The sequence below is a fragment of the Microcoleus sp. Z1_B2 genome (genome assembly GCF_036700325.1).
Taxonomy (GTDB): Bacteria; Cyanobacteriota; Cyanobacteriia; order Cyanobacteriales; family Microcoleaceae; genus Microcoleus.
This window is the reverse complement of the sequence record NZ_JAUBOQ010000035.1, coordinates 1-57,671: the sequence shown is the minus strand read 5'-3', so window position 1 is coordinate 57,671 and position 57,671 is coordinate 1. Positions and strand designations below refer to the sequence as shown.

Below are 57,671 nucleotides of genomic sequence, written 5' to 3'. Positions count from 1 at the left end.
GAACGAAGTCGCAGGGCAGCACAAGTTCCCAATTCCCAATTCCCAATTATTAAATTATGTCAAAAATTGGCGTTGCAGTAGTCGGTACCGGTTTTGGTCAAAAAGTACACATTCCCGGATTCCAGGCCCATCACCGGACAGAGGTTGTGGCTGTTTATCACCGGAATTTAGACAAAGCAAAGGATCTCGCCTCTACCCACAATATCCCCTACGCTTGCGACTCGATCGCCGATATAGTAGCCATCCCAGAAGTGGCGGGAGTCAGCATTTCCACACCGCCCTTTTTGCATTATGAAATGGCAAAAACCGTCTTGGAAGCAGGCAAGCATTTATTATTAGAAAAACCCACAGCCCTGACAGCAAATGAAGCCAGGGAACTTTACCGATTGGCAAACAACGAATCTCAAACCGATTTTAAAAATGGTGGTTCGAGAGCAATTGCCACAATGGACTTTGAGTTTCGCTTCATCCCCGCATGGCAAATGCTAGCAGAACTATTGGCAGCAGAATATGTGGGAGAAAAGCGTTTAATTAAGATTGATTGGCTGGTATCGAGCCGCGCTGATGCGAGTCGCCCCTGGAATTGGTACGCGCAAAAAGAGCGAGGCGGCGGAGTTTTGGGCGCGACTGGTTCTCACGTTTTTGATTATATTAGCTGGCTGTTCGGCCCGCCACAGAGGCTTTCTGGGCAATTGATTACAGGAATTTCGCGGCGGCCAGATCCGAATGATTCGGGAAAATTAAAATTAGTTGATGCAGATGATTCTTGCACGTTGATGTTGGAATTAGCTGGGGGAACGCCTTGCCAAGTTTGTTTGAGTTCTGTTACGTATCAAGGGCGGGGACACTGGGTGGAAATATACGGGAGTAAGGGTACGTTGGTGTTGGGAAGCGACAACCAGCAAGATTACGTCCACGGATTTCGCTTGTGGGGTTCCCAAGGTGGAGAACCTTTAGCTGAAATCAAAATTCCTCAAAGATTGGAGTTTCCTCAAGTTTATCCAGACGGGAGAATTGCACCGTTTATTCGAGTAGTAGATAGGTGGGTTGAAGCAATAGATGCAGGTAAATCCTTGATACCGTCCCTCAGAGAAGGGGTTTACTCGCAGTTGTTGATGGATTTGACCCAGGAGTCGAATGCTACGGGGACTTGGGTAGATTTACCGAGTATTGATAAATTTTTGGGCACTAAGTAAAAACTCCCAAAGCAATCTCTCGCACTCGATCGCACCCCAAACCCGATAAACTACAAATAGAGAAACTCAATCCCACCCTATATCAAGAGTCGGTAGTTGTCAGTAACGAGCGGGCTAAAGCCACGCTCGCTTGTAAGAGCGATCGAGCAAGCTGTACTGACCAGCTATCGCCTTAACTGGCTACGTTATTTAGGTCACGACACCCGCTTGATGCGAAGCTAGTCCCTTGCTCTGTCGCTAGTAGTTAAACAGCCTTAAAGTCACTGAGGCAGTGCTGCCAGCCGGCGCAAGCCTCTATAACATTGGCGAAGCTAACATTACCCCGCAAGGGAGATCGAGGCAACCATACCTCACCAGAGGGGCAACCATACCCCTCTACCCCGCAAGGGGATTCAAAGCGATTGAAATCGCCGGGTCGTTTTCCTCTCAGGACTAAAGTCTCTGAGCTTCCCACTTACCGAGCTTTTTTGTGAATGGCGCGCCCTGAAAGTCCTTGCCTCAGTATAGCGATCGCTCGCCTGAGAACCGCTGGGGCAAACCATTTTGCCACTTGGGTTCTACAAGCTCCTTATCCCAGCGGGTACGTTCACCACGACTGTATGTGGCCCGATACCCTCTCCCAATCTTGGAAAGCTTGGCAGGAAATGTTTTCGCCCTCCGGGACAATTCACGAATTGCCCCTAAATCCTGATGGCAGTTTGGTCTCGCCAGAAAACAACCAGAATATACTGGCAGAAACTGAACAACGAATACCGACGCCCTCTGTGCCCCTCCACCTCGGTCAAGGGGGGTGGGGCGACAAGGGGGATCAGCATCCGCCTCGGCCACCGGCAAGCTACAGCAGTCGCCTGATGCAGCATTTGGGGATTAATCTTTGGCAGTGGCTGTTTGAAGGGCCGATTCAGGGTAGTCTGCAGGAAAGTAAAGGTATCGCGATCGGGCAAAATCTACCCCTGCGAGTGCGCGTAGACTTGCGCGAACCGTATTTAATTGCTTTACCTTGGGAAATTATGCAGCCTCAAGCTGGTCAACCAGCAATTTCTCTGTCGCAGCAATTGCTTTTTAGCCGCACTACCAGCAATGTTGAACCTTTGCCACCCCTGCATCCTGCGGAGTCGCTCAACATTTTGCTAGTTTTGGGACAAGCAGAACCAGGCGGCGGTGCTAATTCTCAATTTTCCAACAGTAATAACGGTCATTTGCAGTTGGGAGAAGAAGCACTCGCCCTAGCTGGCATTCTGGAAAGTGCTTTTCAAACCGACGACAGCGGCAAATATTTTGACATCAGCGTTCCGACTCGCGTCGATACTCTGATCGAACCTACTGCGGCGGAACTCATTTCTCGGCTGGAAACGCAAACTTACAACATTCTGTTTTACGCCGGCCACGGGATACCGGGCCCCGACGGCGGTTTGCTGTTTTTGGGGCCGGAAACGGCGATTAATGGCACTGAACTGGCTCAAGTATTAGTTCGGTGCCGCGTGACTCTGGCGGTGTTTAATGCCTGCTGGGGAGCTCAGCCGGCGGTGGAGAGGTGGCACTCAACTAACGGCCAGCAACAGGCGATCGCCCGCAGCAGTTTGGCTGAGGTACTGATCCATCACGGGGTGCCTGCGGTGTTGGGGATGCGGGACTCGATCGCCGATCGCGAGGCCCTGAGTTTTATCCAAACTTTTGCCCAAGCTTTGGCCGGACGGATGTCGATCGATCGGGCAGTCGCCGTCGCCAGACAGCAGTTACTGACGCTCTACAAGTTCAATCAACCGGCTTGGACGCTGCCTGTGCTGTATATGCACCCTGAGTTTGACGGTCAGCTAACTGAGCCGGTAGATGACCTGAAAACTGAGTTGCCTTTAAATTCTTCTACTTGGCTGGGACGGTTGCCGTCTTGTGCTTATTTGCGGGGGCGCGATCGACCCAATGGCAAATCCACCGACTCGAGCAATCAGGTTTGGCCCATTCGCGCAGGTATGGTTCGAGTCGGACGCTGGGAAGAAAACGACGTAGTGATTCGAGAACAGTGGGTTTCTCAAAAACACGCCGAGATTTTCTGCCGAAACACGATCGGAGATAGCCGGGAAGAACCTAGCTACTTCCTGCGCGATTTTTCTCGCTACGGGACTCTAGTTTTGGGCTCTGAGGGATGGCAGAGAGTTCACCACCAAGAATTGCTGCTACGCAGCGGGACTCAGCTAAAATTTGGCAGTTCTCAAGGTCAGATTTTTGAGTTCACTATTGAGGTTCCTAAAACTTCGGGCTACAGTGAGACTGATTGCGGAACGAATTAAGGTGCGGGTGTAGCTAATGAAGACAAGCGGCGAGTAGCACAGCAAAGTTCTAGGCGTTAAGTCTCCAGTCTGAATTTAAGAGAGTTACTCACCACTGATAGCTCGGCACTAGCTCTTGGCACAGTCCCCCCTCTGTCTTTTCCTTTTCCCACTTAGGTATTACATCATGGCTACCCAATCTACTGATTCTGAATATTTTCGCGATTCTCAAACTCAGGCCCAGATGGAACTTCTCGCCACAATTGTTCAGACTGATGTTGCTTACCCCTGGAATCCTGCACAGCTTGAATCGGAATCTTATTTAACTGCCCTAGAGCAGGAATTTGCGCTATCTGATTCATTCAGCGACAGCGATATTGCCCTGAAGTCCCAAGTTTTATTCTCGCAATTAGAACAAGTTTGGCTGACGACTTCTCTGCAAAAGTCTTTGCGCGAGAAATTTGCTCGCGTTCCTCAAGATTTTCTGGCCAGCATCGCTCAAAGCGTGCAAAACGCCACTGTTAAGTATCAATCTTTAGCTGACCAAATGGTAGAGTGCGTCTTAGATATTTTGCCTCAGTGGGCTGAGGAAGATTTGCAGGTGTTGGCACGTCCTTTGGCTTATGCCATGCGAGATGTGGATTCGGAAGGGGGAGAATTAGTGATGGCTACTAAAAGACCTTGGGCCCAATTGTCGGAAATAGAACAAGCCAGAGTTAGTTTGGCTGTCGCCCGCTATGCAATCTCGCAATTAGAAATTGCTGATTAGTTTTTGGATGGCTAAATTTTTGTGCTGCGATCGCGGTAATTTTTTTAAATTAATATAAAATTAATCTACCTTTAGTTAGATGTCAAATTCGGCTAATTGTTAAATCCTAGGGATTGCTATAGTTTGATATAGCAATCCTATTTGATTTGTAGAGTAGCACCAATCCGTAGTATTTCGGCGTAATCCGAGGTATTGCAGCTACTCCAGACCACTCAAAGCGAGTAATCGTTATCTCTAAGCGTTTAAGTTCACACCTTGGGATTCGCTAGTTCCAAGCTCTGTAAGTAGATTGTTAAACATCCGAGATTGGTTAGAGGAAGTGCAATCTGCATAGTACCGAGAAGATAACAGGGTTGAAGCAAACTTTACTTTTAGGAAGCAACGCCAAAATGTTGAAACCCAATTTCGTTTTTGTAATTGATGCCAACAAGAAACCGCTGACACCATGTAAGCCTTCTATGGCGAGACGTTTATTATCGATGGGTAGAGCGTCTGTTTTTAGAAGATATCCGTTCAGCATCATTCTCAAAAAAGAGGTTGCAGATATTCCTAAACCCGTCACAATTAAACTAGACCCCGGTTCTAAAACCACAGGGATTGCTCTTGTTCAAAACGACAAAGTAATCTTTGGTGCTGAGTTGACTCATCGCGGTCAAGCCATCAAAGCATCTTTAGAATCCCGTCGTTCTCTACGTCGGGGGAGGCGTTATCGTCACACTCGCTATCGGCAAGCACGGTTTCTCAATCGCACCCGCCCTTCAGGTTGGTTGCCTCCAAGTTTGCAGCATCGCGTAGAAACTACTTTGACATGGGTGAATAAATTAATCAAATTTGCACCCATCAGTGAGATCGTTCAGGAGCTTGTCAGATTTGATTTACAACAACTTGAAAACCCAGAAATCTCAGGCATTCAGTATCAGCAAGGCATTTTATGTGGGTACGAAATCCGCGAGTATTTATTGAATAAATGGAACAGGAAATGCGCTTACTGCGACGTGACTGACACACCATTGCAAGTCGAACACATCCAGCCCAAAGCAAAAGGTGGCACAAATCGGATCTCCAATCTGTGCCTGGCTTGCGAGAAATGCAATCTCAAAAAAGGGACTCAGGATATTAGCGTTTTCTTAGCCAAAAAGCCAGATGTTCTGCGATCGGTTCTAGCTCAAGCAAAACGCCCATTAAAAGACGCGGCGGCTGTCAACTCAACCCGATGGGCATTGTTCAACCGACTCAAAGAAGCGGGTATTCCTGTCTCCACAGGTTCGGGTGGTCTGACCAAATACAACCGCACTCGATTAAGCCTGCCTAAAACTCACTGGTTAGATGCGGCTTGTGTGGGTCAGATTGATTCCTTGGAGATGCTCGCCTTACAGCCCTTGCTGATTAAATCAACAGGACAAGGGAATCGACAGTCCACTAGAAACGATAAATACGGTTTTCCTTGTGCCAAGCCTAGACAGTCTTTTACTCATTGTAGGACTGGTGATATTGTTGCCATTCAGCTTCTAGAAGACCGCAAGCGATTCCAATCAGGACTTTACGTTGGACGGGTCAAGACTCCAACAGATAAAGGTGTTGAGATTAAGATCGGTAATTTTAGACTAAGTACAAAAGATATGAGCAACGTCAAATTCTTGCACAAACAAGATGGCTATCAATATGCGTCAATCAACTCCGCTTTACTCCAATAAAGGCGTTTCTAGTAATTAGACAAGATATAGCCTTTCTCTGTAACATGAGGTGCACGCTTGATAAGCGGGCATAGGCCTCCGTGGGCATAGGCCTCCGTGGGCATACCTCACCAAGATTGAGAACTGGTGTAATTTTTTTTGAACTATAGCAAGCGCGCCCGACGTTTATGACTGAGATGTGGCAGAATTTTTAGTAAGATTTTTATGGGCGGCGTCGCAGAAACGGCCCCCAAGAAATATTTTTTATTATGGAACAGGCCGGAAAGCCTGTTACGGACATTGCTGAAATCCTTGCCGAATATTGCTTCTGACCGAAAGCATCCAGGATACAAGCCCCCCAATTTATCCGGGGGGTCAATGCTTCAATTCTTTAATCTAAAATCTAAAATCTAAAATCGATTGACTTCTCTCCTCGGTAACTAAAGCCTTCTTCCTTCTTCCTTCTGCTATATTTGGCCAGGTTTGGACTCGCTTAGCAGTTTGGCAACAGCAAGCAAGATGAATTATCATACAAGGGTCAGAATGTTAAAAAATGTAAAAATAGTAATTGGGGAGTGTCGGAATTTTCAACTGAAGTAAAAAGTGGACAGCAGGAAACCCTTACTGTGGCATGCACGATCGGGACTTTAAAATTATTTTATGACAACTTCAAGATTTGATTTTCAAGACTTGAAACGCCGCTTTGGGCGGATTTCGCGGGTGCAGACGGCAACGCTAGTCGTGTTGGGGGTGGTTGCTTTCGCAGGTGCGATCGCCGCAGCCTGGTTTGGCAGTGAAGGTACAGTCAGCGGTATTTTTGCCACAATTAACATTTGGCAGCAAAACCCGCCTGTGTGGCTGCAAGTGCCTGCTACGAGCAAGATGTATTTGTTACTGCCGACTTTTATGCTGGTTTCGACCGCTTTAGCTGCAATTAAAATTTCGCCTCAACCGCAGAAATGGTCGCGCGCTGTGGTAGTTGCAATAGTTCTGGCTTTAACGATTCGCTACGTTTTATGGCGATCGCTCGCTACTCTAAATTTAACCGATCCCCTCAACGGTATCTTTAGTTTGGGGCTGTTTTTCCTAGAAATGTTACTGGTTTTTAACAGCAGTATTCAATTGTATTTAATGCTGAGAATGAAAGACCGGCGTCGAGAAGCCGATCGCATGGCAGTTGCAGTGGAAGCTGGAAACTTCACCCCGCCCGTAGATATTTTTATCCCAACTTACAACGAACCGGCTTTCATTTTACGGCGCAGTGTAATCGGCTGTCAAGCCTTAGATTATCCCAACAAAAAAGTATATTTGCTCGACGATACCAAGCGGCCTGAAATCAAGTTGCTGGCAAAAGAACTGGGATGCGAGTATATAACCAGACCCGATAATATTCACGCCAAAGCTGGAAACATCAATCATGCCACAGCCCTAACAAATGGAGAACTAATTGTAGTTTTCGATGCAGATTTTATTCCCACTAAAAACTTTTTAACTCGCACAGTTGGATTTTTTCAAAATCCCGAGATCGCCCTCGTTCAAACACCGCAAAGCTTTTACAATCACGACCCCATCTCCCGGAATTTAGGTTTAGAAAATGTGCTCGCGCCGGAAGAAGAAATCTTTTATCGGCAAATTGAAATCATCAAAGACAGCGCCGACAGCGTAGTTTGTTGCGGTACATCTTTTGTTGTGAGGCGAAGTGCTTTAGAAGCAGCGGGAGGCTTGGTCACAGATTCAATCTGCGAAGATTATTTTACCGGAATTCGGCTGTCAGCAACCGGATATCGCTTAGTTTATTTAGATGAAAAATTGAGTGCTGGTTTGGCGGCTGAAAGTATAGAGGCTCATCTAAATCAAAGGCTACGCTGGGCGCGAGGCACGCTTCAGGCATTTTTTATTGATTCCAATCCTTTAACAATTCGCGGTCTCAGATTCGTACAAAGGCTGTCTCATTTGGAAGGATTGTTGCACTGGTTTACCAGTTTAACCAAGGTTTTATATCTGTTGATACCTTTAGCTTATTCATTTTTTGGCATAATTCCTTTGCGGGCAAGTGCGCGGGAATTGCTGTACTTTTTCCTGCCTTACTATTTGGTGCAACTGACTGTGTTTTCTTGGCTGAACCGCAGATCGGGATCGGCTTTGCTTTCGGATATTTATTCGTTCGTCCAGTGTATTCCTTTAGCGGTGACGGTGGTGAGTTCCATGCTGAATCCGTTTGGGAAAGGGTTTCAGGTGACGCCAAAAGGAATGGCGAGCGATCGCTTTCGTTTTAATTGGAATTTGGGATGGCCTTTGATTGTCTTGTTCGCAGCTACAGCAGTCAGTTTGTGGCACAATTTCAACATTAATTTAGTTAAAAATGTTGGCACCGTACAGTCAATATCAGAAAGTGCAGATTTGTCAAAAAGCCTGGGTTGGGGATGGATTTGGAGCGCGTACAACCTGCTGATGCTGGGGATTGCCTTGCTGATTTTGGTGGATATTCCTAAGCCGGACATTTACGAATGGTTCAATTTACGCAGGGTTGTACAACTGAATATTGGCGGTCAAAGTTTTTGGGGTGTAACCACTGTAATTTCGGAAAGTGGCGCGGAAGTTGCTTTGACACAGTGGCCAAGTTTTGCGGTGAAAAATAAAGGCAGTAAAGAGAGTTTTACAGCAGCAGACATTTTGCCAAAATATGCCGTTCCGACAACTTTATCCCAGGGTAAAATAAAAGCGCTCCCTCGCAGTGCGACAGTCAAAGCAAGGAGATATGTAGGGCCGTCTGTTGTTGAGTTTGGCACTGAGCGTCCTTTGGCAAAAGGTTTGATTGATTGCGATTCGGCGACTTTGGAAATTATGGAAGAGAACTGTTTTATTCCTGTGGCTAAGATTGAGTTGGTGAGCGATAAATCTCAGTGGGAGTCGAGTTTTCGGGATGAAAAAGAGTGCAGTTTTGCGGAATTTCCCACTGTGCGAATTGCGTTCGATCGCCTGAACATTAGCCAGCACCGCTGTTTGATCGAAATGCTGTACTGTCGCCCGGGCCAGTGGCAGCGCCAGGAAACTCCCGGAGAATGGCGATCGTTGTGGCTGTTGTTGAGAATTGCTTTGAAACCGAGGGCTGTTTTTGAGAGGAATAGGGCAGTTAGGGCGATCGCAGTTTCGCAACTTTAGATCGAGTTTCCATCCCGCGCGGCTTGCACCAAACCTTTATCGCGCTAACAAAAAATCCCATCAAGCTGCCCCCGCCAAGGAAGAATGGTAGATTTTATAGCAACCGCCAAGACGGTTAGGACTTGTTAGGAATGAGAATTAAATAACTTAGAATTTTGATGGTTCTTGTGGGATGGGCGTCCCGCCCGTCCAGAAAGGGCGGGCGGGACGCCCAACTCACAAACTTGTGTAAATTATTTAATTCGCGATCCTTAATGGCTGACACGATTGATTTTATTGCTTCTTCCTTCTTCCTTCTGCTAAGCTGTTGCGCGTTTAAATTGCATATTCGGGACGGGCTCGCGTGCCCATCCCACAATAATTTGAGTGATTTTTGACACACAATTTAAATGGAGAACAGCTTATACATAGACAAATGACCAGAACTTGTTTTTTAATTAATCGGCACAAATTCGTAACCGTAACTGGTGCGATTTCCGGGTTTAACAGTTACTAATTGAACTGCGCGATTACGATCGCCCGAAGGTAAAAACCGAATCGGGCCCGATGCTCCTTTTGCCGAAAAATCTGAAGCCGATAACGCTTGTTGAATGCCTGTACGAGTCGGATTGCGCTCTAAACCGGCAATTAACGCGATCGTCGCATCGTAGGCTAAAGCTGTGCGCCAACTTACTTCAGCATTCCAAAGTTGTTTGGATGTTTGGGGAAAGTTGGACTGCGGATCTGCGAGAATGTGCCAAGGAACAGCCAGCACCATATCTGTTGCTCCTGCGCCACCTATTTGCAGTGTTTTAGCAGTATAAGCACCGTCTCCCGCTAGTAATGGCAGCCGTTTGGCGTTTACTTGCACTACTTGCAAAGCTTGGTCGATCGTGGTTGAATCGGATGCTAACAGAATCACTTCTGCTCCTTGGGCGATCGCACTTTTAACACTATCAGCGGCATTAAAATTGCCCTTAGCAAAGTCAAATTCTGATACTATTTGTCCGCCATCTCCGTAAACTGCAGTAGTGAATTCATCTTTTAAAGATTTGCTGTAACTGCTGGCAGAATTAAAAAATACAGCAGCTTTTTGCTTTTGCAATTTTCCCACCATATAGCGCGAAAGAGCATTAGCCGCAAACCGATCGCTCGGCACAGTCCGAAATGTATTTTTGGCAGATCCTGAGAGCTGCACAGACGTACTTGTGGGAGAAATTGCTACTAATTGTTTTTGCTGGTAAATCTTGCTGGCTGCTAGCGTTGTATCTGAACCAAAATGCCCGATTACTCCTATAATCTCCGAATTATTTGCTAAAGCAGTAGCAATTTGGGCAGCCATTTCTTGGTTGTTGTCATCCTTAGCAATTAGCACTTTTAATGGAGTCCCGCTAACGCCGCCTCTTTGGTTGATTTCATTTTGAGCTTGAGCTACGCCCCGCAGAATTTCTAGAGCCGCATTGATATCGCCTCCAATGGGAACTGCGGCGGCAATTGTGTAGGATTTCCGATCGCCGATGCGGGCGTTGTTGAGGTAAATTAAGGCTTCGGGATCGTTGCGATTGGTTTTCAGCGAAGCTTGTAAGTCGGAAATAGCTGCGTTATAGTTGCCAGATGCGATCGCCTGTACTGCTGCTTGTTTAGTTGTTGTGGCTTGCTCTGGAATTAACACTTTTTGTCCGGCACTCAGACGCTGCTCAATTGCCTGATCTGACTGCGACGAATTAGTCGGAGGCTTGGGAAATGTCGGATTTTGGGGTGATAAACCCCCGACATTGATGCCGCCTCGGCTTGTCAGCCACCAAATACCTGCACCGGCTAGTCCGATCGTAATTAGGAGGGATAAGATGAGAACAGCAGTTTCATTTTTTTGTGACATAATTTTACATTTTTAGATTTTTGAAATAACGAAGTCATTAGTCATTGTCATTAGTTATTAGGAGCAAGTAAAAAACCTTGATCGAGGAGAAAAAGTGATTTTAACTTGGCGATCCCGAATTGATGTATGGTGCGTCAGATAGGGTAATTTTATCTATCAATTGATGCTTTCGGAGCTGAGGCACCATGCAAGCCTAAAATCCAGTAGTCACTACTCCCTTATTATATGCGATCGCCCGGACATGATATAATTCAGTAACATTGGCCTAGTAAAAATAGCGCTCGCACTGTTTAGTCTGAATGCCTTCAAGGTGGTTCCACCAGAAAAGTGCAGGAATTTTTATAAGTTACCGATTCAAAGATTAGTGAACCCTACCCTGCAAGAGCGCCACTTCCTCCATTCCCAATTTAGTTAAGCAGGCAAGAAATGATAACTGGTGGATTAGATAAAACGCTGAGTGTTGGAACTGAATTATACAATCTAAGGTGAGTAAACCTGAGAACTACCTTGAAAAACACCTAGGGGGTAACTCTTGAGTCCTGTATTTAGTTACAAATTTTTACGTTAAAGTTGGATATATATCATAAACCTTTGAAAAAAAGCTTTTCTTAATCATATCTTTATTTTTCTCCGCGAGGGGGACAGGGAGGGAGGCTGTAACAGCAAAGGGTTCGGTAAAATAATTAAAGTTTGTTGAAATTTATAAAAATAGCTGCAATACTTTGTAATGTAAAGAGGAAAGTTGAAAAATATCTAAAGACAAACTAATTGGATTGCGATGTCGCTAAGGTAGTATATATGACGGTTTGTCACAGAAAAAGAGTGTTAAGCTCCGCTAAGCTCAGCAAAAGTAAAAGCTCGCTATTTCATTAAGTTCGATCGATAACAAAGGCTAAGGTAAAGTTCATGGCAAACTCAGTTTTAAATCAGCCAAAAGCAGCAGGAGTGCAGTGGCAGCCAAAAGATATTATCCGCGGCTTAGTGTGGAAAATTGCGATCGCAACCTGGCTGTTAATGGCAGTAGGCAGCGCCACGCGAGTCATGAATGCGGGGCTCGCTTGCCCCGACTGGCCGCTGTGCTACGGTCAATTAATACCTGCAGCGCAAATGAATTTGCAGGTATTTCTGGAATGGTTTCACCGATTGGACGCAGCAGCGATTGGCCTGAGCGCGATCGCACTTTTAGGACTATCTTTGTTTTACCGCAGCCGCCTGCCAAAATGGCTGCCTTGGGCGAGCGCCGGAGCACTATTTTTAATCGTTTTTCAAGGCGTATTGGGCGGCTTGACAGTAACACAACTGCTGAGATTTGACATCGTTACCGCTCACTTGGGAACAGCTTTACTATTTTTTGGCGCCCTGCTAGTCATCGGTTTCATGCTGACTCCCTACCAAGCTACAGGAAATGTCGGCAAATTAGCTTGGGTAAGTTCGATCGCAGCATTGTTAGTTTACCTGCAAAGTTTGCTAGGAGCATTAGTAGGCTCTAGATGGGCACTGCACCAATGTTTGGACTCCTCAGAATTGTGCTCGGTAATGAACAGCCACATCGCCGGTATCGTACCAGCTACAGCAGCGACTTTAGCAGTAGCAGTCATGGCTTGGCGGCAGCCTGCACTGAGTCCAAATTTGCGAAAACTGGCTAACTGGGCGAGTGTTTGCCTAATGGCTCAATTAGTTCTGGGATTAGCAACATTCCGGCTGCACCTTCAGGTAGAACCGCTGACAGTCGCCCACCAAGCAGTCGGTGCTGCTTTGCTGGGAACCCTGATAGCTTTTAGTGTTTTAGCTTGGCGCGATCGAGTTTTATCAGCTTGAGAGTAATATTATGTCCGGTAGCATCGTTATTATTATAATCCAAGGTCTTGTAGGGGCGGGTTCACCATCATTCTCGATAAAAGCCAACAGTTTCCTAAACCCGCCCCGCCCAGACAAGCACCAATCAACCGGACACTCTCTAAAACGCAGATTTATCTATTCCTTGAGTAAGAGAGGGCTGATTTATCTCTCGTCGGTGGGGGCGGGTTTATTAATCCTTTTAGCTACGGCAGATATCTCTCGTAAAACCCGCCCCTACGAACCAATGACAACTAACTGACAACTGAAAACTAACAACTAATAACCGATGCAAGAAGTTCTTACAAACAATAGCCCCCGTCTCCACGAAAACTTTTCGCAAGTCGTGAAAAGTTACTATCAACTAACAAAACCCAGAATTATTTTACTGCTGCTAATCACGACATCAGCAGGAATGTGGATGGCGGCCAAAGGAGAAGTAGATCCGCTATTACTGGTATCAACTATTACTGGAGGCGCTTTAGCTTCTGCGTCGGCGAATACGATTAATTGTGTCTACGACAGCGACATCGATTATATCATGGAGCGCACCCGGTGGCGGCCGATTCCTTCGGGGCGTGTCAAGAAGCGGGATGCTTTGATATTTGCGATCGCCCTAGCTACAATATCCTTTACATTGCTCACAGTTGTTGCCAACTTATTAGCGGCATTGCTAGCAATGTCAGGCATCCTTTTCTATGTCCTAATTTACACCCACTGGCTGAAGCGTCACAGCGTGCAAAACATCGTCATCGGCGGTGCAGCAGGGGCGATTCCGCCGCTAGTTGGGTGGGCTGCGGTGACAGGAGATTTGAGTTGGGGTGCGTGGCTGCTGTTTGGGATAATATTCCTGTGGACACCGCCGCATTTTTGGGCATTAGCAATGATGATTCGCGATGAATACAAGGAAGTAGGCGTGCCCATGTTACCTGTAATTGAGGGCGACGAAGAGACAGCCCGCCAAATTTGGATTTACACGCTATTGATGATTCCTGCAACTTTGCTGCTAGTTTATCCCCTGAATTTAGCCGGCGCGGTGTATGCGGGAACAGCTATTTTCCTCGGTGCTATTTTTGCCCAAAAAGCTTGGTTGCTGTTGCAGACTCCAGAGGATAAGATTGTTGCGCGATCGCTCTTCAAATACTCTATTCTGTACCTGATGCTATTGTGCGCGGGAATAGTGGTTGACAGTTTGCCTGTGACTCATAATTTGACTACTGCTCTTTTACAAAATGTGCAAACTTTGATGAGTGCGGTTGTAATGTAGTAATCAGTTAAATTGCCATGATTAAAATGAAGCCCGCATCTTGCGGGTTTTGTTTATGGTAAAATAGCAATAGTCATTCTTCCATCTGCGTAAATCTGCGTAAATCTGCTTTAATCTGCGGTAAAAAAAAGAGCGAAAGAACATGACAGAAACCATTTAGCTAAATATAAAATCACATTCCAGCTACTTTGAGCATCTTGAATAAATATACTAAGTGTAAAATTAAAGTAGGAGGAAAGTTCTGATGGCTGAGAATACTGTGAAAGTAGACATCTCATTTCAATCACTGCTGGAAGCTATTTCGTCACTGGGAATTGCTGAAAGATACAAGATATGGGAATTTTTGGAAGCTGAATTATTCCCGGATGAGGACGATTATCCAGAAGATATTGCCGAAATTGAAGCGGCCCGTGCTGATTACAAAGCTGGAGATTACACAACTTTCGATCGATATATGGCCGGGCGGGCAAATAAATCGACATGACTTACACTATCCTTACCCCTAAAGCTGTACAAAAGCAGCTAGATGCCCTGCCCAATGATGTCTACGATCGTATCGCTGTCAAGATTTTGCAACTTGCCGAAAACCCGCGCCCAGATGGGGTGGTCAAGCTCAAAGGTGCTGACAATGAGTACCGTATTCGGATCGGTGATTATCGCGTTCGTTATGAAATCGGCGATGAAGAACTAATCATTCTCCTATTACAATGCAAACATCGGAAAGATGTTTACAAAGCATGATGTTTCTTCACCTACTATCTCACTCATGCTTCTTTACCAAAGTTGCTGTACAAAGCTTCAAGACGCTTGGCTTCTGCTGCTTGATGGAGCAAATCAGTTTCAATTTCTGCGGTGTTGGCATGATAGTAAGTTAATGCGGCGTAGACTTCGGCGAGGGTGAGATGAGAAATGCGATCGCAAATCTCTTCAGCATTCAATCCTCGCTTGTACCAGGTTACAATCCGGCGAACGGTAACACCTTTACCGAGGATGTGGGGACATCCACCGTGCAGTTCGGGAGTGCGTGTAATGAGCGTACCAATGTCAATAGATACTGCTGTGGTCATAAACTATGGAAGTTTGAAGGGACTGATCTCTATTACAGCATAGCGATCGCAGAATTATATCGCGGTGTGAATTTCGATCGATAAATGAAGTAAGCTAGAGATACAGGTTTCAAACAAAATCATGACTGAACTCCTTCAACAGGCGATCGCCCAAATCCAAAAACTCCCACCCGATCGGCAAGATGCGATCGCGGCTCGGTTTTTGGCAGAGTTGCAGGACGAGCAAAAATGGGAAACTCGTTTTGCTGACACGACAGACGATCAATGGGATCAGATGGCTGCAATGGTACGTCAAGAAATTGCGGGAGGAGAAACGGTTCCACTTGATGAGGTTTTCCCAACACAAAAATGAAATCAAGTGTTACAAAGTCATTTCGCACGCGGCTAGAGAGTCTTCCTGCATCAGTTCAGGAACAAGCCGATAAAGCTTATGCCCTTTGGCAGGATGATCCTTATCATCCAAGTCTTCAGTTCAAGCGAGTCAGTCAGAAGCAACCGATTTATTCTGCTCGTATCAGTATCAATTATCGTGTTTTAGGTTTATTGGAAGCCGATCGTATTTACTGGTACTGGATTGGTGTACACGACGAGTACGATGAATTGCTGAAACGGATGTAGTTTAAGGCGATCGAATTCGTCAACCCCCCGCTACCGTAAATGGCGATCGCAGAATTATATCGCGGTGTGAGTTTTGGGCGATAAATGAAGTAAGCTAGAGACAAAGGTTTCAAAATAATTGTTAAATTTATTGCAGTAAGCAAGCGATGAGATTGTCCTAATGAGACTATTTTATGATGACACCAAATGTTGAAATTTTGAAAACAGAGTTCCGTGAATTCTGTGTAGATAATTTGGTGGTACGTAACATCAATGATATTTTTACTGCTGCTGGAATTGCACAGGGAAAATCCGAGAAGAATTCAAGTGGAACTCGTAGATCACTTGTTGAAGATTATTATGCTTCCCTAAATTGGGAAAGTATGGAGTCGATCCGAAAGTTTGTGAAAGTTTTAGAAAACACATTACTTATAAGTTGGATTAGTGAGGAGAGGAAACAAGAATTACGCTTGCTTTGTGAAAAGCACGGTTTTACAGTAGACAAGAATGGTTATAGAGTTTACCCTGCCAATCTGGGGGTAGGTAACAACGTTAAGAATTTGATTTTTGCAGCGACTGGATCAAAGCCAGAAATCATCTTCTCTGATTCAGTCAGCAACGATATTGAGATAGTCAAAAATGCGGATTATTGTCTCATATACGATCGTCCAATCAAGTCACACGGTCTTCTTTGGAAGGAGCTTGTTGATTGGTGGAGGGAGAGAGAACAACTAAATAACGAATCAGATAGAGAGGTCGGCCGAAAACTATATTCTCGTTTGGATAAATCATTTAGTTCTCAGCCGGAGAAGTTATTTTGGAGAAGTTATTTTAAGAAGTTTTATGAGTCATTCAACGAGAAACTTCCGGCTCTAGTCCCACAAGTTTATTTGCACTATGACCCGTATACACTTAAGCAGTTGCAAGCTCGGCGTCGCTTGGTGCGCCAAAGAATGGATTTTTTGTTTCTGCTATCAGATCGAATAAGGATAGTAATAGAAATTGACGGGAAGCAGCATTATGCTGAAGAAGATACAGCCAGTCCAAGGCTATATTCTGAAATGGTTGCTGAAGATAGACGGCTAAAGCTATGTGGTTATGAAGTGTATCGATTTGGAGGTTATGAACTTAATAACGAAAGTGAAGCGGAAATAATAGTAGAGCATTTTCTGGTCAACCTATTCAAACGTCACGATCTGATAGCACACGCAACCTAACAACGTTCAAATTCCAACCTAAAGGTGAATGCCATGCAAGCCAAACTTCAAGAACAACTTTCTCCTGCTGATGCCGAAGTTATTTTGGGACGTTTGCCAGAACGAATTAAAGCAGCTCTAATCGCGCGTGCTGCGGAAATTGAATATCCGATCGAAGCGCTGATCGAAATGGCGATCGCCAGTTTTCTCGACACAGAAGCATTAGGTTTCGTAGATTGCAAACCAGGACGCGGGCAGTAAAAGCGACAAGAGCTTTAAACCCCCGTTTTAGTTCGGAGATGAAATGCTCTACAGCAGGCGATCATTACTTTAGGCAGACGCAGGAGCCCCGCCAGGAAAGATACATTTTAAAGAATCTGTTGTTTTCATTACACAACCCCTTATTAGAAAAAGAGTTTCAGCGGTGAACTTAATATCTGCAGAGGAACTCAAAGCACTGGTACAACAATCTCCGGGATTGTGCGTATCAATTTATATGCCAGTCGCTCAAGGAACAGAAACTCAACAAAATCCGATTCGGTTCAAAAATTTAATCAGAGAGGCTGAACAAAAAATAGTAGAGTACGGATTTGACAAGAAAGAAGCGGTGGGATTGCTAGAGCCAGTCCGAGCAGAAGCAGCGATAAAATTTCTGCTGATTTGAAAGAAGCTGTTTCGGCTGCTTATTTTGGACGGGTCGATCGACTATTTGTGGCTCTTGGCGTTCAGCAGTGGGGTAGTTTTATTCCCGATACAAACGCGGTGCAAGTCCACCCAGATGCAGAATTGGGCGACGAAGATTTGTTGAATGCCGCAGCAATTCAAACTATTCTCAACGGCGGAACTGTTTACGCGATGCCGCCGGAACAAGTGCCGGACGAGGCACCTTTAGCTGCTATTTTTCGCTATTAATTCACGAGGTTTAAACCAATGGAATCTACTTCAATGACAAATTCTGACAAACAAAACCAAAGTAGCAGCGGCGATACCGAACGCTGGGCATCTTTAATTGGTGGCGGGGCGCTGGTGCTTTTTGGTTTGTCGCAGCGTTCTTTGAGAGGTGCTTTGCTGGCGGTTGCGGGTGGTGGTTTAGCGGCGCGCGGTCTGGGGGTTGTGGAGGGTTTGCAGTCGGCCGCAGATCCGAATCAAAGCATTAAAGTTGAAAAGACGGTGACGATCGACAAACCGGCTGAGGAATTGTACCGTTTATGGCGCAATTTTGAAAATTTGCCTCGGTTTATGAAGCATCTCAAACACGTTACGGTAATCGATGAAACACGTTCTCACTGGATTGCTAGCGCGCCGATGGGCAATAGTGTGGAATGGGATGCAGAGATTGTCCGCGAAGAAGAAAATCGCTTAATTGCTTGGGCGTCTGTGGAAGGGGCTGATGTTGACAATTCGGGTTTTGTGCGCTTTCAAGCGGCACCAGCGGGACGCGGTACTGAGGTAAAAGTTGTCATCGAATACAACCCTCCGGGCGGTGCAATTGGTGCTGGTGCTGCTAAACTATTTGGCGAAGCTCCCGAACAGCAAATTGCAGATGATTTACGTCGCTTTAAGCAGTTGATGGAAGCTGGGGAAATAGCGACTACGGAAGGTCAACCTTCGGGCCGCAAGTAAGTATCGCACTTTTGGTGGTAAGCCCTTGTAGGAACACGGCGACTGTAGGGACTTAGGACAAGCCCATAGGTGTTCAACTTAAGCTTTTTGTCCACCAGTCCTCCCGCCCACACCTTAGTCCGCCAGGGAATGAATTCCCTGTCTCATAGCGAAAGTCCTCTCAAAGAGGACTGAAAAACTCATTAGTCCTCTTTGAGACGACTTTAGCTTTGAGGCAGGGGTTTCAACCCCTGTCGGACTATCGGTTGTACGTTAAGTTGACACCTATGGACTGTTGGAGTTAGTCCGCCAGGGAATGAATTCCCTGTCTCATAGCGAAAGTCCTCTCAAAGAGGACTGAAAAACTCATTAGTCGTCTTCAGACGACTTTAGCTTTGAGGCAGGGGTTTCAACCCCTGTCGGACTGTGGGACTATCGGTTGTACGTTAAGTTGACACCTCTGGACTCTTGGAGTGTCCCTACGACACGAGCGATCGTGCGGGATGTCCTTGAGTACCAAACGTAGAGTTGGTGCTCTCAAGCTATTTGTTGTTTACCGGATTAGCTGATGTCATCTCAAGTGGTTTTCGGAAATGCGGGCGCTGAAGGGGCAAGTCGGGGCGGTTGGTTTGCGGGTCACTTTATGACGCCGGAAGATGACCCGCGATCGACTTCTGTATTAGAGGTAAAATGGGGCACTCACCCCGCCGGAGATTGTAGGACTCAGTGGGCGGTAAATGCACAAGCCACGACGCTTTCTATCCTGGTAAAAGGCCGGTTTCGCCTGCAATTTCCAGAGCAAGAAATCTTGCTGTCTCGCGAAGGAGATTATGCTCTCTGGCGGCCGGGAGTGCCTCATTATTGGTCTGCGGAGGAGGATTCGGTAATCGTGACTGTGCGGTGGCCTTCCCTACCGGGAGATAGTTCTGGAGTTAAGAATTAACTGGAATTTCGGGAACCAAAACGCGGCCGCTATAACCCGCGCGCTGGTAGCGATCGATCGCCTCGGATGCAATAACACCCGCTTTCCCACTCTCCACCAAGGCTACGCAAGCACCGCCAAAACCTCCGCCCGTCAGCCTTGCGCCGAAGACTCCGGGGATTGACTGCAAGATGGCCGCCAGCGTGTCTACTGCCGGCACCGAAACTTCGTAGTCGTCGCGCTGACTGGCGTGGGAAGCATTCATTAACTCGCCAAAACGTTTGGCTGACAAAGATTTTACTGCTTCTAGCACGCGGTTGTTTTCGGTAACGACGTGGCGCGCTCGTCTTCTCAGAGGTTCCGGTAATACTTCGACAGCTTGGGGATCGGTTATATCCCTAAGAGCTTTAACTCCCAATATCCGGGCGGATTCCTCACACTCGGCGCGCCGCTGGTTGTAGCCGCTTCCGGCTGCTAGTTGGTGGCTTTCGCCACTGTCAATTATTAAAATTTCTGTGTTTGCGGGAAAAGGTATCGGGCGGCATTCGAGGCTGCGGGTGTCGATTAATAGCATGGTGTTGGTGTCTGCTAAACTCGACGCCATTTGATCCATGATCCCACAGTTCAAGCCGGCATATCGGATTTCGGCTAGCTGTCCGATTTGAGCTAGGCGCACGTCGTCTATGGGGAGGTTCAGCAGGGCGCGCACTCCTCTGAGGGTTGCTATTTCTAAAGCGGCGCTGCTGGACAAACCGGCTCCGATCGGCACAGTCGAGGTAATGTAGAGATTTATTGGCGGTATTTTGTATCCTTCTTTTTCTAAAAGTCTGAGGCAGCCACAGATATAAGTGACAAATTTTTGCGGTATGGTATCGTCGTCTGAATAATTTATCAGTTCGTCATATTCTGCTGAATAAAAATGGTGGCGATCGTCGCTGCTGAAACCGATTTGTACTGTGGTGCGCTGGGGAATCGCTGTTGGAAGTACAAATCCATCGTTGTAGTCTGTGTGTTCGCCCAGCAGGTTTACTCTGCCGGGGGCGCTGGCTGTGGTTTTGGGTAATGTACCAAATACTCGTTGGAATTTCATTTTTGGGGAAGTGGTAATTGGTTGTTGGTTATTTGTTATTGGTTATAGCAATCCTAAATCATTTGTAAATTTCTTACTCCCTCCCCTTGATAAGGGGAGGGTTGGGGTGGGGTAAAAAAATTACGACTCCTGCAAAAATTGCTATATTTGTTATTGGTTATTTGGAAAAACAGCTATCCGTGTATGCGTGACTTACGTGTTGTGCTGTTGGTAATTGGGAAGAAATAAATTGATTTTTTATCGTTTGTCCTTATTATAGTGCCCAAGTTTTTTGGTTAATTCAACCCCTGTTAACAAAAATAAACATGACCGTAGGTTAGGAAAAGATATAGACCTGTGATAGAATGACAGGCTAAGATTTCTCCAAAAATTCAAAAAATGCGATCGACCAGACCCCGGAAACAGTTTGCTCAACATTGGCTCAAAAGCGAGAAAGCCTTAGATAAGATTGTGAAAGCGGCTTCTTTGGATGGCGATCGCGTCCTGGAAATTGGGCCGGGCACGGGGATTTTGACTCGACGCTTGCTACCTGCGGCTGAGTCTGTTGTTGCTGTGGAGATCGATCGAGATTTGTGTCTCAAGCTAGCCAAACAACTCGGCAAAACCGACAATTTTTTATTGCTGCAAGGCGACATCCTGGAAATGGACTTAGAGGCTGAACTAACAGCCTTTCCCAAATTCCAAAATCCCAATAAAGTTGTTGCCAATATCCCTTATAATATTACCGGCCCGATTCTGCAAAAACTGCTGGGAACAATCTCTGTTCCTGCTGCTAAACCCTTCGATGCGATCGTGCTGTTAGTGCAGAAAGAAGTGGCCCAAAGGCTTTACGCTAAACCGGGTTCGACAGCTTTTGGCGCGCTGTCGGTGCGGGTGCAGTATTTAGCAGAATGCGAGTTAATTTGCGATGTGCCGTCTAAAGACTTTTTTCCGCCGCCAAAAGTCGATTCTGCCGTGGTGCGGCTGCTTCCCAGACAGATAGAAACTCCGGCGGTTAATCCGCGCTATTTGGAGAATTTAGTTAAGTTGGGATTTGGTAGCAAGCGCAAGATGCTGCGAAATAATTTGAAAGGGGCTGTGGATTTAGATAAACTCGTTCAATTGCTAGAAGAGTTACAGATAAATCCTCAATCTCGCGCTGAAGATTTAAGCGTGGAGCAATGGGTAAAGTTGAGCAATAATCTTATGTGCGAGGTTTGAAGTTCAGGATTGTGTTAGATACCCGAATGCTTAAATAATTCGGATATCGGGGTATTTCTTAAGTATTTTTTGGTCTGAATACTAATAGTTGAATTTAGGTTTTATGGAAATTTTTAAAGGCTTATTGTAGGCTAATCGGAATTTGAATAATAAATTCTGCACCTTTCCCCGGTGCAGAAATACACTGCAATTCGCCTTTATGCCTTATTGTGATAATTTGATAGCCAATAGATAATCCTAATCCCGTGCCTTTGCCTACTGGTTTAGTGGTAAAAAATGGATTGAATAACTGGTTTTTCACCGATTCGATTATTTCTGGCCCGTTGTTGCTAATTCGGATTTCTACCAATTCACTGTCTGAAAGTTGGGTAGAAATTTTGATGAGGCGGCTATCAGCTTCATTGGCTGCAATCGACTCGCTGTGGCTGTCCTCTTCTAAAGCATCAATAGCATTAGCCAGGATATTCATAAACACTTGATTTAGCTGTCCGGGGTAGCACTCGATTCGGGGTAAATTGCCATATTGTTTGATAACTTGAATATTCGCCAAACCGGGCTTAGCATTCAATCTGCTTTGCAAAATCATCAGTGTGCTGTCAATTCCTTCGTGAACATCGGCTAATTTCATATCGGCTTCGTCATGGCGCGAAAAAACTCGCAGCGACTTGACAATACCGAGAATGCGCTCGGCCCCGTTTTTCATAGAAATTAATATTTTTGGTAGATCATAGATAATAAAATCTAAATCTACAGACTGGAGTTTTTCTTTAAGTGTGGGTAAGGGATTCGGATACTGTTTTTGATAGATATTCACCAATTCTAGCAAACTATCGGCATACTCGCGAGCGTGAGTAACATTCGCGTAAATAAAGTTAATCGGATTGTTGATTTCATGAGCAACCCCAGCGACCAATTGCCCTAAAGATGACATTTTTTCGCTAGGAATTAGCTTTGATTGAGCCTGCTTCAATTCAGACAAGGCTTGTTCGAGCTGTTGAGTTTGAGACTTTAACTCTGCGGTGCGTTCCTCAACTCGAATTTCTAATTCTTCTTTAGCTTTTTTTAGTGCAGCTTCGGCTAATTGGCGATCGACAATTTCAGCTTCTAGGAGTCGGTTGGCCAAGGCTAAATGTTGAGCTTGAGTCTTTAACTCTGCGGTGCGTTCCTCAACTCGAATTTCTAATTCTTCTTTAGCTATTTTTAGTGCAGCTTCGGCTAATTGGCGATCGACAATTTCAGCTTCTAGGAGTCTGTTGGCGGATTCTAACTGTGCGGGACTGGGAAGTGCTAGGGCTTGAGGCATTAAGTCTACCAAAAGTATGGCTGTAGCAAAGGAAATAAGGGCAGTAATTGCTTTCATTGTTCCTGAAAGCCAATAGGTAGGATGCCAAAGTGTCCAGAGTTCAAATATGTGAGTGATGCCACAGGCGACGATAAAGGCTCCAAACAGGGCAAAGATCCAATTAAATGGCAAATCTTCGCGTTTGGAAATAAAATAAACCAATGTAATTGGAATCGAAAAATACGCGAGTGCAATGATAGAATCTGAGGTAAGGTGAAGCCAGACTAACGGGGTATGCCAGAGATAGCAGTGGCCGTGAGGAATAAATGGCCCGGAAGTAAAAAAAGTTTTCCACATTTCCTGCATAATATTTCCTTTGAGTTGTGAGAAAATGGACTCTGACTGGTGTCAATTAATTTCAACCAGGGGTTTCTTTCACCTGCGGCTTAATCACCTATGCGTTCATATTCTCTGCTAGCTTCAGCAAAAATCAATCTGTATCTGGAAATCATAGGCGATCGCCCCGACGGATTCCACGAACTGGCGATGGTACTTCAAAGCATAGATTTAGCCGATCGAATTGACTTGCGCGCGATCGGTACGGACACGATTCGCGTGCGCTGCGATCACCCGCAAGTCCCTCCTGATAAGAATAACCTGGCCTACCGGGCGGCGGATTTGTTGGCGAAGCAATTCCCCGATGCTTTGGCGAAATACGGCGGAGTCGAGATTGCCATTCACAAGCAGATTCCAGTGGCGGCGGGGCTTGCCGGCGGTTCGGCTAATGCGGCTGCGGTTTTAGTCGGGATGGATTTGCTGTGGCAATTGGGACTTACTCAGTCGGAGTTGCAAGAGTTGGGGGGAACTTTGGGTTCGGATGTGCCTTTTTGCATTGCGGGAGGTACGGCTTTGGCAACTGGTCGCGGGGATAAACTGTCGCCGCTGCCTGATTTGGGTGGCTTTTCTGTGGTGTTGGCCAAGTACCGGAATCTCAGTATTTCTACGGCATGGGCGTATCAAACTTATCGCCAGCAGTTCAGTAGTTCCTATTGTGCAGCGGAAGATTTGGAGTGCCGTCGGCAACGGCTGCATTCGGGCCCGATGGTGGGGGCGATCGCCCAAAAAGATCGATCGAAAATTGGTCAATTGCTGCACAACGATTTAGAAAAAGTTGCTTTACCTGTGTACCCGCAGGTGTTGCAGTTGCGGGAGGCTTTTGAGTCGGCGGGGGTTTTGGGAACGATGATGTCGGGTTCCGGGCCGACGGTGTTTGCGCTGGCGGAGTCTTCAGAGCAGGCTCAGCAGGTTGTGGAACGGGTTAAAAGTGCGATCGCTTCTCCAGATTTGGATTTTTGGGTAGCACCGTTTAGCAATACTGGAATTCAGATTTTTTCGCAGGGAAACGAGACGAAACCGCCGATTTCGAGGGTGTAACTCGAAGAGGGTGCGATCGCCATCGCCCGTTAAACCTGTCTAACAGGCGAGGGTAAAGATTAATCTAACTTTTCGCAGAGTCTATTGAGATCGAAGAACTGATAATATGTCATGCAACACCGATTTTAGTTTTGGTGAATTAACCAGAAATCTAAAATCTAAAATCTAAAATCTAAAATCGCCATGACTGATTTAACTAATCCAAATTCTACTTCTAAACCTCTGAGTTCGGCTGAAGATGCAACCTCTGCATCTTCCACGCCGCCGACGATTTTGCGGTGCGTGATTGGTTCGCTGATCGCGGGCGGGTTTGCGGCGGCTTTGTACGCGCTAACTTTGTCTATAGTCCAAACTTTTGCAAATTCCCCGATTCATTCTGACAATGTGACTGCGATTAATATTGGCGCGGCTGTGAGAACTTTAGTTATGGGGATTGTGGCTTTGGGTGCGGGTGTTTTTGCTTTTGCATCTTTGGGTTTGATGCTGCTGGCTGTGCAACTTGTGATTCAAAAGTTGCTAAAGAAACCTACAGCTTGAAGTCTACCAGTTGCCAGAATTTGGCTACACAAACTTTCATCCGCAAGGCAAAGACGGAATAGTAAGATCGAAGCAATGGAATTATTTACGATCGGGCACTCCAATCTGAGTATTGAAGCGTTTGTTTTGCTGCTGCAACAACACGGAATTACGGCGGTTGCGGACGTGCGATCGCATCCTTTTAGCCGCTATTTACCTCATTTTAATAAATCCGAAATTAAAGTTTCTCTGTCAAGTGTTGGCATTCAATATGTTTTTTTAGGCAAAGAGTTGGGCGCGAGACCAGAGGATTTAAGCTGTTATGATACTAGCGGTAAAGCTTTATACGATCGCATAGCAGCAACTCCTCTATTTTCCGAAGGAATTCAGCGGTTGATCCAAGGCGCAGCCAATTATAAAATCAGTTTAATGTGTGCGGAAAAAGACCCGATTACTTGTCATAGGACTATTTTAGTTTGCCAGAAACTCAGAGAATTTAATTTACAAATTCATCACATTCTTTCCGATGGCAATTTAGAATCGCACCAGCATTTAGAAGAAAGACTTTTGAGCAAGTTTAACAAAGGCAAAAAAAATAATGAGCCAATTCAGCTAAGCTTGTTTGAATTAGAGCCTCAAGTTAAAGAGGAAATAGTAGATTTAGAAACAGCTTATTATCGTCACGGGTTGGACATCGCTTATGTCACAAAAGAAAGCAATTAATTTATTTACAATTGGTTTCACTCAAAAAAGTGCGGAGGAGTTTTTTGGGATTTTGATGCAAGCGGGAGTCCGCAGGGTGATAGATACGCGGCTGAATAATGTGTCGCAGTTGGCGGGTTTTGCTAAGCGGAAAGATTTAGAGTATTTTTTGCGAACCATTGGCAATATTGAGTACGTTCACATTCTGGATTTAGCGCCAACTCAAGATATTTTGGATGATTATAAAAAGAAAAAGGGAGATTGGGATGTTTATGAACAGAAGTTTTTGGAGTTGATGGGCGATCGACAAATTGAACACAAGGTTTCATCGGATATTTTAGACTGCGGGTGTCTGCTTTGTAGCGAACCAAAACCTCATAATTGTCACCGCCGCTTAGTTGCTGAATATCTCAGCGAGAAGTGGAAAAATGTCACAATTAATCATCTTTGATTTAGTGAAAAGATTAGATAATGGTGGGATGAATCTAAAATCTAAAATCTAAAATCTAAAATCTAAAATCGAATGACTCGGATAATTTGTCTCGCTAATTCCTGGAAACGCGGCGACAGGTGCATCGCCGGAATTAATGAACTTCAAGGTAAGTGGGTGCGTCCTGTTTCCGACTTACCAGAGGGCAAAATTCCTAAAGAAATGCGGCAGATAAATAGACTTGAACCCGCGTTGTTAGATGTTCTAGAAATTCCTCTGGCCAAGACGGGGCCGGACTTTGGCTTTGAGTGTGAAAATCTTTCTGTTTTACCGGGAAAATGGCGGCAAGTAGGGAAAGTTCCGCCAGCATATTTGCTGAAATATTGCCAGAGTCAAGAATATATTTTGCACAACGATTTGCGATATGTTACGGTGGCATATATGCAGTCTTTGCCAAGGTGCGATCGCCTAACTTTGCAATTAGTCAAAGCAGTAAGATTTACGGTAAAAAAGCTAAGTCAAAGATTTGAAGGTGGTAATAAATGGGAAGGATCTATTGTCACGCAGCATGGTCAAAGATTGACTGCAACAATTACAGATCCGGTGTTTATTAGAAAGTTAGAATTGGGGTATGTACCGCAAAAAGCTTGTTTGGTAACAGTGAGTTTGAGTATGCCTTGGCGGCCCGATGATTGGGAGGGAGATGACCCTTGTTGGAAGTTGATTGCGGGTGTGGTAGAGTTGCCGGAAGATGTTGTTGATGATGAAATTTAGTTTTGACCCAAATGGGCGATCGATTATTTATTTCTTTTTATTTCCCGCAAAAACTCTGTTCATGCTATAATTCTGCGGGACTGTAGCAGAAAGGGGTGCTTTTTGATGAAAGCAGAATTTTATTTTGACTGTCACAAATATATTTGCAGTTTAGTTCAAGTGGATTTTGTCAAAGAATTAAAAATAAAAAATCATCAAGGTTTTGTTTTGGCTGTTAAGCAAGGACAAAAGATTGGACTTTTGGGAAAAAGTCGTCATAATGCTAAACAAGTTGATGTATCTAAGCCACATTTTTATAATGTAATTAAAGCGGCCATGAGCGCTTTGGAATTAGAAACTAAAAATGAGGTTATATTAGAGAGAAATCGAACTATTGCTGATGCCGAAGAAATGATTCAGCAGCAAAACCGAGAAATTCGCGTTCTTAACGAACAGATTAGAATGCTTGGAACTAAGGTTGATGAATTGTCAAGGGAAAAGCAGCAGTTATCCATGCAGCTAGTAGATAAGGAAATCAGAGAAACTGAAATTAGTCAAAAAATTGATGATTTTCCTGCTTGCGAGGAAGATTTAGTGGCGGCGAAAATTGAGCAAGAGATTGGAGAAGTTGAAATTAATGAAAAAATAGAAGAATTGTCGGTTCAAGCTTCTGGGCTAGACGTGCAGTTAATCCCAAATCAACTGAATGCGGAGGAGATTGAGGAAGAGAAAGAAATCAGCAGGGGCAAGGTTGAGACTGTTGATTTAGAAATTATAGAAGAAGTAGAAGAAAATATCAAACAACTAGAAGTTCCAGGAGGCGAAAGTGAAATTAAGCGACTGCCTAAAATAGCGTCTCACAAAAGGATGAGAAAGAAATCTTAATGCTTTAGTTATATAGCAATTCTCGCATCATTTGTCAATTTATTACGGAGTCCCAGCGGGTTCGGAGAGGGTTGGGGTGGGTAAGAATTTACGAGGCATTTAGGATTGCTATATAACTCATTGAATTGTGGCGATCGCATTTTCGCAAAAATCGTCAGCAGTTAAGCGAAAAAATCCCTTGCAACTCGCCGATTTTCCCGCCGCAGCCTCACCCACAACAGCATTTTGACAATAATCCAGGGCGATCGGTAAAATAACAGGTACGATGGCTACGCCCCGGCCCCGGCCTACGAACTATTGTCAGCCGCATTAAATCCTTCACTAATTAACCATTTGCCAACAGTCACATAAATGTTGACAATATTGCACAATAGATAAAATTGTAAATATATAGCACCTGCGTTTTTTTACCGCTTATGAATAGCAGATTCCTCGATCGACTCCACCACCCCTCACGCCCCGTCATCGTCTTCGACGGCGCGATGGGAACCAACCTGCAAGTCCAAAACCTCACCGCAGAAGACTTTGGCGGCAAAGAATACGAAGGCTGCAACGAATATCTCGTCCACACCAAACCCGAAGCCGTCGCCAACGTGCACCGGGGATTCCTCGAAGCAGGGGCCGATGTCATCGAAACAGACACCTTTGGCGGGGCTTCCATCGTTCTCGCCGAATATGATTTAGCAGACAAAGCATATTATCTCAACAAAACTGCCGCCGAACTCGCCAAGGGTATCGCCGCCGAATTTTCCACAGCAGAAAAACCGAGATTTGTCGCAGGATCGATCGGGCCAGGCACCAAATTGCCAACATTAGGACACATTGATTTCGACACACTCACCGCCGCTTTTGCCGAACAAGCAGAAGGACTTTATGACGGTGGCGTTGACTTATTTATTGTCGAAACTTGTCAAGATGTGCTGCAAATTAAATCAGCATTAAATGCCATTGAAGAAGTATTTAAGAAAAAAGGTGCGCGAATTCCGTTAATGGTATCAGTCACAATGGAAGCCACCGGCACAATGTTAGTCGGTTCCGACATCAGCGCCGCCCTAGCCATTTTGCAGCCGTACCCCATAGATATCTTAGGATTAAATTGTGCCACCGGGCCCGATCGCATGGCCGAACACGTCAAATACCTTTCCGAACATTCACCCTTCGTCGTTTCCTGCGTTCCCAACGCCGGTTTACCCGAAAACATCGGCGGCCACGCGCACTACAAACTCACGCCCATAGAATTAAAAATGGCCTTGATGCGCTTTGTCGAAGACTTAGGCGTGCAAGTCATCGGTGGCTGCTGCGGCACTCGCTACGATCACATTCGCGAACTATCAGAAATTGGCAAAACTCTTAAACCCAAAATTCGCGAAATTACTTGGGAACCTTCCGCCGCTTCAATTTACACCGCCCAACCCTACGAACAAGAGAATTCCTTCTTAATTGTCGGCGAAAGACTCAACGCCAGCGGTTCCAAAAAATGCCGCGATTTGCTAAACGCCGAAGACTGGGATGGTTTAGTAGCAATGGCTAGGGAACAAGTGCGAGAAGGCGCGCACATTCTCGATGTCAACGTGGATTATGTCGGCCGCGACGGCGTGCGAGACATGAAAGAATTAGTCTCCCGCGTTGTGACAAATGCAACTCTCCCTTTAATGCTGGATTCCACAGAATGGGAAAAGATGGAAGCAGGCTTAAAAGTTGCGGGCGGCAAATGTTTGCTGAATTCCACTAACTATGAAGACGGAGAACCGCGTTTTTATCAAGTTTTGGAGTTGGCGAAAAAATACGGCGCGGGCATAGTTATCGGGACGATTGATGAAGACGGAATGGCGAGAACCGCAGACAAAAAATTTGCGATTGCCCAACGCGCCTATAACGCCGCCGTCGCCTACGGAATTCCCCCCCAAGAAATCTTTTTTGACACCCTAGCATTGCCCATTTCCACCGGGATTGAAGAAGACAGAAAAAACGGCAAAGCCACCATCGAATCCATCCGCCGCATTCGCCAAGAATTACCAGGCTGTCACGTAATTTTAGGAGTTTCTAACATCTCCTTCGGCTTGAATCCGGCGGCGCGGCAAGTTTTGAATTCCATGTTTTTGCACGAAGCAATGCAAGCGGGGATGGACTCGGCAATTGTCAGCGCCAATAAGATTTTGCCCCTGGCGAAAATCGACCCCAAACACCAAGAAATCTGCCGTAAACTGATTTACGACGAACGGGAGTTTGACGGCGAAATTTGCGTTTATGACCCCTTGGGCGACCTGACAACGGTGTTTGCGGGCAAAACTACCAAGCGCGATCGTACAGAAGACGCAAGCCTCCCGGTAGAAGAACGCCTCAAGCAGCACATCATCGACGGCGAACGCATTGGGCTCGACATCCAACTCGCCAAAGCATTAGAAACCTATCCGCCCCTCCACATTATCAATACCTTCTTGCTAGACGGGATGAAAGTAGTCGGAGAATTGTTCGGTTCGGGACAAATGCAACTGCCATTTGTATTGCAGTCAGCAGAAACAATGAAAGCGGCAGTTGCCTATCTAGAACCGCACATGGAAAAGTCCGAATCCGGGGACAACGCCAAAGGCACATTCATCATCGCTACTGTCAAAGGCGACGTTCACGATATCGGCAAAAACTTGGTTGATATTATCCTATCAAACAACGGCTACCGAGTGATCAACTTGGGAATTAAACAGTCGGTTGATAATATCATCGAAGCCTACGAAAAGCACAAAGCCGACTGTATAGCCATGAGTGGCTTGCTGGTAAAATCCACCGCATTTATGAAAGAAAATCTGGAAGTGTTCAACCAGAAAGGAATCACGGTTCCGGTAATTTTGGGCGGCGCGGCTTTGACTCCCAAGTTTGTACATGAAGACTGCCAAAATACTTATAAAGGTAAAGTAATTTATGGCAAAGATGCGTTTTCTGACTTGCACTTTATGGACAAACTCATGCCAGCAAAATCTGCTGGAAAATGGGAAGATTTGCAAGGATTTTTAGATGAAATAGAGGATGATAATGGGGCGGTTAAAGAAGCTAAAGCGGCGCCAGAAATTTCTGTAGAAGAGGCTAAGAAAGCAGACACTCCTGTGGTGATAGATACTAGGCGATCCGAAGCAGTTGCTGCAGATATCGATCGCCCGACTCCTCCTTTCTGGGGAACGAAACTGTTGCAGGGAGAAGACATCCCATTTGAGGAGATTTTCTGGCACTTAGATTTGCAAGCTTTAGTTGCCGGTCAGTGGCAGTTCCGCAAGCCCAAAGACCAATCGCGGGAAGAATACGACGCTTTCTTAGCTGAGAAAGTTTATCCCATCTTGGAAGAGTGGAAACACAAAATTATCACCGAAAAGTTACTGCAGCCGCAAGCAATTTACGGGTATTTTCCCTGTCAAGCTGAAGGTAATTCTTTGCATTTGTACGATCCGGAAATTATGAATGGCGGGCAAACAATAATCAGTGGCGGGCAAACAATAATCAGTGGCGGGCAAACAATAATCAGTGGCGGGCAAACAATAATCAGTGGCGGGCAAGATGCCCACCCCACAAAAGAAAGTGGCACAGGCATCTTGCCTGTGGCTGCAACAGAAAGTGGCACAGGCAAGATGCCTGTGGCTGCAACAGAGAGTGGCACAGGCATCTTGCCTGTGGCTGCAACATTCACATTTCCCCGCCAAAAATCGGCGCGCCGGCTGTGCATTGCCGACTTCTTTGCGCCCAAAGAATCGGGTAAAATCGATGTATTTCCGATGCAAGTAGCGACAGTGGGAGAAATTGCTACAGAGTACGCGCAAAAGCTATTTGCTAACAATCAATATACCGACTATCTCTACTTTCACGGATTAGCGGTACAGACAGCGGAAGCAATAGCAGAATGGACTCACGCGCGAATTCGGCGGGAATTGGGATTTGGTAGCGAGGAACCGGACAACATTCGCGATATGCTGGCGCAAAGATATCGCGGTTCGCGGTACAGTTTCGGCTATCCTGCTTGTCCGAATATGGCGGATCAGTATAAGCAACTGGAATTGTTAAAGTGCGATCGTATCAACCTGTACATGGATGAAAGCGAACAACTTTATCCCGAACAATCAACAACCGCAATTATCACCTATCACCCAGCAGCCAAATACTTCAGCGCTTAATTTATAGGGTGCGCTAGCAGCACCTTTCTCTCGTTTTCCTCGTTTTTATACTCGTTCCCCGGTACAACCTGGGAACGAGAAACCAAATTAAAATAACAAAAAAGCACCTTAAAAAAAGTGCTTTCCTGAATATGAACTTTCCGTGTCTGACGAAACATTTACGAGTAATTCCGGGGAGTGCGTGCACCTGCAGATGCTCCTACCATCGAAGCAACTAAACCCAATAGCGAGCCGAACAAAAATGACCAACCAGCTTTCGCAGCATTACCAGCGATATTGCGAGTATCCTGAGCAGTTACGTTAGGCGCTTGGTTCGGCAAATCGACGCCGCTTTGCTGCGCTTGATTAATTGCTTCTCCCGCATTCGCAGCTATGACGCCAAAAGTGCCGGCCACGCCATTTGCTAACAGCCAAGAGCCGATTGTTAAGGTGGTTGCCCACAAAATTGCTCCGTTCAAAAGCGCTGTGTTGCGGTTCATCGGGCCGCAAGCACGAGCAGTTACCCAACCGCCAACGGCCAAGCTAATTAACAAACTGATAATTGACCAAATTCCGACGCCGGTACCCACGTCTCCTGAAATAGTGCGCGGAGCTCCTGAACCAGCAATGCTGCTCAAGCCGATCGCAGCGCCCAATGCACTTAACACCAGTTGTGTGGCGATCGCAATTACCAAACCCGAAAAAATCGGGCCCCAACGTACTCGATCGTGGTATTCCATCACTGAATTTACCACCACGGGTTCGGTACCAACGTTATCTACAGGTCTATTTACGTATGACATAGGTTTTTCTTTCCTCTTAGAGTTGCTTTAATTTTTAACAATCTTTCACTTAAGCATTGATTGTGGCTGAGATTGATAAAAACTATATCTGCCTGGGGAAATAACCAGTATCTATGTCTGAAGAAAGAAACGAAAAAGTCATCCGCCCCCAGCCACCCGCTATTAGCGAATGACTGATGACTGATGACTCATGAGTGATAACTATTTTATCCCGTTGGAAAAGTTCCCGGATGTATACAGGAAATGCGGACGTATACAGAAAATACAGCTTAACGCAATCTTACAGCCGTTCCAACGGCAGTAATCAGCAGCAAAGCCCCGCTGGAGTCTACATTAATCGTGCCGGTGTCAACTTCCACCCCGATTACGGCATTGGCGCCGAGGCGCTGGGCCCGTTTTTCCAGTTCCGCGAGGGCATCTCGCTGTCCTTTGAGAAACACTTCCTCGTAACTGCCGGTGCGCCCGCCGATGATGTCGCGAATGCCCGCGAAGAAGTCTCGCAGGGCATTGGTGCCGTAGACAACCTCAGCAGTTACAATTCCCAGGTAAGATTGAATTTCTGCTCCTTGGATGATATCAGTTGTTGTTACAATCATCAGTTGGCCTCAATCGCGAAAATTTTGAGTGGGTCTTGTTCTGTAGATTTACTACATCTCGCCACTCAAACATTCCTGGTAAATCATCAGTTGTCAGCTTGTCAAGCTGACAGCAACTCGCTCTTCCATTCCACATACTCTTTGAAACACATGGCCGTGCACAAACAAAGTCTCTTGGTATTCACTACGTTGCTAATAGCAGGATTCGCTGTCACAGCGCCGCAAATAGCGCTCTCAGCAGAAACAGTCGTTCAAGTCAACCCTCAAAATGATTCAAATTTAGATGCTCTGCTGCGACAAGGGCGCGAGTTTGTAGATGTAGGAGACTACAGTAGCGCGATCGCCATTTATCAGGAAGCTGCGCGTTTAGATACGGAAAACCCGCGCATTTTTTCTGGTATTGGCTATTTAGAAGCGCGTCAAGGCAACTATGAAGCCTCAGTAGAATTTTACCAACAAGCGATCGGTCTGGAACCGAACAATGCGGACTTCCAATACGCATTAGGATATGCTATGGCGAATTTACAAAACTACCCCGCAGCCGCCACAGCTTATCGCCGCGCCGCTGCGCTCGATCGCAAAAATGTCAATGCCCGCATCGGTCTGGGAGTGGTACTCTTTCAGCAAAAAGATTACAGCGGTTCTTTTAAAGCATACCAAGAGGCGATCGCCCTCGATCCAAAAAGTTGGCAAGCTTATTCTTCAATGGGTTTAGTATTGATCCAGCAGGGAAGTTTTGCCAGTGCTGTCACCGTGCTCCAACAAGCAGCCGAACTCGCTCCCAAACAAGCAGGTGTCCAGTTAAAATTAGGCACTGCTTTGCTGCGGGCAGGCTATACTTCCGAAGGGCTAGCAGCTTTTGAAGAAGCTGCAAAATTGGAGCCCCGGAATCCAGAAGTGCAGCTAGAAATTGGCGAACTTCTCCAGGATCAAAACGACTTCGACGGAGCGCTTATAGCTTATCAGCGGGCTATTGCGGTACGACCGAATTTAGTGGAAGCACACGCAGGAATCGGGGAAATTCAACTGAAAAAACAAGATTTTTTAGGAGCAATTACCACTTTTAGGCGAGTGATTGGACTCGATCCAAACCGGGCAGAAGCTTATTACAATATGGGTACGGCACTCAAAGCGCGCGCTCGCAAATCCGAAGCAATTGAAGCTTTTAAACAAGCCCTCGACACTTACCGCCAGCAAGGCAACAATGATGGTGTACAAAAAGCTGAGGCTGCGCTCCAGCAACTAAAGTAATATGTCTCAATGTACTAATAGGTAATTGGCTAGCAGTTTTGAGTGTGGAGTAAGTATTTTTCCTAGGGCTTAACTCCTTCCACTCCCCGTCTTGCAAGGAAAAAAGCAATCTCAAAACTGTTTCTCTTCCCTATTCCCAATGCCCCCTTTCCTCTTCCTTCTTCCTTCTTACTTCCTTTGCGTAAATTGTTTAATTTAACGCAGATAAATTTGCCTAAATATAGTACAATATTGGCGCAATTGGAGAAGGGTGAGTGCTCGGTAAGTTTAAGCAGAAATCAGGGCGATCGCACAACAGGATTTTGTCAAAGCTCCCTCTTTTGTAATATGCTAAAAGGGCTTACTGACAATGAATCTATTTCTATTGGTAGAGACAGCCAACTTGTTAACATTTGTAAAATAAGCAAAATATCCTCTCCCTAGAACTTCATCTATGCAAACGTATGATGTCATTATCATAGGCGCAGGTCACAACGGACTCGTCTGTGCATCTTATCTGCTGAAAGCTGGATATACCGTCCTGTTGTTAGAAAAACGTTCGGTTCCCGGGGGCGCAGCAACTACTGAAGCGGCCATTCCCGAATTACCGGATTTTAAATTCAATATGTGCGCGATCGACCACGAGTTTATCCATTTAGGGCCAGTTGTAGAAGAATTAGAACTGGAAAAATACGGTTTAGAATATCTTTTCTGCGATCCAGTGGCTTTTTGTCCGCATCCCGACGGTAAATATTTCTTAGCGCACAAATCCGTTGAAAAAACTTGTGCTGAAATTGCCCGCTACAACGAGCGCGACGCTAAAAAATATGCCGAATATACAGACTTTTGGCAGCGGGCTTTAGGGGCAATGGTTCCGATGTTTAATGCGCCACCAAAATCGATCGTAGATATTCTGGGAAACTACGATATTTCAAAAATCAAAGATTTATTGTCAGTCATCGGTTCACCCGACAAAACGCTGGACTTTGTTCGCACGATGCTCACCAGCGCTGAAGACCTTCTCAACGAGTGGTTTGACGAGGAATTTATCAAAGCACCCCTAGCAAGATTCGCCGCAGAACTAGGCGCGCCTCCTTCGCAAAAAACCCTTGCTGTAGGCGCAATTATGCTGGCAATGAGACACAATCCCGGCATGGCAAGACCGCGCGGTGGGACGGGTGCATTAGTGCAAGCGCTGCTCAATTTAGTGAAAAGTTATTCCGGTGTGGTACTTACCGACCAGCACGTCGAGAAAATATTAGTTGATGATGGTCGCGCTGTGGGAGTTCGAGTTGCCAACGGCACGGAATACCGTGCGACAAAAGGTGTCATTTCTAATATTGATGCTAAGCGCTTGTTTCTGCACTTAATGGACTCCAGCGATGTTGACAGTGCCGACCCGGATTTGCGGGAAAGATTGGAGCGCAAAATTGTTAACAACAACGAGACTATTCTCAAAATAGACTTAGCTCTCAATGAAATGCCCAAGTTCGATCGCTGGAATCATCGGGACGAATATTTAATTGGTTCGGTTTTAATTGCAGACTCGGTAAAACACGTTGAAATTGCTCACAGCGAGCCTTCAATCGGCAGAATTCCCGACTCTGATCCATCGATGTATGTAGTGTTTCCGACGGTACTAGACCCGTCAATGGCTCCCCCCGGACATCATACGGCTTGGATTGAATTTTTTGCTCCTTACCAGATCGAAAATGCTGAAGGAACCGGCCAGCACGGTACGGGTTGGACGGATGAGCTCAAAAACAAAGTTGCCGATCGCTGCATCGATAAATTAGCAGAATACGCGCCAAATATCAAAAATTCAATTATAGGGCGCCACGTGGAAAGTCCGGCGGAATTGGGAGAGCGTTTGGGGGCTTTGAAAGGGAATTATTATCACGTTGATATGACGCTAGATCAGATGATATTTTTCCGTCCTTTGCCGGAGTTGGCGAATTACAAAACGCCGATCGACGGTTTGTTCCTCACGGGGGCGGGAACGCATCCGGGTGGCTCAATTTCGGGGATGCCGGGACGCAATACCGCTCGCGTTTTCATGCACTCGCAGCAGCCTTTCGCGCAGACTTTAGCAGATGCGGCTAATACTCTGAAAGCGAAGGGGAAGTCGGTATTTCGGAGTAATGAGAAGTAAGATTTTTAGCAACCGCAGATGAGGGCAGATAGACGCAGATGAATCACATCTGCGTTTGTTTGTTTGTATTGATTTATCTGTTGGCAAGTGCGATAATTTTTTCTGGTTGATTCCCTGTGAAGGGAAAACGATTTGCGAGCGCTATTAATACCATTTAGTCCTGGACGCATAAATACCAAAGAAACCGGGTTTTTACCAGTTTTAAAGGTCTGGATACAGTATTTTCGCAAAAACCCGGTTTCTGACCACCCCTGCGTCCAGGACTACCCTTTTTAAATCTGGTGCATCTTTCGCGAGCGCTGGCGGTGGTTCACGTTCCCTCTAATCTGTTAAAATATTTTTGCATCCGAGAGCATATTCCATTGATAAAATTCTCAATTCTCAATATTAGAAGAACAAGTTAACGCGGAAGGCATTTTTAAACTTAGTGTCGCAGCCAAACCTCTAATGAAAGCAGAACAGGCAAGTCCCTGGTAGAAGTCGCTCCCCATCGGCATATCAGGGCGATAGCCACCGATCCCCACCATCTCGCATTCTCCTCAATTCATACTTTATGCGGATGAAAACGCCGGCCCCAAGTTGAGAGACTGAGAAGTGGCGTTACCCTTTTTTTAGCGATGGCAAACCGAGTTTTGATTGTCGGCGGCCGAGGACGAATTGGCAGCAGTGTTGCCCAAGACCTTGTTACCCATACCGACGCAGAAATTACCGTTACCGGACGCAACTCTGAAGCCTCTATTGGGCCGGGATTGCCGCCGGATCGGGTGCAGTACCAAACTTTTGATTTAGCGGACAGTGCAGCCCTGCAAAAAGCTGTTTCAGAGTCTAATCTTGTGGTTCACTGTGCGGGGCCTTTTCACTACCGAGACGCTAGTGTACTGAAAACTTGCATAGAAGCAGGTGTTAATTATACTGATGTCAGCGACAGCCGCAGTTTTACTCGCAGAGCTTTAGACTTGCGCGAAACAGCTAAAAATGCTGGAATTACTGCTATTATTAACACGGGGATTTTTCCCGGTGTGTCTAATAGCATGGTGCGGCGAGATGTGGAGCAATTAGATGAAGCAGAAAACATCCATTTGAGTTATGTTGTCGGAGGTTCTGGCGGTGCTGGCGTTACCGTCATGAGAACCACTTTTTTAGGTTTGCAAACTCCTTTTGACGTTTGGGCCGATCGCAAGTGGCAGCAAGTAAAACCCTACAGCGATCGCGAAACAATTGAATTTCCCGCACCCTACGGCAACACAGGCGTTTACTGGTTCGATATGCCGGAAGCAATCACTTTGCCCGAAACTTTCCCCGTCAAATCAGTTGTGACTAAATTCGGTACGTCTCCCGACCTTTACAATCACCTTACCTGGTTTGTTGCCAAGTATTGGCCCGCTAGCTGGCTCAAAAATAACTCTGTGATTGAATTTCTCTCCTACGTCAGTTATGGGATGACCAGTGTTAGTAATAGTTTTAGTGGGGTTGGTGTGGCCGTGCGATCGCAAGTGACCGGTCTCAAAAACGGTCAACCCGCTAAAGTTTGCTCGACAGCGATACACCCTAGTGCAGCAGTCGCTACGGGCCTCGGTACTGGCAGCATAGCTCAATTAATGTTAGAAGGAAAACTGGAAAAACCGGGCGTTTGGTCGGTCGAACAAGCTCTTTCTACTGAGCTATTTGAACGAGCTATGCAGAACAGAAAACTAGACATAGAGCAGGTTGTTTTGTAGTTAGTTAGGTTATTTATAGCAATTTAAAATCTTGGAAAATAGGATTTTTGCCAGAACTGCGAAGACGCGAAAGACGCGCCTAAAAAGAAGAGTCAGGGGCTTCTTAATTGATGGGAAAACCCCTAGATAGGGTTCCTCGCAGGAATTGCGATCGCCCCTGATAGGAGATGAGTTCCGCTTGTATAACTAATCTATCTTTTGGTAGAAGTAATAATAACAAGCAGGCGCTTAAGATATGGGATGTCACGGGAAACATCCCTTTTGGCTCGCTCTAGATGCGGTAGCTGCGACACAGATTGCGATTGAACCAAGGTTGTCAATGTGCGATCGCAGTGAAGGGGCGACAAACACCATAATTTTTGCGGAAAAATACGAGGAGAAGTTGATATGAAGCGGGTTTTAAAAGCTCTAGGACAAACATTGAGCCAAAGCATTTTGCTGGTATGTACCCTGGCGTTCATTGGTCTGCTAAGTCTAGCGATCGTACCCAGTCAGGCTGCTTACGCAGGTCAAGACAGAACTCAGGCGCAGCCAGAAGCTAAAATTACTGACCCCGCAGAAAGTTTCGAGGATCTCAATCCCCAAGCAGCTTACGAAGAAATAGTCAAAACCTCTCAAAATCCTGCAACGGTCGAGAAAGCTTACGACGAAAGCTTAAAGGAGTACAAGGGAGAACACCCGCAAGAAGGCATAGTTCAAAAAGCTGAAGAGTTGATCGAAAAGGTAACTGGCAACTAATAAATCAAGAGATTTATATCTAACTCAAGTTGCTGGTAAATAAACAGCTTCAGTGAATAAACAAGGGAGCCGAGTTTAGAACTCACTTGAACATCACGATCTAGGGTGCGCCGAGGCGCACCTTATCCCTTGAGAGTAGCGTGTAAAACTCGTTTTTGAGTCGAGAAGTATTTGATCGTTTCCTTCCTTTTGAAGCTAGCAGCTTCATCCTTAAGGCAGATGAATAGATATGAATTTAAAAGGTAAATTTAATCATAGTTACAGTTAGATAAAAGGAAAAAATATCATGAGCGATGACAAAAAAACGGTACATGAACCTGATGCTAACCTAGATCCGCTTTCGGGGGAAACCGGGGCTCATCCAGTCGCAACGGGTATTGGTGCGGCGAGTGCCGGTGCTGCGGGTGCTGCGATCGGCGGTGCCATCGGCGGGCCTGTAGGAGCAGTTGTCGGCGCTGTTGTGGGTGCCTTTGGCGGCGGTTTGGCGGGCAAAGGTGTGGGCGAGGCGATCGACCCCACGGTAGAAGATGCTTACTGGCAAAGCAACTACAGTTCCCGTCCTTACGTGGACACGAGCGCGACTTACGAAGACTATCAGCCTGCATACCGCACGGGTTATGAGGGATACACCCGCTATGGCGCTACTGGTAAGAAATACGACGAGATCGAACCGGATTTGCAGCGCGACTACGAAACAAATCGCGGTAAGTCTAATGTGACTTGGGAAAAAGCTAAGCACGCCACGCGCGACGCTTGGGATCGGGTGGAACGGGCTGTTCCTGGCGATATTGACAAAGACGGCCGCTAAGGGCTTACGCCAAGTATTTCTCAGTCTTGGAGACACACAAACTCAAGCATTCCGGTGATTTTTAGCCGGGTACCGGAATCGAGGGAAGTGTTTGATAAAAAAACCCGGCTGCGTTTTGGACTGTTGTTGATAGGTAACACAGTTTTTAACGCGAGTTTAGCGAAGTTTTTGGGGATTTTCAGCCCCTCTCTACATCGGAGAGGGTATTTTTATGCTCCCTTAAAATTGCATTTTTCAGGACGATTTTTCTTTCACAGGGCTGTTCGCTGTGAGAACTCGCTATAGACGTAGAGCCTTTGCTGTGCGTGAGTTTAGCACTCCTAAAAAATGCTTTTTACAAAATCGGGATGCTTCCGTTTGAGATTAACATTTTTTTTTGACTATTAGCCTTAAAATTAAACTTATTCAGGACTGAGGCATCGATTGCATATTTCTGTCATTGTTCGCGATGCGCTTTCTTCAATCGCAGCCGGATCGTAAAGCGTCGGTGGCTTCAATTCCGATAATTGTTAACCTAAATCCTCTCATTCAAAATTGGTATTACTTGTGGATGAAATGTTGGAAAGAGCTTGGACACTCAAGCAAAATTTAATTGACTTTGTGCTGGATGCTGAGGGAGAGTTGGCGGTAGCTTTGGAAGCTTATGCAGCAGCTCGATCGACCGGCGAGCGCTACGATATTGCTCAGCAAAATCAAGTGATTGACAGTTTTACTATCGAAGGTAAAGTCGGAGAGAAAACGCCGATCGACTTATTTGTCGAAAGTCAGCCGGATTTAACCGAGAGCGATCGTAGCTTGCTCGAAAGTTGGGAGCACAGAAGCTTCACTGGCTTATTTGAAATCACTCAACTTTCCCCCGACAGGTTTGAACTGATGAACTGGCTGACGGCTAAGCACTACGTTGTCAAGCCCAACAGTCCTAATTTTCTTGCAGAAATGTCTCGCTTTAAGTTAGGAGAAATCTTGCTGGCTCGGATTTCTCCCCTTACCGATGACTGGTGGATACTTTCGAGCTCTCCCATCCCGAAGGGGAAATTGGGTAAGCCGAAGTTGGCGGTGGCGATCGGTAATTTCAAGCAAAATCACAAAAATAACCTATACAGCGATGCCCCGGAATTGTTAGAGCAAGCTTGGCAGTCAGTAGAAAAGTACCATGAAGATTTTACCGAATTTTTTGGCAGTGAGGAATTGACGCTATCGGGATATCACCTGAATAAACAGTTGGCTGAATTTCAGGAATTTATCACTAAAAAACGCCTAGCTGATATGGGCGTTGATGGAAGTAAATCTCTGGCGGATATCGTTGAAGATGCCGGAGTCGATCGAGAAGAAGTCAAAGCAGCAGCCATCGCCGCTGCAGGTGCTGATGCTAAAGCAGTTGAGGTAATGCTCGACAGCAATGCTAGTGCAAAAATGGTAATGCCGAAAGTCGAATTGCCCGATCGCTTCAAGAAAGCCGAACAGGTGAGTGCACTTTCTCATCCTCGCTGGGGACAAACCTTTTTGTCTACTTACGCTCAATTTACTGCACTGCTAGCAGCCGAAGACTTTTCAACCGTTCCCGGTTACGAAAAGCTGGTGCGTAACTATCTCGAAGATCCTGCAATTAATGTCTGGATTTGGCAACGGTTAGCTAAAGTTAATCCAGCGAAATTAGAACAAATTTTGCAAACTGTATTGCAGCGGACTAATTTTCAGATCGATCGCGATTTAGATGCCCTGCTGCAAGAGTTTAAAAAACCCTTAGAACCCGAACTCCCGGAAATTGCCAGCGTTCCCCTGCACCTGCACAACTTATTTCAGGAAGCTTTAGGCGAAGTTAATAAGTCAAAATCCAAGCCACAGGAGAAAAAGAAAAGCTCTAAGGGCTTTAAATCCTGATTTTAGGAACAGGCCGAAAAGCCTGTTCCTAATCTGCCTACTGGCATCACAATCTCTGCACTTCACCGTAAAATTACTTACTCTATCCCATCTAAAATTTCAACTCTAAAATCGATTGACCGAAGTTGAAAAACCCGGAATATTAGTGCGATCGTCCCGCTCGCGAGTTGCAGTGCGAGCGCCCCCGCTCGCGCTGCAACTCGAAAAATTATGATTCCGATGAAGCGCGGAAACGATATCAGTCCTGTTTAATTCAAACTTTAAAAATCACAACTATTTTCAGTAATATAACTGAACTCAATATTTTTTTGTTCGCTCAAACTTGGTGGAATTATCCATCTGTGTCAGCGCCGAGGGATTGGCATCGAAATTAAAACTCTACCGCTAAACTTCAAGATTTATTTCTTTTGACACTTGACTCAAACAAGGTGTTATGATGGGAAATATAAAAAAATAGTCTTCATAAGTTTGAGCGCTGACTACAATGATGCAAAATCTATTGAAACACGTGCGGGAATTGCAGGGACATATTGAGCAACTACCTGTAGATAAACAGGCGATTTTAACAAGCACTTTCGAGCATTTGTCCGCATCTTTACAAGAATTGGCTGCAGAGTTTCAGTCGCTTTTGTTGTCTAAACAATCCCAAGTCAAGTTAGAAAGAATTAACAGCAATTTAGAGATTAAAGTTGCCCAGCAAGCTGCTACTATCAGACATTTAGAGCAGCAGTTAGAGCAAAGCCAGATGCTGTACAAAAGGGTGACTCAGGCACTGACAAAAGGGGAATCCCGACTGCAAAGTCTCCTGCGAAATTCTTCCGATTTGATGACAATTCTCGAAGCAGACGGACGCATCCGAGACCAAAATTCGATCGCAGCAGAGCGGATGTTAGGCTACAATCTCGAACAAAGAATTGGCGAATTCCAAGACGATTTGATCCACCCAGACGATCTACCTGTTTGGCAAGCATATTTGGCAAAATTACTCAAACAGCCAGGGATTGCACCGCCTGTAGAATATCGGAAACGGCACGCTAACGGTTCTTGGGTGTATTTAGAAGTCATTGGTAACAATTTACTCCACGATTCCAGCATCAACGGCATAGTCATCAATTCCCGCGATATCACAGAGCGCAAGTTCTCAGAAGCAGCTTTGGAAAAATCGCAAAAGCAAATCGTTAATATCTTAGAAAAAATCACAGACGGCTTTTATGTGCTCAACCGCCAGTGGCAGTTTACCTACCTCAACGCGAAAGCAGAGCAGTGCTGGCAAAGAGGGCGTCAAGAACTTATAGGTAAAAATATTTGGGATGAGTTTCCTGATACAGCCGACACGATTTTTTTCAAGCAGTTTTACAGAGCGGTATCTGAGAACGTTAATGTTAAATTTGAAGGATATTACCCGCAGCTAAATATTTGGTTTGAAGTCGAGGCTTATCCCTCGGAAGAAGGTTTGTCGGTGTTTTTTCAAAATATAACCGATCGCAAAAATGCAGAAAACGCACTGCGAGCATCAGAATCGCGCTACCGTATTCTCTCGCAAATGACTTCAGATTTTGCCTATTCTTTTAAAGTATTGCCTGACAATACCTGGGCCTGCGAATGGATGACTGAAGCTTTTACTAAAATTACGGGTTATACTCCCAAAGAAATCGCAACTTCCGGCGGTTTACAATTCGACTGCATTCATCCCGACGACCTAGAAATGCTGCTGGAACAAATGCAGCTTCGTTCATCTAGCCGCAAGGAAGTAAGCGAGTATCGAATTGTCACCAAATCCGGTGAAATCCGGTGGCTGTGGGATTGTCGGCAAGTTGTGTGGGATGAAGTCGAGAACCGCGCTGTCGGCATTTATGGTGCTTGTCAGGACATCACACAACACAAGCTGGTAGAGGCTAAATTGTGCGAAACCAATCAAGTTTTACAAGGCTTAATTAAAGCTTTGCCGCTGGCAGTTGTCGGGGTTGATAGTAATGCTTTGGTGACGGTGTGGAATTCTGCGGCGGAGCGAGTTTTTGGCTGGAAGGAGTCTGAGGTTGTGGGGGAGCTTTTGCCGATCGTCCCTAGCGATGAAAACGTAAATTTTTATGCGATGTTTCAGTCAGAATTGGCAGGGGAAGCGCAAGTTGCTAGGGAATGTCGGCGGCGGCGGAAAGACGGTTCATCAATTGATGTCTGTATTTGGACTGCACCGATGCGAGATTCTGAGGGCTTGACTTCTGGCACTATCAAGATAGTTTCTCAGATTTCAGAAGCAAACGGAATGGAGGAAAATATGGGCTGGTTGCAATCCCGCAGAGATCGACTAGAACCATTTTGGGCGCGTTATGTCAAGCTTCCTGCGGGAATTAAAAATTTACAAACAACCTGAAACCAAAGTCTTGTGGGGTGGGCACTCTTAGCCCGCCCCAAAAATACAATTTAGATGCGGGACACCTTAGCTTCACGTTTTTTAATCTTCGACTTGCCGAACAGCCATGCGTTGCAGTGGCAGACTGAGTATGCTGGAAACTGTCAACAAGTAAGATAGAACCGTGGTCAGCTTCAGACTTGCCAACAACCAGTTGTCCTCCGGCAGAGGCATCTTTAGGGCAAAGACAGACATGGAGTAGACTATTGAGTAAACAAAACTCATCTTAATTAGGATTTCTTCGCTTAAAGTGCGATCGTCCCTTGGCTGCGATTTGCGATCGCTCAGCAAAATTAGACCCGCAATAGAAGCCACACAAGAAACCATAACGAGATAGTCATGCCAGTTAAGCTCAACCATTTTCAAACTTCCTTGATATCCTAATTTTTAGAATCTGACATCAGTCTAAAGGATAAGTTTTCCCAGTCAAAACAATAGTTACAAATTGACACAGCGGTAGTTACAAATCTCAATGAAAAATAATCGCGATCGGCAGCCACAGACTCGTTTAGTCAGCCGCCAAGGACAATTCCCCTTAAATATTGTCAAGTTGGGAGTACCTCGCCTGCATTTTGCCGACCTCTACCACAGGCTGCTAACTCTTTCTTGGCCTCGATTTTTCATCCTGATTTGTCTCTCCTATACAGTCGCGAATTCTTTATTTGCCTTAGCTTACTTGGCGGGAGGAGATTGCATTGCTAACGCGCGGCCGGGTTCTTTCCCAGATGCCTTTTATTTCAGCATCCAAACAATGGCGACGATCGGCTACGGCGCCATGTATCCGCGCACGGATTACGCTAATACTATAGTTGCGATCCAAGCGCTTTTTGGTTTGTGGGGAGTAGCAATGGTGACGGGACTGGCTTTTTCGAGATTTTCTCGACCAACAGCCAGAGTTATCTTCAGCCGCGTAGCTGTAATCGCTCCTTTCAACGGCGTTCCGACTCTGATGTACCGCACTGCAAATCAGCGTTTTAACCAGATTTTAGAAGCGCAGCAGCGAGCTACTTTGATCCGTGACGAGGTAACAGCGGAAGGAGAATTTATGCGGCGTTTTTACGATTTGCAATTGGTGCGAAGTCACTCTCCGATTTTTGCATTAACTTGGACGGTTATGCACGCAATTGATGAGAACAGTCCTTTGTACCAACTTACTGCAAAAGACTTGATGGAACAGCAAGCAGAAATTGTAATTACGTTAACAGGAATTGACGAAACTGTTTCGCAAACTATTCATGCGCGACATTCTTTTGTGGCATCTGAAATTATGTGTAATATGCGGTTTGTAGATATTCTTTTGCAATCGGCGACGGGAGGGCGGGTGGTTGATTATACTCGGTTTCACGATGTGAAGCCTGTTGAATGAAAGTTTTGATTTAGCCACCAGTGCTAGAATACCTGTATGGCCAAAAAAAGTTAATATTTATGAACTCAATAACTGCAAATACGACACTGAAAGAATTGCAAGCGCAACTCTTAGCTTTAACTCCCGAAGAGAAGGCTCAAGCTATAGAATTACTAGCCCAAAGTTTAAGAAAATTTTGGTCTGGAATTCAAAAGACTCCCGGCGTGTGCGGCGGCGATGCTTGCATCAGACAAACGCGAATTCCTGTTTGGGTACTGGTGAATGCTCGCGGTTTAGGTATTTCTGAGGCTGAACTCCTAGAAGACTATCCGACTCTGCGTGCCGCTGATTTGGCGAATGCTTGGGCTTATGCTGAGGCATATTCTGATGAGATTGAAACAGCAATTCAAGAACAGGAAGAGGCATAAACAGTGGCAGATATTTATAGCGCGATCGCACAAAGCATTAAAAATGAAATATTTTACCATTTTAAATCAGCCTTTTATGAACGGGCAAGATGCCCGTTCCACAAGAAATTCATTCTTTGTGGAACGGGCATCTTGCCCGTTCTTGAAAATGGTACAACATCTCAGTTAACATAAACAAAATACTCCTCGTACTATGCGAATAATTCATACTGCTGACTGGCATTTAGGGCGACGTTTTCGAGGGATCGATCGCACTTTTGAAATTGCGATCGCCCTCGAACAGATTTTGAAGCAAGCAAAAGCATTGGATGTCGATGCTGTGCTCGTTGCGGGCGACATTTTCGACGTGCCCAACCCTCCCGCTTACGCCGAACGCATTGCTTATAACTTTTTCTGCGAACTCCAAGCGGCAGGAATTCCCGCAATTGCGATCGCCGGTAATCACGATTCGGCATCCCGCATCGACAGCATCGCGCAATTGCTTTCCCTCGCCGGTGTTCGCGCTTTAGGCAAACCCAGGCTTTCCGCCGACGGCGGCACGATTACTCTCAATACAAAAAGCGGTAAACTTTGTGTGGGCGCGATGCCTTTTGCTTCCGAACAAAGACTGTTAGATGCTAATTCTCTCTGGCAGTCTGGCGATGCCGATCGCCGAAAAGATTACCGCGAAATTGTAGCATATTTACTCGAAGATTTAACCAGAGAGTTTAGAGACAATACTGTCAATATTCTCATGGGACATATGAGCATTGACGGCGCTCGATTGGCAAAATCCGAAGTCGCTTATTACACGCGAGAAAAATACCTCCTATCATCGCAAACTCTGCCCCCGGAAGCTCAATATGTTGCCCTCGGACACATCCACATTCACCAGCGAATTTCTGAGACTTCTCCCGCTTATTATTCCGGTTCTTTGATTCAGTTAGATTTTGGAGAAGCGGAACAGGAAAAAGGATTTTGCTTGATAGAAGTTGAGCCGGGAAGTCAGGCAAAGGTGGAATTTAAGCCTGTGGCTTGCCACAAGCCGTTAAAAGTGCTTAAATGTCATAACGACAATCTCGATGAAACTTTACAAGCTCATCAGTACCATCCGGGTTTCTTGAAAGTAATTGTCGAACTGGACAGTCCGCAAATCGGACTTGCCGATCGAGTGCGCCAAATCTGTTCTCAAGCGCTGTTAATTGAACCGCGCTATCGGGATGCAGCGCTAGAAGCAACAGAAATAACTAATATCGATCCCAATAATTTCGATCCGGCAGCAGAGTTTTGCAACTATTATCAAAACCGCTTGGGAACGACACCAAAACCGGCAGTATTGGAGGAATTTAAAAATTTGTACAAGAAGTTTAAGGAAACAGTTAATAATTAAATGGGTAAAAAGATACAATCCCAAATCAAAAATCCCAAATTAACTTCCCGACTCCGTTTGGAAATATCCAGAGGCTCTGCCTCGCGCTTTAATAGAAAAATTGGAGGCAGAGCCTCCGAATCTGTGTTAGGATCGCGAATTAAATAACTTATAATTTTAATTGTTATTGTGGGATGGGCGTCCCGCCCGTCCTTAAAGAACGGGCGGGACGCCCATCCCACAAACTTGTGGAAGTTATTTAATTCTCATTCCTTACCAGGCTCTGCCTGGTAAAGAGTAATAGAAATCCACCATCTAAAATCTAAAATCAGTATGCGTCCACTCGAACTTATTCTCGAAGGATTTACCAGCTTCCACCGCGAACAGCGTTTAGATTTTTCTCAACTCGATTTGTTTGCCATTACTGGTGCTACAGGTGCGGGCAAATCTTCACTGCTAGATGCCATGACTTACGCTCTTTTTGGCACTACTACTCGCAGCGGCAAACAAGTAAGTGATTTGGCGAGCCAAGGTAGCGAAAATTTAAAAGTGCAGTTGCGTTTTGCTGTGGGTTCGGCACAGTACCGGGTGACGAGACGGTGGCGTTTCCGTCCGAAATCTCCCGAAAATAAGGTGATTTTGGACAACTGGCAAAATGGCCAATGGGAAACTTTGGGGACGAGTATCGTTGCTGTTCAAAATACCATTGAACAGATTTTAGGAATGGATTTTGATACTTTTACGCGCGCAATTGTTCTGCCTCAAGGCAAGTTTGATGAGTTTATTAAAGGGGATACTTCAAAACGCCGGGAAATTTTGCGGCAGCTAGCAGGATTTGAGATTTTTGAGCAGATGCGGAAGGAAACAAATGAACTCGCAAAGTTGCTGAAACAGGAACGGGAAATGGTGGAAAGGCAGCTAGCTGAGCTGAGTGCGCCGACGGCTGATGAGGTGGATCAAAGACGATCGCAACTTTTGATTTTAGAGCAACAGTTGCCTGAGTTCGATCGCGCTGTTATGAAAGCTCAGAAGGCTCTAGATGAAGAGGAACAGCTATTTTCGCAAATCGCTCGCTGGCAAGAGTTACAACAACAACTGGCTAAATTAAATGCTAATTCTGCTGAGGTTGCAATTTTAGCACAGCGTTTAGAAAGAGCGCAAGCTGCCAATCATTTACAGGGAGATTGGGCTTTAGTGCGATCGGCTCGCCGTCAGTATGAAACTGCCGAAAGTGCCTCCGTGGCCGCGCGAAAGCAGTTAATTAAAGCTCGCTCTGAGCTGGCAGTAGAGCAGCAGCAACTTGACGCGGCCAAAGCCAAAGAAGAGGTGCTAGCGCCACAAATTAAGGCTCGCGAAGATGCTCTAGCTGCTGCTAAAGTATATGAAGAACAGCGCGCTCAATTAGAAAAAGAAGTTGCGCTTGCCCAAAAAATTCAACAGGAAAAACTGCGCTTTTTTATGGCAGCAGATAAAGACCTGCAAGCTGCTAACACTAAAATTCAAGGCGCTGGTTTTCGAGTTACTCAAGCAGCGGCACAACTCGAACAGTATGCGCCGGGAGGAAAGCGTTTAGAGCAATTGCAGCAAATTTCACCCTTATTGATGGAATTGCAGCTAATTACCAAGCAGCAAAAGACTCAGCAAGAACAGTTGGATAAATCTCTGGCAGATCGGGAAAAAGCTCAACAAAATTATGTGAAGGCTACCACTAATTTAGAAGCCATTGAACTCAGGCTAAAAGAGTGCGATCGCGAGTTAGAAGCGGCCCAAACCGCTAATGCGGAAGCGGCACGTTTAGAGAGTGTTGCTGCTGTCAGAATGTCGCTGAATTCTGGCGATACTTGCCCGGTGTGCGGGGGGGTGCATCCTGAGAGCGATCGGCTCCCTCCTTTGCCAGATTCTAATATTGTCGATGTCGCTGATTTGCGGCAGAAATTGGCGGGGGCAAATCAGCTTTTTCAAGATGCTCAAAGGTTGGCTGCTGAGGCAAAAAGTACAGCTTCAGCTTGCCAGCAAAAAGAGTCGGAAATTGCTCAAATGCTGGAATTAACTGCGAATAGAGTTGCAGAATTGCAGCAGCAAATCACTCAAGTTCTGGAAAATCCTCAGTGGGAAAGCTTGGGGTTGCAGCAGGAGTTGGCAATCCTTAAAGAGAGCGATCGCCAATACCGGGAAACCGAACAGCAGTTCCAACTGGCATCATTGGAATATGATAATTTTCAGGAAAGATTTAATTTGGCGGTGGCGACTCAAGCAGCTAAACAGCAGGAATATCAAGATGCGATCGCCGAATCAGACCGCCGCCAGCAACAGTTCCAAAGTTGTGTAAATGCGCTTTATCAAATTACCGAATATCAACCTTATGCTAATTTAGCAAAAGTCTTAGAGCAAGACAAGCAAGACTTGGCAAATCTGCTGAAAGTTGCCGAAAAATCCTATCAAACTGCTCAAAATAAGGTTATTCAAGCAGCAGAGAGAGAGCAACAAGCTGGAGAAGCTTTTGGGCAAGCCCAAGCCCAGAAACAGCAGCTAAATCTGGATTGGTCAGCAAAATTAACAGCGGCTGATTTCACAGAAGATACTTTTTTAGCAGCGGTTGCGACAGTTAAGGAACAATCAGAATGGGAAAATGTTATTCGCTCTCACCGCGAATCAAAAATTCAGTTAGAGACGCGGGCGAAAGATTTGAGCGAGGCGATCGCAGGCAGAACTACCGATGAAAATACTTTAGCACAAGTGCGATCCTCTCCGAGGGCTGCGCTAACGGCAAAACATACCGCCCAAGAAAACCTCAAACAAGCCAACAACAACCGCGCCGAACTTTTAGCTTGGATTCAAGTAGCAGCCCAAAATCTCGAACAAGCCGAAAGACTGTCACAGCAAATCACAAACTTCACAGAACAAGAGCAAACTTATCACACCTTAGCGCAGAATCTCAAATCCAACGAATTTCAATCGTACATTTTAGAACATTTAGAAGCAGAATTAGTCGGCAGCGCCACCTTAATTTTGCAAGAATTAACCGAAAATCGCTACAAACTAAAAAACCAAGACGGCGAATACTGGGTAACAGATAATTGGAACGGCGGCGAAGCTAGACGAGTGCGAACCCTTTCCGGTGGCGAAACCTTTGCAACTTCCTTATCAATGGCTTTAGCTTTGTCAGAAAAACTGTCTCAAGGAACTCACTTGGGCAGCTTGTTTCTCGATGAAGGATTTGGTACTTTAGATACGGAAACTCTCGAAAGCGTTACTCAAATTTTAGAATCTTTGCGGCAGCGAGACAGGCTGATTGGAGTGATTACCCACGTTCGAGAATTGGGCGAAAGATTGCCAGCACAAGTTAAAGTGTCTAAATCCCCCCAAGGTTCTAAAATAGAAGTTGAAAGAGTCTAAGTCTCTACTTTTTGCGATATATGGTAGTTTTTCTAGAATTGTGTTTCTTCTTCTGTAAAGATAGGAGGCCACAATTCTGAAACGGGCAATTCCCAACCGGGGAAAAGTTCTGGTAATGTTAAGATATCGCCATTTTGTAAAATTTGTGGTTCGCCAGCCGCTCGATAAATCTTCACTGTTTCTGCATCAGGATCGATCGCAATTCCGACAATCGCTCCGAGCTCAACAAACTTCAAAACCTTGGTTTCGATAGGCTGCGTGCGATCGCTTTGAGACTTAATCTCTACCACCAAATCGGGAACCAACTGTCCAAAATAACGCGGACTTTGGCGCAATCGTGCGGCGCGCACAAAGGAAACATCGGGCGCTTTGACGTTAGTATCTGGCATAATAAAGCCGCCTGCGGAGTCAAAAACTCGTCCGAGACGGCGGGGATTTACCCAAGCGAAAAGAAAGGCAATGAGACGGCTGCTGATTTCACTGGATACGATGTCAGATGGGCCCATAATTGAAAGTCTCCCGTCTTCTAGTTCAATTTGGTAATCTAAACCAGCTTCGGAAAAAGCGGTTTGAACTTGCTCAACATCTTTGACAGTCATCGTTGACATAGGAACTTTCTCCTGTTATGAGCTGATATTTCATTTTAGCACGATCGCTATTTTCAATCTATAATTTAGTCAAACCCCCAAGAAACAAATATTATATGAAAAATTACCCCACTCGAATGCAATCGGTACAGTCGCCCATAATTCCCGTAGTTGGCGAACTGATTCGCCAAAATCCCGGAACGATATCTTTAGGACAAGGTGTAGTTTACTACAATCCGCCACAAGAATCATTTGACAAAATCCCCGAATTCTTCGCAAATCCCGACAATCACAAATACAAAGCCGTCGAAGGTATTCCACAATTACAGGATGCAATCGCAGCCAAACTCCAAACAGATAACGACATAGAAATTAATAGCAACAACTGCATTGTCGTTACCGCCGGCAGCAACATGGGATTTACCAACGCCATTCTCGCTATTACTTCGGCGGGGGACGAAGTTATTATCCAATCACCTTATTACTTTAACCACGAAATGGCGGCAATTATGGCAAATTGCCGACCAGTAATAGTAGAAACCGACGCAAACTATCAACTTAATATCGATGCTATAAAAAAAGCAATTACTGACAAAACGCGAGCCATAGTTACCATTTCACCAAATAATCCTACTGGTGTTGTTTATTCAGCCGAAGCACTTCGGGAAGTGAACGAAATTTGTCGCCAGCACAACATATATCACATCAGCGACGAAGCCTACGAATATTTTACTTATAACGGCGTCAGACACTGTTCGCCCGCCGCTTTTCCCAACAGCAGCGAACATACAATTTCTCTGTTTAGCCTCTCCAAAGCCTACGGTTTTGCGAGTTGGCGGATCGGGTATATGGTAATACCAGAACACTTGCTCGTTTCTGTGAGAAAGATTCAAGATACCATCTTAATTTGTCCGCCCGTAATTTCTCAGTATGCAGCCCTGGGAGCCTTGCAAGTTGGTAGAGGTTACTGCGATAATTATGTAAGGGCGATCGCATCCGTGCGCCAACTCGTATTAGACGAACTCAATACTATCCAAAACTTGTGTACAATTTCCCCAGCCGCTGGAGCTTTCTACTTTTTCTTGAAAGTTGATACTGAACTCGATACAATGGAATTAGTAGAACAATTAATTCGCGAATATCGCGTAGCAGTGCTTCCCGGTACAACTTTCGGCATGGATAACGGCTGCTATTTGCGCGTTGCTTACGGTGCTTTGGAGAAAGCAACCGCCACCGCAGGTATTAGGAGATTAGTTAAAGGTTTGAAGACAATTTTAAACAAGTAAAATAGGAAATTTCAAAATGGTTGCCACGAACTTGAAAGCAAATACAAATATCCAAGATACCTCCGCTGCAAGACTGGCAGACTTGCGCGATTTGATGGCAGATTATGAATTAGATTGCTATTACATCCCAGCGGTTGACGAACACTTAAATTTATCAGTTCCAGCAGCGAAGCAGCGGCGGGCTTGGATGTGCGGTTTTACGGGTTCCGCTGGCGATTTGTTGGTTGGCAAAGATTCCGCTTGGTTGTTTGTGGACTCCCGCTATTACGAACAAGCCGAATTGCAAGTCGATCCTGGAATTATTCAAATATCAAAACTTGGCTTAGAAGGAAATTTAACCTTAATTGAAACTTTAGAAAAACTGGCTGTAGAATCGGTCGAAAAATCAAGGAAAATTCGCATGGGTTTTGACCCGTTTACCGTAGCGACAGAGCAATATCAAAATTGGGTGAAAAAATTTGCAACGGCGGAGATTGAACTCATAGCAATCCGGGAGAATTTGACAGACAAAGTGCGATCGCAAACTCCTTGGCAAACAACAGAGACTTTACCCGCGATTGATGCAGAACCCATATTTAGCTTACCTGTATCCCTGACAGGAGAAACCGCCGCCGAAAAATTAGCCAGAGTCAGGGAAGCGATGCACAAAGCCAACATTGATGTGCTTCCGATTACCAACCTGAATCAAATAGCGTGGCTGTTCAATCTCCGAGGCTCGGATATTCCCCATATTCCCATTTTCATATCCTATGCCATTGTCACCACAGATTCAGCGTTTTTGTTTACAAATCCCGAACGAATTTCGCTAGAAATCAAGCAAGAATTGCGGGCGGATGTAACTTTGCTTCCCTACGCAGACTATCCGCATACATTAGAAACTTGCGTAAATTTGCCGCATAAAGTTCGGGTACTTTTAGATCCGAAACACAGCACAGCAGGCACGTACCAGTTAATATTAAACCATCAAGAAGCGCAGTTTTACAACATCGAAATAATTTTTGAGAGTCATCCGGTAGAAGGGATGAAAGCTCGCAAAAATCCCGTAGAAATTGAGCAGATGAAATCAGCCAATTTCAAAGCAAGTCGAGCGAAAACTTTGGCTTTAAAGTGGTTGACAGAACAGCTAGAAAATGGTAATGTAGTGACCGAGTTTGATGTCAAAGAAAGCATCGAAAATTTTTACCAGCAAGAAACAGATTTTCAGACTTTAACTTTTAGAACGATCGCCGGTGCGGGAGCCAATAGCTCGATCGTACATTACGGAACCCCCAGCCCTGAAATAACGTTAAAACCGGGAGAACTGCTGCTGCTTGACTCAGGCGCGCAATATTTAGCAGGTACAACCGACGATACGAGAACAGTAAGTATCGGAGAACCGACGGCGCTACAAATAGAACACTACACAACAGTCTTAATCGCGCACATCAACTGTGCAATGCAGCAATTCCCCAAAGGAACAACGGGAGCGCAATTAGATGCGATCGCCCGTGCGGTATTATGGCAACAACAGCTAGACTACGGACACGGTACAGGGCACGGAGTCGGCGCGTTTTTAGCCGGTCACGAAGGGCCAAACGGCATCAGTAAATCTGTGCAGTATCCCCTGGAAGCCGGGATGGTAACTAGCATCGAACCGGGATATTACGAACCGGGATGGGGCGGAATTCGTATCGAAAATCTCTATGTTGTCAGGGAAATGCCATCCAAAAATGGTACTGTTTGGTACGGATTTGAAACGCTGACGTATATTCCGTTTGAGCGCAAATTAATAAATGTCGATCGGCTGTCAAAGACTCAACTAGCATGGTTGAATAATTATCATGCTGCTGTAGTCGAGAAACTGGAACCCGTACTTGATGCAGCAACAATTGAATGGTTGAAAAAAGCCGCCGCACCCTGTGTGATATCAATTCCGGTTGCACCGGAATGATACCGAGGACACTGCAATGCTCATAGATGTCAACTTAAGGTCAGCCCGAAAGTCCGACAGGGGTTGAAACCCCTGTCTCAAAGCGAAAGTCCTCTTAAGAGGACTGAAGAACTCATTAAGCTGTCGCGCCTTTAAATTGCATATTCAGGGCGGGCGGGACGCCCAACCCCTACTCCCCACAAGAGTTAGATTGTTTTTTGACAGACAATTTAAATGCAGAACAGCTTAGTCCTCTTAAGAGGACTTTCGCTATTAGACAGGGAATTCATTCCCTGGCGGACTCGCGGGCTGACTAACGGGCTGGGCTGGCTGACAGCTTAAGTTGACACGCCTTGGGCACAGTGCGGTGTCCCTACCCCAAAATAATATTGTAATATTGTAGGGAAACAGCACGTGCAGTCTCCTGATTTCTTAAAAAACAGAATACCAAAATCCCCGACTTCTCCAAGAAGTCGGGGATTTAAGATACAAACATTTAGAGAATTTAGAGTAAAGCTGGTGACAGGATTTGAACCTGCGACAGGCTGATTACAAATCAGCTACTCTACCAACTGAGTTACACCAGCAGTGAAACTTAATATAGCAAACTTATAGTCATTAGCGCAACCCCCCCAGCCAATTTTTTTTCAAATTCGCTCAAAACCCCTCCCCGTAAGGGTAAAACCGGAATAGTCTGCCCACACCCGACTGCCAATTAAGGAATGAGAATTAAATAATATCAAATCCGGTAGCATCGGAATTATTCCTCTCTGTATTCTCTCCCTCTGCGTTCTCTGCGCCCTCTGCGGTTAAATCATTCCGATACAACCGGAAACGATATAACTTCCACAAGATTGTGGGATGGGCGGGACGCCCATCCCACAATAACAATTAAAATTGTAAGTTATTTAATTCGCGATCCTAACTAATCGCAGCGCCAAATCTTAATCGTCTGATCCGCACTCCCGCTGGCGAGCAAATTGCCCGAAGGCGCGATCGCCACCGAGTACACCGTACCCGAATGTCCCTTAAGACTGGTCAACAACTCCCCCGTCTGCAAATTCCAAATATTAATCGTATTATCATCGCACCCGCTAGCCAAAGTCAAACCGTCCCCACTGATAGCAACCGACTCGCCCCGACTCACATAATTCTGCAAAATATGCAGCGCCTCATTCGTTCCTAAATTCGTTACACCGTTTCCCCTCCCAGAATTAGTATTTAAAATCCGCAACAAACTGCCCGTCTGCAAATTTCGCAGCTTAATCGTATAATCATTGCTGACGCTAGCAAGAATCTGACCATCCGGCGCGATCGCCACAGAATTCACCCCAACATTCAACCCCGAAAGAGTCCGCAGCAACTTACCACTTTCCACATCCCAAACCTTGCTCGTCGCATCCGAACTGCCACTCGCCAATATTTTACCGTCCGGGCTAAAAACCACCGCATTCACATTATCAGAATGACCCCTCAAAGTCCGCAGCAACTCACCACTCCGCAAATTCCACAGCTTAATCGTATTATCAGCCCCGCCGCAGCTAGCAATTACCAGGCCCTTCGGGTTAATCGCCACCGAATTCACCTCCATAGAATGTCCCGGAAAAGTACACAGCAAATCACCATTGTGCAAATTCCAAAACTTAATTGTTTCGTCCGAACTGCCGCTGACCAACATTTTTCCGTCATAGCTAATAGCAACCGAATTTACGCGATCGGAATGTCCCGTCAGAGTGCCAATTAATTCCGTTGTTTCTAAATTCCAAATCTTAATAGTTTTATCCCAACTACCGCTAGCCAAAATTTTGCCGTCAGGGCTAATCGCCAGAGAATTCACAAACGATGAATGTCCCGGCAGCGTATATACACACCGCCATTTCTGATGTTTTAATTTGTGAGCTAATTCCTTCACCCGCTTAGCTGCAGCCTCAGCTTCCTCTCTGCGTTTGAGTTCAGCCTCCTCCAAACGCTGGCGTTCCGCCCTAGCTTTCGCCTCTCGCAGCGCCAGCCGCCGCATCTCTCCCTTAGAGACTATTCGCTGCTGCTCCTGAATTTCTTTAAGAGTTTCAATATACGGTTTTGCCCAATCTTTAGAAAACCATTCCTGAGCAAATTCCGCCTCTAATGTAAATAACTGAGGTTCGTGAGTAAAATCGATATTTAAATAATACAAATCCGCTAAAAAAGCGGCCAATAACTTGTGAATAGTCACAATTATTTGCCGAATAATTCGCAGGCTCAGCTTTCTATCTTTTCCCTCTGCCTCCAACTGTTGATAAACCTCTTCCCAATTCCAAGGCTGCATCGCTACTAGAGAAACGCTCTGATTGATGACTCCCCAAAAACCAACATGAAAATTCACTTCATAATCGCTGATATCGCTGTACAGTATAGCTGTCGGTACGGGAGACAACACAGTCTGCAACCGCTCCACATCAATATCAGAAATGGATTTTTTGAAATAGTCTCCGTAAAACTGAACCGGGCACAAATCTCCGTGCGGGGGGTAGTGCTGGTTCAAAAAAGCTCTTAACTTAGCCGGCAACTCGATATTCAGATTGTGGCGAAACGAATCGGGGCAATCTTGGCTAATTTTTGCGGGAGCAACTAACAGCAGCAATCGGTGCTGTTGCTGCTGCAAAATCTGTTCAGTTTCCTGCCTGCTCAAATTAGAAAACCAGTTGTCCCTGTCCCAAATAGTTTGAATTTCGTTCAGCTTAACTCGAATTGCTTCTGATTGAAATTCCCGCATTAAGTCGCGGCAAAGTCGGCTAATTGCCCGCTTATCTCTTACTTCTTGTGCCTTAATTCGATTAGCGCGTTCTTCTTTTACCCTTTCTTCTGCGCCGGCGATCGCGATTAATTCTTGTTCTCTAGCCTGCTGCCGCTGCAAATATCTCACTTGTGCTTTAATCCAGCGGGGGTCTTTTTTGATTTGCTGGTTCAAAGCTGAAGAACCAGAGGGCTCAATTTCTGCATAGCGTTCGTTGACAGCGCTTGCTCCCAATCTTTCTCCCAATTCAGAGGCTACAGGCTTCAACAGTTCAATTAGAGTGTCTGAGACTGGGCGGGGTAAGGACATACCAGTTAAAACTTTTTCTTACTTAAGGACGATCGCGCGAGTCAATCGATTTTAGATTTTAGATTTTAGATTTTAGATTTTAGATTTTAGATTTTAGATTTTAGATTTTAGATTTTA

47 protein-coding genes and 1 tRNA gene are annotated in these 57,671 nt (G+C 45.6%); 38 read left to right on the top strand and 10 right to left on the bottom strand.

The window, feature by feature from the left end:
* Positions 1 to 56: 56 nt before the first annotated feature.
* From QT984_RS20310 to QT984_RS20290, 5 genes are all read left to right on the top strand, one after another.
* Positions 57 to 1,196 carry a Gfo/Idh/MocA family oxidoreductase gene (locus tag QT984_RS20310; protein ID WP_333056700.1) on the top strand — a complete coding sequence of 380 codons (1,140 nt, stop codon included), beginning with the start codon at positions 57 to 59 and terminating at the stop codon, positions 1,194 to 1,196.
* Between the two features lie 473 nt (positions 1,197 to 1,669).
* Entirely contained in the window at positions 1,670 to 3,484 is a 1,815-nt protein-coding gene (locus QT984_RS20305; RefSeq protein ID WP_333209773.1) for a CHAT domain-containing protein, read from the top strand.
* Positions 3,485 to 3,650: 166 nt separating this feature from the next.
* The gene (locus tag QT984_RS20300) at positions 3,651 to 4,232 is read left to right on the top strand and encodes a hypothetical protein (RefSeq protein WP_333209775.1); all 582 of its coding nucleotides are present in this window, start codon (positions 3,651 to 3,653) and stop codon (positions 4,230 to 4,232) included.
* A gap of 389 nt (positions 4,233 to 4,621) precedes the next feature.
* Positions 4,622 to 5,926 (top strand): RNA-guided endonuclease IscB, encoded by a 1,305-nt coding sequence (gene iscB, locus QT984_RS20295; protein WP_333209835.1) that lies wholly within the window; start codon positions 4,622 to 4,624, stop codon positions 5,924 to 5,926.
* 639 nt (positions 5,927 to 6,565) lie between these two features.
* Positions 6,566 to 9,067, top strand: coding sequence for a glycosyltransferase family 2 protein (locus QT984_RS20290; RefSeq protein WP_333209777.1), 2,502 nt, complete (start codon positions 6,566 to 6,568; stop codon positions 9,065 to 9,067).
* Between the two features lie 433 nt (positions 9,068 to 9,500).
* Here the strand turns inward: QT984_RS20290 and QT984_RS20285 are convergent, their stop codons facing one another.
* Positions 9,501 to 10,925 carry an ABC transporter substrate-binding protein gene (locus QT984_RS20285; protein ID WP_333374774.1) on the bottom strand — a complete coding sequence of 475 codons (1,425 nt, stop codon included), beginning with the start codon at positions 10,923 to 10,925 and terminating at the stop codon, positions 9,501 to 9,503.
* A 906-nt stretch (positions 10,926 to 11,831) separates the two neighbouring features.
* On the opposite strand from QT984_RS20285, the gene QT984_RS20280 reads away from it, so the two are divergent.
* From QT984_RS20280 to QT984_RS20265, 4 genes are all read left to right on the top strand, one after another.
* Positions 11,832 to 12,743 (top strand): heme A synthase, encoded by a 912-nt coding sequence (locus tag QT984_RS20280; protein ID WP_333056707.1) that lies wholly within the window; start codon positions 11,832 to 11,834, stop codon positions 12,741 to 12,743.
* Positions 12,744 to 13,050: 307 nt separating this feature from the next.
* Entirely contained in the window at positions 13,051 to 14,028 is a 978-nt protein-coding gene (locus QT984_RS20275) for a heme o synthase (protein WP_333231419.1), read from the top strand.
* A gap of 244 nt (positions 14,029 to 14,272) precedes the next feature.
* The gene (locus QT984_RS20270; RefSeq protein ID WP_333056710.1) at positions 14,273 to 14,512 is read left to right on the top strand and encodes a hypothetical protein; all 240 of its coding nucleotides are present in this window, start codon (positions 14,273 to 14,275) and stop codon (positions 14,510 to 14,512) included.
* The gene (locus QT984_RS20265; protein WP_333056712.1) at positions 14,509 to 14,769 is read left to right on the top strand and encodes a type II toxin-antitoxin system RelE/ParE family toxin; all 261 of its coding nucleotides are present in this window, start codon (positions 14,509 to 14,511) and stop codon (positions 14,767 to 14,769) included. The genes QT984_RS20270 and QT984_RS20265 overlap by 4 nt, the downstream gene beginning before the upstream one ends.
* Before the next feature lie 23 nt (positions 14,770 to 14,792).
* Here QT984_RS20265 and QT984_RS20260 read toward each other — a convergent pair whose 3' ends face one another.
* Positions 14,793 to 15,095 carry a DUF433 domain-containing protein gene (locus tag QT984_RS20260; RefSeq protein WP_333056713.1) on the bottom strand — a complete coding sequence of 101 codons (303 nt, stop codon included), beginning with the start codon at positions 15,093 to 15,095 and terminating at the stop codon, positions 14,793 to 14,795.
* Positions 15,096 to 15,216: 121 nt separating this feature from the next.
* On the opposite strand from QT984_RS20260, the gene QT984_RS20255 reads away from it, so the two are divergent.
* The 8 genes from QT984_RS20255 (at position 15,217) to QT984_RS20220 (ending at position 19,433) form a co-directional block, all read left to right on the top strand.
* On the top strand, positions 15,217 to 15,447 hold the full coding sequence (locus tag QT984_RS20255; protein WP_293208071.1) for a hypothetical protein: 231 nt from the start codon (positions 15,217 to 15,219) through the stop codon (positions 15,445 to 15,447).
* The gene (locus QT984_RS20250; RefSeq protein ID WP_333056714.1) at positions 15,444 to 15,713 is read left to right on the top strand and encodes a ParE family toxin-like protein; all 270 of its coding nucleotides are present in this window, start codon (positions 15,444 to 15,446) and stop codon (positions 15,711 to 15,713) included. The genes QT984_RS20255 and QT984_RS20250 overlap by 4 nt, the downstream gene beginning before the upstream one ends.
* 173 nt (positions 15,714 to 15,886) lie before the next feature.
* Positions 15,887 to 16,909: a DUF559 domain-containing protein gene (locus QT984_RS20245; RefSeq protein ID WP_333259083.1), complete on the top strand. Its 1,023-nt coding sequence runs from the start codon at positions 15,887 to 15,889 to the stop codon at positions 16,907 to 16,909.
* 33 nt (positions 16,910 to 16,942) lie between these two features.
* Positions 16,943 to 17,149 carry a hypothetical protein gene (locus tag QT984_RS20240; RefSeq protein ID WP_333056716.1) on the top strand — a complete coding sequence of 69 codons (207 nt, stop codon included), beginning with the start codon at positions 16,943 to 16,945 and terminating at the stop codon, positions 17,147 to 17,149.
* Between the two features lie 163 nt (positions 17,150 to 17,312).
* On the top strand, positions 17,313 to 17,552 hold the full coding sequence (locus QT984_RS20235) for a hypothetical protein (protein WP_333056717.1): 240 nt from the start codon (positions 17,313 to 17,315) through the stop codon (positions 17,550 to 17,552).
* Positions 17,549 to 17,800, top strand: a complete 252-nt coding sequence (locus QT984_RS20230) for a hypothetical protein (protein WP_333056718.1) — start codon at positions 17,549 to 17,551, stop codon at positions 17,798 to 17,800. The genes QT984_RS20235 and QT984_RS20230 overlap by 4 nt, the downstream gene beginning before the upstream one ends.
* Before the next feature lie 18 nt (positions 17,801 to 17,818).
* Positions 17,819 to 18,511, top strand: coding sequence for an SRPBCC family protein (locus QT984_RS20225; protein ID WP_333209783.1), 693 nt, complete (start codon positions 17,819 to 17,821; stop codon positions 18,509 to 18,511).
* 547 nt (positions 18,512 to 19,058) lie between these two features.
* Positions 19,059 to 19,433, top strand: coding sequence for a signal peptidase I (locus tag QT984_RS20220; protein ID WP_333209785.1), 375 nt, complete (start codon positions 19,059 to 19,061; stop codon positions 19,431 to 19,433).
* On the opposite strand, the gene galK is transcribed toward QT984_RS20220, so the two are convergent.
* Positions 19,423 to 20,502 (bottom strand): galactokinase, encoded by a 1,080-nt coding sequence (gene galK, locus QT984_RS20215; RefSeq protein ID WP_333056721.1) that lies wholly within the window; start codon positions 20,500 to 20,502, stop codon positions 19,423 to 19,425. The two genes, QT984_RS20220 and galK, sit on opposite strands and share 11 nt — an antisense overlap.
* A gap of 378 nt (positions 20,503 to 20,880) precedes the next feature.
* On the opposite strand from galK, the gene rsmA reads away from it, so the two are divergent.
* Complete coding sequence (gene rsmA, locus QT984_RS20210; protein ID WP_333209787.1) at positions 20,881 to 21,702, top strand: 16S rRNA (adenine(1518)-N(6)/adenine(1519)-N(6))-dimethyltransferase RsmA; 822 nt, start codon at positions 20,881 to 20,883, stop codon at positions 21,700 to 21,702.
* Between the two features lie 121 nt (positions 21,703 to 21,823).
* Here the strand turns inward: rsmA and QT984_RS20205 are convergent, their stop codons facing one another.
* Positions 21,824 to 23,350 (bottom strand): ATP-binding protein, encoded by a 1,527-nt coding sequence (locus QT984_RS20205; RefSeq protein ID WP_333231428.1) that lies wholly within the window; start codon positions 23,348 to 23,350, stop codon positions 21,824 to 21,826.
* 90 nt (positions 23,351 to 23,440) lie between these two features.
* Between QT984_RS20205 and ispE the strand changes: the two genes are divergently transcribed.
* The 7 genes from ispE (at position 23,441) to metH (ending at position 31,858) form a co-directional block, all read left to right on the top strand.
* Positions 23,441 to 24,418, top strand: a complete 978-nt coding sequence (gene ispE / locus QT984_RS20200) for a 4-(cytidine 5'-diphospho)-2-C-methyl-D-erythritol kinase (RefSeq protein WP_333270841.1) — start codon at positions 23,441 to 23,443, stop codon at positions 24,416 to 24,418.
* A gap of 183 nt (positions 24,419 to 24,601) precedes the next feature.
* On the top strand, positions 24,602 to 24,955 hold the full coding sequence (locus QT984_RS20195) for a DUF3082 domain-containing protein (RefSeq protein ID WP_333374770.1): 354 nt from the start codon (positions 24,602 to 24,604) through the stop codon (positions 24,953 to 24,955).
* A 75-nt stretch (positions 24,956 to 25,030) separates the two neighbouring features.
* Entirely contained in the window at positions 25,031 to 25,657 is a 627-nt protein-coding gene (locus tag QT984_RS20190; RefSeq protein WP_333209794.1) for a DUF488 domain-containing protein, read from the top strand.
* A complete protein-coding gene (locus tag QT984_RS20185) occupies positions 25,635 to 26,087 on the top strand; it encodes a DUF488 domain-containing protein (protein ID WP_333056729.1) in 453 nt (150 codons plus the stop codon). The genes QT984_RS20190 and QT984_RS20185 overlap by 23 nt, the downstream gene beginning before the upstream one ends.
* 72 nt (positions 26,088 to 26,159) lie before the next feature.
* Positions 26,160 to 26,840: a dual OB domain-containing protein gene (locus tag QT984_RS20180; RefSeq protein WP_333270843.1), complete on the top strand. Its 681-nt coding sequence runs from the start codon at positions 26,160 to 26,162 to the stop codon at positions 26,838 to 26,840.
* Positions 26,841 to 26,945: 105 nt separating this feature from the next.
* Positions 26,946 to 27,704 carry a hypothetical protein gene (locus QT984_RS20175; RefSeq protein WP_333056732.1) on the top strand — a complete coding sequence of 253 codons (759 nt, stop codon included), beginning with the start codon at positions 26,946 to 26,948 and terminating at the stop codon, positions 27,702 to 27,704.
* 416 nt (positions 27,705 to 28,120) lie between these two features.
* Positions 28,121 to 31,858, top strand: coding sequence for a methionine synthase (gene metH / locus QT984_RS20170; protein ID WP_333056734.1), 3,738 nt, complete (start codon positions 28,121 to 28,123; stop codon positions 31,856 to 31,858).
* A 158-nt stretch (positions 31,859 to 32,016) separates the two neighbouring features.
* Here metH and QT984_RS20165 read toward each other — a convergent pair whose 3' ends face one another.
* Positions 32,017 to 32,640: a hypothetical protein gene (locus QT984_RS20165; protein ID WP_333056735.1), complete on the bottom strand. Its 624-nt coding sequence runs from the start codon at positions 32,638 to 32,640 to the stop codon at positions 32,017 to 32,019.
* Positions 32,641 to 32,909: 269 nt separating this feature from the next.
* Entirely contained in the window at positions 32,910 to 33,236 is a 327-nt protein-coding gene (locus QT984_RS20160) for a YbjQ family protein (RefSeq protein WP_172184303.1), read from the bottom strand.
* A gap of 150 nt (positions 33,237 to 33,386) precedes the next feature.
* Here QT984_RS20160 and QT984_RS20155 point away from each other — a divergent pair, with 150 nt between their 5' ends.
* The 7 genes from QT984_RS20155 (at position 33,387) to QT984_RS20125 (ending at position 44,134) form a co-directional block, all read left to right on the top strand.
* On the top strand, positions 33,387 to 34,487 hold the full coding sequence (locus tag QT984_RS20155) for a tetratricopeptide repeat protein (RefSeq protein ID WP_333279110.1): 1,101 nt from the start codon (positions 33,387 to 33,389) through the stop codon (positions 34,485 to 34,487).
* 433 nt (positions 34,488 to 34,920) lie between these two features.
* Positions 34,921 to 36,618 carry a beta-carotene ketolase CrtO gene (crtO, locus tag QT984_RS20150; RefSeq protein ID WP_333056737.1) on the top strand — a complete coding sequence of 566 codons (1,698 nt, stop codon included), beginning with the start codon at positions 34,921 to 34,923 and terminating at the stop codon, positions 36,616 to 36,618.
* A 617-nt stretch (positions 36,619 to 37,235) separates the two neighbouring features.
* Entirely contained in the window at positions 37,236 to 38,336 is a 1,101-nt protein-coding gene (locus QT984_RS20145; protein WP_333056740.1) for a saccharopine dehydrogenase NADP-binding domain-containing protein, read from the top strand.
* Positions 38,337 to 38,723: 387 nt separating this feature from the next.
* Positions 38,724 to 39,074 (top strand): hypothetical protein, encoded by a 351-nt coding sequence (locus QT984_RS20140; protein WP_333056741.1) that lies wholly within the window; start codon positions 38,724 to 38,726, stop codon positions 39,072 to 39,074.
* 286 nt (positions 39,075 to 39,360) lie between these two features.
* Positions 39,361 to 39,882: a hypothetical protein gene (locus tag QT984_RS20135; protein WP_333056742.1), complete on the top strand. Its 522-nt coding sequence runs from the start codon at positions 39,361 to 39,363 to the stop codon at positions 39,880 to 39,882.
* A 546-nt stretch (positions 39,883 to 40,428) separates the two neighbouring features.
* Positions 40,429 to 41,763 (top strand): hypothetical protein, encoded by a 1,335-nt coding sequence (locus QT984_RS20130; protein ID WP_333056743.1) that lies wholly within the window; start codon positions 40,429 to 40,431, stop codon positions 41,761 to 41,763.
* Between the two features lie 484 nt (positions 41,764 to 42,247).
* Positions 42,248 to 44,134, top strand: a complete 1,887-nt coding sequence (locus QT984_RS20125; protein ID WP_333056745.1) for a PAS domain S-box protein — start codon at positions 42,248 to 42,250, stop codon at positions 44,132 to 44,134.
* A gap of 81 nt (positions 44,135 to 44,215) precedes the next feature.
* Here the strand turns inward: QT984_RS20125 and QT984_RS20120 are convergent, their stop codons facing one another.
* Positions 44,216 to 44,533 carry a hypothetical protein gene (locus QT984_RS20120; RefSeq protein ID WP_333056746.1) on the bottom strand — a complete coding sequence of 106 codons (318 nt, stop codon included), beginning with the start codon at positions 44,531 to 44,533 and terminating at the stop codon, positions 44,216 to 44,218.
* Between the two features lie 112 nt (positions 44,534 to 44,645).
* Here QT984_RS20120 and QT984_RS20115 point away from each other — a divergent pair, with 112 nt between their 5' ends.
* From QT984_RS20115 to QT984_RS20100, 4 genes are all read left to right on the top strand, one after another.
* Positions 44,646 to 45,539, top strand: coding sequence for an ion channel (locus tag QT984_RS20115; protein ID WP_333056748.1), 894 nt, complete (start codon positions 44,646 to 44,648; stop codon positions 45,537 to 45,539).
* 59 nt (positions 45,540 to 45,598) lie between these two features.
* Positions 45,599 to 45,946 (top strand): DUF433 domain-containing protein, encoded by a 348-nt coding sequence (locus QT984_RS20110; protein WP_333209808.1) that lies wholly within the window; start codon positions 45,599 to 45,601, stop codon positions 45,944 to 45,946.
* Between the two features lie 193 nt (positions 45,947 to 46,139).
* Positions 46,140 to 47,315, top strand: a complete 1,176-nt coding sequence (locus tag QT984_RS20105) for an exonuclease SbcCD subunit D (RefSeq protein WP_333231435.1) — start codon at positions 46,140 to 46,142, stop codon at positions 47,313 to 47,315.
* Positions 47,316 to 47,627: 312 nt separating this feature from the next.
* Positions 47,628 to 50,690, top strand: a complete 3,063-nt coding sequence (locus QT984_RS20100; protein WP_333231437.1) for an SMC family ATPase — start codon at positions 47,628 to 47,630, stop codon at positions 50,688 to 50,690.
* 32 nt (positions 50,691 to 50,722) lie between these two features.
* Here the strand turns inward: QT984_RS20100 and QT984_RS20095 are convergent, their stop codons facing one another.
* Entirely contained in the window at positions 50,723 to 51,298 is a 576-nt protein-coding gene (locus tag QT984_RS20095; protein WP_333056752.1) for a Uma2 family endonuclease, read from the bottom strand.
* 95 nt (positions 51,299 to 51,393) lie between these two features.
* Here QT984_RS20095 and QT984_RS20090 point away from each other — a divergent pair, with 95 nt between their 5' ends.
* Together QT984_RS20090 and QT984_RS20085 are read left to right on the top strand one after the other, a co-directional pair.
* The gene (locus QT984_RS20090) at positions 51,394 to 52,563 is read left to right on the top strand and encodes a pyridoxal phosphate-dependent aminotransferase (protein ID WP_333056753.1); all 1,170 of its coding nucleotides are present in this window, start codon (positions 51,394 to 51,396) and stop codon (positions 52,561 to 52,563) included.
* A gap of 16 nt (positions 52,564 to 52,579) precedes the next feature.
* Positions 52,580 to 54,493, top strand: a complete 1,914-nt coding sequence (locus tag QT984_RS20085; protein ID WP_333374767.1) for an aminopeptidase P family protein — start codon at positions 52,580 to 52,582, stop codon at positions 54,491 to 54,493.
* A gap of 493 nt (positions 54,494 to 54,986) precedes the next feature.
* Here QT984_RS20085 and QT984_RS20080 read toward each other — a convergent pair.
* A tRNA-Thr gene (locus tag QT984_RS20080) sits at positions 54,987 to 55,059 on the bottom strand.
* 338 nt (positions 55,060 to 55,397) lie between these two features.
* Positions 55,398 to 57,554: a WD40 domain-containing protein gene (locus QT984_RS20075; RefSeq protein WP_333056755.1), complete on the bottom strand. Its 2,157-nt coding sequence runs from the start codon at positions 57,552 to 57,554 to the stop codon at positions 55,398 to 55,400.
* Positions 57,555 to 57,671: the final 117 nt, after the last annotated feature.

Excerpts from the sequence above, each read along its gene's own strand:
- QT984_RS20220 (WP_333209785.1), top strand. The coding sequence starts at position 19,059 with ATGTCATCTCAAGTGGTTTTCGGAAATGCGGGCGCTGAAGGGGCAAGT.
- QT984_RS20195 (WP_333374770.1), top strand. The coding sequence starts at position 24,602 with ATGACTGATTTAACTAATCCAAATTCTACTTCTAAACCTCTGAGTTCG.
- QT984_RS20245 (WP_333259083.1), top strand. The coding sequence starts at position 15,887 with ATGATGACACCAAATGTTGAAATTTTGAAAACAGAGTTCCGTGAATTC.
- QT984_RS20285 (WP_333374774.1), bottom strand. The coding sequence starts at position 10,925 with ATGTCACAAAAAAATGAAACTGCTGTTCTCATCTTATCCCTCCTAATT.
- QT984_RS20075 (WP_333056755.1), bottom strand. The coding sequence starts at position 57,554 with ATGTCCTTACCCCGCCCAGTCTCAGACACTCTAATTGAACTGTTGAAG.
- QT984_RS20175 (WP_333056732.1), top strand. The coding sequence starts at position 26,946 with ATGAAAGCAGAATTTTATTTTGACTGTCACAAATATATTTGCAGTTTA.
- QT984_RS20145 (WP_333056740.1), top strand. The coding sequence starts at position 37,236 with ATGGCAAACCGAGTTTTGATTGTCGGCGGCCGAGGACGAATTGGCAGC.
- ispE (WP_333270841.1), top strand. The coding sequence starts at position 23,441 with ATGCGTTCATATTCTCTGCTAGCTTCAGCAAAAATCAATCTGTATCTG.
- QT984_RS20180 (WP_333270843.1), top strand. The coding sequence starts at position 26,160 with ATGACTCGGATAATTTGTCTCGCTAATTCCTGGAAACGCGGCGACAGG.
- QT984_RS20135 (WP_333056742.1), top strand. The coding sequence starts at position 39,361 with ATGAGCGATGACAAAAAAACGGTACATGAACCTGATGCTAACCTAGAT.
- QT984_RS20305 (WP_333209773.1), top strand. The coding sequence starts at position 1,670 with ATGGCGCGCCCTGAAAGTCCTTGCCTCAGTATAGCGATCGCTCGCCTG.
- QT984_RS20260 (WP_333056713.1), bottom strand. The coding sequence starts at position 15,095 with ATGACCACAGCAGTATCTATTGACATTGGTACGCTCATTACACGCACT.
- QT984_RS20280 (WP_333056707.1), top strand. The coding sequence starts at position 11,832 with ATGGCAAACTCAGTTTTAAATCAGCCAAAAGCAGCAGGAGTGCAGTGG.
- QT984_RS20265 (WP_333056712.1), top strand. The coding sequence starts at position 14,509 with ATGACTTACACTATCCTTACCCCTAAAGCTGTACAAAAGCAGCTAGAT.
- crtO (WP_333056737.1), top strand. The coding sequence starts at position 34,921 with ATGCAAACGTATGATGTCATTATCATAGGCGCAGGTCACAACGGACTC.
- QT984_RS20310 (WP_333056700.1), top strand. The coding sequence starts at position 57 with ATGTCAAAAATTGGCGTTGCAGTAGTCGGTACCGGTTTTGGTCAAAAA.
- iscB (WP_333209835.1), top strand. The coding sequence starts at position 4,622 with ATGTTGAAACCCAATTTCGTTTTTGTAATTGATGCCAACAAGAAACCG.
- QT984_RS20155 (WP_333279110.1), top strand. The coding sequence starts at position 33,387 with ATGGCCGTGCACAAACAAAGTCTCTTGGTATTCACTACGTTGCTAATA.
- QT984_RS20205 (WP_333231428.1), bottom strand. The coding sequence starts at position 23,350 with ATGCAGGAAATGTGGAAAACTTTTTTTACTTCCGGGCCATTTATTCCT.
- QT984_RS20240 (WP_333056716.1), top strand. The coding sequence starts at position 16,943 with ATGCAAGCCAAACTTCAAGAACAACTTTCTCCTGCTGATGCCGAAGTT.
- QT984_RS20095 (WP_333056752.1), bottom strand. The coding sequence starts at position 51,298 with ATGTCAACGATGACTGTCAAAGATGTTGAGCAAGTTCAAACCGCTTTT.
- QT984_RS20125 (WP_333056745.1), top strand. The coding sequence starts at position 42,248 with ATGATGCAAAATCTATTGAAACACGTGCGGGAATTGCAGGGACATATT.
- QT984_RS20250 (WP_333056714.1), top strand. The coding sequence starts at position 15,444 with ATGAAATCAAGTGTTACAAAGTCATTTCGCACGCGGCTAGAGAGTCTT.
- rsmA (WP_333209787.1), top strand. The coding sequence starts at position 20,881 with ATGCGATCGACCAGACCCCGGAAACAGTTTGCTCAACATTGGCTCAAA.
- QT984_RS20085 (WP_333374767.1), top strand. The coding sequence starts at position 52,580 with ATGGTTGCCACGAACTTGAAAGCAAATACAAATATCCAAGATACCTCC.
- QT984_RS20165 (WP_333056735.1), bottom strand. The coding sequence starts at position 32,640 with ATGTCATACGTAAATAGACCTGTAGATAACGTTGGTACCGAACCCGTG.
- QT984_RS20270 (WP_333056710.1), top strand. The coding sequence starts at position 14,273 with ATGGCTGAGAATACTGTGAAAGTAGACATCTCATTTCAATCACTGCTG.
- QT984_RS20110 (WP_333209808.1), top strand. The coding sequence starts at position 45,599 with ATGAACTCAATAACTGCAAATACGACACTGAAAGAATTGCAAGCGCAA.
- QT984_RS20100 (WP_333231437.1), top strand. The coding sequence starts at position 47,628 with ATGCGTCCACTCGAACTTATTCTCGAAGGATTTACCAGCTTCCACCGC.
- QT984_RS20290 (WP_333209777.1), top strand. The coding sequence starts at position 6,566 with ATGACAACTTCAAGATTTGATTTTCAAGACTTGAAACGCCGCTTTGGG.
- QT984_RS20140 (WP_333056741.1), top strand. The coding sequence starts at position 38,724 with ATGAAGCGGGTTTTAAAAGCTCTAGGACAAACATTGAGCCAAAGCATT.
- QT984_RS20120 (WP_333056746.1), bottom strand. The coding sequence starts at position 44,533 with ATGGTTGAGCTTAACTGGCATGACTATCTCGTTATGGTTTCTTGTGTG.
- QT984_RS20255 (WP_293208071.1), top strand. The coding sequence starts at position 15,217 with ATGACTGAACTCCTTCAACAGGCGATCGCCCAAATCCAAAAACTCCCA.
- QT984_RS20185 (WP_333056729.1), top strand. The coding sequence starts at position 25,635 with ATGTCACAAAAGAAAGCAATTAATTTATTTACAATTGGTTTCACTCAA.
- QT984_RS20275 (WP_333231419.1), top strand. The coding sequence starts at position 13,051 with ATGCAAGAAGTTCTTACAAACAATAGCCCCCGTCTCCACGAAAACTTT.
- QT984_RS20190 (WP_333209794.1), top strand. The coding sequence starts at position 25,031 with ATGGAATTATTTACGATCGGGCACTCCAATCTGAGTATTGAAGCGTTT.
- metH (WP_333056734.1), top strand. The coding sequence starts at position 28,121 with ATGAATAGCAGATTCCTCGATCGACTCCACCACCCCTCACGCCCCGTC.
- QT984_RS20090 (WP_333056753.1), top strand. The coding sequence starts at position 51,394 with ATGAAAAATTACCCCACTCGAATGCAATCGGTACAGTCGCCCATAATT.
- QT984_RS20160 (WP_172184303.1), bottom strand. The coding sequence starts at position 33,236 with ATGATTGTAACAACAACTGATATCATCCAAGGAGCAGAAATTCAATCT.
- QT984_RS20115 (WP_333056748.1), top strand. The coding sequence starts at position 44,646 with ATGAAAAATAATCGCGATCGGCAGCCACAGACTCGTTTAGTCAGCCGC.
- QT984_RS20225 (WP_333209783.1), top strand. The coding sequence starts at position 17,819 with ATGGAATCTACTTCAATGACAAATTCTGACAAACAAAACCAAAGTAGC.
- QT984_RS20105 (WP_333231435.1), top strand. The coding sequence starts at position 46,140 with ATGCGAATAATTCATACTGCTGACTGGCATTTAGGGCGACGTTTTCGA.
- QT984_RS20300 (WP_333209775.1), top strand. The coding sequence starts at position 3,651 with ATGGCTACCCAATCTACTGATTCTGAATATTTTCGCGATTCTCAAACT.
- galK (WP_333056721.1), bottom strand. The coding sequence starts at position 20,502 with ATGAAATTCCAACGAGTATTTGGTACATTACCCAAAACCACAGCCAGC.